Annotated in this window: 47 protein-coding genes and 4 pseudogenes (1 of these 51 running past the window's edge); 30 read left to right on the top strand and 21 right to left on the bottom strand. The window is 72.2% G+C overall.

Annotation, left to right across the window (positions count from 1 at the left end; translation table 11 throughout):
- Window positions 1–872, bottom strand: partial view of a hypothetical protein gene (locus ABZU99_RS11135; protein WP_355948426.1) — the 5' portion only. It extends 160 nt beyond the left edge of the window; only the first 872 of its 1032 coding nucleotides appear in the window; the start codon lies at window positions 870–872; its stop codon lies off the left edge, out of view.
- Window positions 873–1096: 224 nt separating this feature from the next.
- Between ABZU99_RS11135 and ABZU99_RS11130 the strand changes: the two genes are divergently transcribed.
- From ABZU99_RS11130 to ABZU99_RS11100, 7 genes are all read left to right on the top strand, one after another.
- A complete protein-coding gene (locus tag ABZU99_RS11130; protein ID WP_355948423.1) occupies window positions 1097–2182 on the top strand; it encodes a MerR family transcriptional regulator in 1086 nt (361 codons plus the stop codon).
- 191 nt (window positions 2183–2373) lie between these two features.
- Window positions 2374–4410: a beta-L-arabinofuranosidase domain-containing protein gene (locus tag ABZU99_RS11125; protein ID WP_356049231.1), complete on the top strand. Its 2037-nt coding sequence runs from the start codon at window positions 2374–2376 to the stop codon at window positions 4408–4410.
- A gap of 345 nt (window positions 4411–4755) precedes the next feature.
- Window positions 4756–5550 (top strand): ABC transporter substrate-binding protein, encoded by a 795-nt coding sequence (locus ABZU99_RS11120; RefSeq protein WP_356049233.1) that lies wholly within the window; start codon window positions 4756–4758, stop codon window positions 5548–5550.
- Between the two features lie 81 nt (window positions 5551–5631).
- Window positions 5632–6417 carry an amino acid ABC transporter permease gene (locus ABZU99_RS11115; protein ID WP_355948414.1) on the top strand — a complete coding sequence of 262 codons (786 nt, stop codon included), beginning with the start codon at window positions 5632–5634 and terminating at the stop codon, window positions 6415–6417.
- A 5-nt stretch (window positions 6418–6422) separates the two neighbouring features.
- Complete coding sequence (locus ABZU99_RS11110; protein ID WP_356049235.1) at window positions 6423–7250, top strand: amino acid ABC transporter ATP-binding protein; 828 nt, start codon at window positions 6423–6425, stop codon at window positions 7248–7250.
- A 129-nt stretch (window positions 7251–7379) separates the two neighbouring features.
- Window positions 7380–8348, top strand: a complete 969-nt coding sequence (locus ABZU99_RS11105; RefSeq protein WP_355948408.1) for an acetylxylan esterase — start codon at window positions 7380–7382, stop codon at window positions 8346–8348.
- A 76-nt stretch (window positions 8349–8424) separates the two neighbouring features.
- Window positions 8425–9564: a CaiB/BaiF CoA-transferase family protein gene (locus ABZU99_RS11100; RefSeq protein WP_356049237.1), complete on the top strand. Its 1140-nt coding sequence runs from the start codon at window positions 8425–8427 to the stop codon at window positions 9562–9564.
- Between the two features lie 21 nt (window positions 9565–9585).
- On the opposite strand, the gene ABZU99_RS11095 is transcribed toward ABZU99_RS11100, so the two are convergent.
- On the bottom strand, window positions 9586–11403 hold the full coding sequence (locus ABZU99_RS11095; RefSeq protein ID WP_355948403.1) for an ABC transporter ATP-binding protein: 1818 nt from the start codon (window positions 11401–11403) through the stop codon (window positions 9586–9588).
- A 128-nt stretch (window positions 11404–11531) separates the two neighbouring features.
- Between ABZU99_RS11095 and ABZU99_RS11090 the strand changes: the two genes are divergently transcribed.
- Window positions 11532–11972 carry a MarR family transcriptional regulator gene (locus tag ABZU99_RS11090; protein ID WP_355948400.1) on the top strand — a complete coding sequence of 147 codons (441 nt, stop codon included), beginning with the start codon at window positions 11532–11534 and terminating at the stop codon, window positions 11970–11972.
- Window positions 11973–12005: 33 nt separating this feature from the next.
- Here the strand turns inward: ABZU99_RS11090 and ABZU99_RS11085 are convergent, their stop codons facing one another.
- Both ABZU99_RS11085 and ABZU99_RS11080 read right to left on the bottom strand, forming a co-directional pair.
- A complete protein-coding gene (locus ABZU99_RS11085) occupies window positions 12006–13403 on the bottom strand; it encodes an alpha-amylase family protein (RefSeq protein ID WP_355948398.1) in 1398 nt (465 codons plus the stop codon).
- 199 nt (window positions 13404–13602) lie between these two features.
- The gene (locus tag ABZU99_RS11080) at window positions 13603–14337 is read right to left on the bottom strand and encodes a L,D-transpeptidase family protein (RefSeq protein WP_355948395.1); all 735 of its coding nucleotides are present in this window, start codon (window positions 14335–14337) and stop codon (window positions 13603–13605) included.
- 161 nt (window positions 14338–14498) lie between these two features.
- Between ABZU99_RS11080 and ABZU99_RS11075 the strand changes: the two genes are divergently transcribed.
- Complete coding sequence (locus tag ABZU99_RS11075; RefSeq protein WP_356049240.1) at window positions 14499–16421, top strand: ABC transporter ATP-binding protein; 1923 nt, start codon at window positions 14499–14501, stop codon at window positions 16419–16421.
- Window positions 16418–18199 (top strand): ABC transporter ATP-binding protein, encoded by a 1782-nt coding sequence (locus ABZU99_RS11070; protein ID WP_356049242.1) that lies wholly within the window; start codon window positions 16418–16420, stop codon window positions 18197–18199. The genes ABZU99_RS11075 and ABZU99_RS11070 overlap by 4 nt, the downstream gene beginning before the upstream one ends.
- Before the next feature lie 65 nt (window positions 18200–18264).
- Here ABZU99_RS11070 and ABZU99_RS11065 read toward each other — a convergent pair whose 3' ends face one another.
- Window positions 18265–19056, bottom strand: coding sequence for a metal-dependent hydrolase (locus tag ABZU99_RS11065; RefSeq protein ID WP_356049244.1), 792 nt, complete (start codon window positions 19054–19056; stop codon window positions 18265–18267).
- A gap of 76 nt (window positions 19057–19132) precedes the next feature.
- On the opposite strand from ABZU99_RS11065, the gene ABZU99_RS11060 reads away from it, so the two are divergent.
- Entirely contained in the window at window positions 19133–21706 is a 2574-nt protein-coding gene (locus ABZU99_RS11060; protein ID WP_356049246.1) for a DUF3516 domain-containing protein, read from the top strand.
- Window positions 21707–21758: 52 nt separating this feature from the next.
- Window positions 21759–22652 (top strand): acyl-CoA thioesterase II, encoded by an 894-nt coding sequence (locus ABZU99_RS11055; RefSeq protein WP_355948382.1) that lies wholly within the window; start codon window positions 21759–21761, stop codon window positions 22650–22652.
- Window positions 22653–22676: 24 nt separating this feature from the next.
- On the opposite strand, the gene ABZU99_RS11050 is transcribed toward ABZU99_RS11055, so the two are convergent.
- Both ABZU99_RS11050 and ABZU99_RS11045 read right to left on the bottom strand, forming a co-directional pair.
- The gene (locus ABZU99_RS11050) at window positions 22677–23585 is read right to left on the bottom strand and encodes a DUF6397 family protein (protein WP_356049248.1); all 909 of its coding nucleotides are present in this window, start codon (window positions 23583–23585) and stop codon (window positions 22677–22679) included.
- Window positions 23586–23684: 99 nt separating this feature from the next.
- Window positions 23685–24089: a roadblock/LC7 domain-containing protein gene (locus tag ABZU99_RS11045; RefSeq protein ID WP_356049250.1), complete on the bottom strand. Its 405-nt coding sequence runs from the start codon at window positions 24087–24089 to the stop codon at window positions 23685–23687.
- A gap of 117 nt (window positions 24090–24206) precedes the next feature.
- Between ABZU99_RS11045 and ABZU99_RS11040 the strand changes: the two genes are divergently transcribed.
- Window positions 24207–24635: a PPOX class F420-dependent oxidoreductase gene (locus ABZU99_RS11040; protein WP_355948377.1), complete on the top strand. Its 429-nt coding sequence runs from the start codon at window positions 24207–24209 to the stop codon at window positions 24633–24635.
- 59 nt (window positions 24636–24694) lie between these two features.
- Here ABZU99_RS11040 and ABZU99_RS11035 read toward each other — a convergent pair whose 3' ends face one another.
- Both ABZU99_RS11035 and ABZU99_RS11030 read right to left on the bottom strand, forming a co-directional pair.
- Window positions 24695–25885 (bottom strand): zinc-dependent alcohol dehydrogenase, encoded by a 1191-nt coding sequence (locus ABZU99_RS11035; protein WP_356049252.1) that lies wholly within the window; start codon window positions 25883–25885, stop codon window positions 24695–24697.
- Window positions 25873–26355, bottom strand: a complete 483-nt coding sequence (locus ABZU99_RS11030; protein WP_355948373.1) for a roadblock/LC7 domain-containing protein — start codon at window positions 26353–26355, stop codon at window positions 25873–25875. The genes ABZU99_RS11035 and ABZU99_RS11030 overlap by 13 nt, the downstream gene beginning before the upstream one ends.
- Window positions 26356–26613: 258 nt before the next feature.
- Here ABZU99_RS11030 and ABZU99_RS11025 point away from each other — a divergent pair, with 258 nt between their 5' ends.
- On the top strand, window positions 26614–27243 hold the full coding sequence (locus tag ABZU99_RS11025; RefSeq protein ID WP_355948370.1) for a methyltransferase domain-containing protein: 630 nt from the start codon (window positions 26614–26616) through the stop codon (window positions 27241–27243).
- Between the two features lie 134 nt (window positions 27244–27377).
- Window positions 27378–28169, top strand: a complete 792-nt coding sequence (locus tag ABZU99_RS11020; protein ID WP_356049255.1) for a hypothetical protein — start codon at window positions 27378–27380, stop codon at window positions 28167–28169.
- Between the two features lie 25 nt (window positions 28170–28194).
- Here the strand turns inward: ABZU99_RS11020 and ABZU99_RS11015 are convergent, their stop codons facing one another.
- From ABZU99_RS11015 to ABZU99_RS11005, 3 genes are all read right to left on the bottom strand, one after another.
- Window positions 28195–28593 (bottom strand): hypothetical protein, encoded by a 399-nt coding sequence (locus ABZU99_RS11015; RefSeq protein WP_355948365.1) that lies wholly within the window; start codon window positions 28591–28593, stop codon window positions 28195–28197.
- Window positions 28594–29052: 459 nt separating this feature from the next.
- The gene (locus ABZU99_RS11010) at window positions 29053–29244 is read right to left on the bottom strand and encodes a hypothetical protein (RefSeq protein ID WP_355948363.1); all 192 of its coding nucleotides are present in this window, start codon (window positions 29242–29244) and stop codon (window positions 29053–29055) included.
- A gap of 184 nt (window positions 29245–29428) precedes the next feature.
- Window positions 29429–29611: a hypothetical protein gene (locus tag ABZU99_RS11005; protein WP_355948361.1), complete on the bottom strand. Its 183-nt coding sequence runs from the start codon at window positions 29609–29611 to the stop codon at window positions 29429–29431.
- Window positions 29612–29754: 143 nt separating this feature from the next.
- Here ABZU99_RS11005 and ABZU99_RS11000 point away from each other — a divergent pair, with 143 nt between their 5' ends.
- Together ABZU99_RS11000 and ABZU99_RS10995 are read left to right on the top strand one after the other, a co-directional pair.
- Complete coding sequence (locus ABZU99_RS11000; protein WP_356049257.1) at window positions 29755–32712, top strand: DEAD/DEAH box helicase; 2958 nt, start codon at window positions 29755–29757, stop codon at window positions 32710–32712.
- Window positions 32709–34010, top strand: a complete 1302-nt coding sequence (locus ABZU99_RS10995; RefSeq protein ID WP_356049259.1) for an SWF or SNF family helicase — start codon at window positions 32709–32711, stop codon at window positions 34008–34010. The genes ABZU99_RS11000 and ABZU99_RS10995 overlap by 4 nt, the downstream gene beginning before the upstream one ends.
- Before the next feature lie 81 nt (window positions 34011–34091).
- Here ABZU99_RS10995 and xylA read toward each other — a convergent pair whose 3' ends face one another.
- Window positions 34092–35264 carry a xylose isomerase gene (gene xylA / locus ABZU99_RS10990; protein ID WP_355948353.1) on the bottom strand — a complete coding sequence of 391 codons (1173 nt, stop codon included), beginning with the start codon at window positions 35262–35264 and terminating at the stop codon, window positions 34092–34094.
- Window positions 35265–35403: 139 nt separating this feature from the next.
- Here xylA and xylB point away from each other — a divergent pair, with 139 nt between their 5' ends.
- Window positions 35404–36909, top strand: a complete 1506-nt coding sequence (xylB, locus tag ABZU99_RS10985) for a xylulokinase (protein ID WP_356049293.1) — start codon at window positions 35404–35406, stop codon at window positions 36907–36909.
- 62 nt (window positions 36910–36971) lie between these two features.
- The gene (locus ABZU99_RS10980; RefSeq protein ID WP_356049295.1) at window positions 36972–38255 is read left to right on the top strand and encodes an ROK family transcriptional regulator; all 1284 of its coding nucleotides are present in this window, start codon (window positions 36972–36974) and stop codon (window positions 38253–38255) included.
- On the opposite strand, the gene ABZU99_RS10975 is transcribed toward ABZU99_RS10980, so the two are convergent.
- Window positions 38236–38724, bottom strand: a complete 489-nt coding sequence (locus tag ABZU99_RS10975) for a GNAT family N-acetyltransferase (RefSeq protein WP_356049261.1) — start codon at window positions 38722–38724, stop codon at window positions 38236–38238. The two genes, ABZU99_RS10980 and ABZU99_RS10975, sit on opposite strands and share 20 nt — an antisense overlap.
- A gap of 142 nt (window positions 38725–38866) precedes the next feature.
- A complete protein-coding gene (locus ABZU99_RS10970) occupies window positions 38867–39730 on the bottom strand; it encodes a phosphatidylinositol-specific phospholipase C/glycerophosphodiester phosphodiesterase family protein (RefSeq protein WP_356049263.1) in 864 nt (287 codons plus the stop codon).
- A gap of 343 nt (window positions 39731–40073) precedes the next feature.
- Here ABZU99_RS10970 and ABZU99_RS10965 point away from each other — a divergent pair.
- The 3 genes and pseudogenes from ABZU99_RS10965 to ABZU99_RS10955 all read left to right on the top strand — a co-directional run.
- Window positions 40074–40276: pseudogene (locus tag ABZU99_RS10965) on the top strand (phosphodiester glycosidase family protein); the annotation flags it as partial.
- Window positions 40277–40403: 127 nt separating this feature from the next.
- Complete coding sequence (locus tag ABZU99_RS10960) at window positions 40404–41816, top strand: family 2B encapsulin nanocompartment shell protein (protein ID WP_356049265.1); 1413 nt, start codon at window positions 40404–40406, stop codon at window positions 41814–41816.
- Between the two features lie 81 nt (window positions 41817–41897).
- A complete protein-coding gene (locus ABZU99_RS10955; RefSeq protein ID WP_356049267.1) occupies window positions 41898–43286 on the top strand; it encodes a family 2B encapsulin nanocompartment shell protein in 1389 nt (462 codons plus the stop codon).
- A 24-nt stretch (window positions 43287–43310) separates the two neighbouring features.
- Here the strand turns inward: ABZU99_RS10955 and ABZU99_RS10950 are convergent, their stop codons facing one another.
- The 4 genes from ABZU99_RS10950 to ABZU99_RS10935 all read right to left on the bottom strand — a co-directional run bounded on the left by ABZU99_RS10950 (window position 43311) and on the right by ABZU99_RS10935 (window position 47078).
- Window positions 43311–43505: a hypothetical protein gene (locus ABZU99_RS10950; protein ID WP_069860708.1), complete on the bottom strand. Its 195-nt coding sequence runs from the start codon at window positions 43503–43505 to the stop codon at window positions 43311–43313.
- 233 nt (window positions 43506–43738) lie between these two features.
- Window positions 43739–44875: an acyl-CoA dehydrogenase family protein gene (locus ABZU99_RS10945; RefSeq protein WP_356049269.1), complete on the bottom strand. Its 1137-nt coding sequence runs from the start codon at window positions 44873–44875 to the stop codon at window positions 43739–43741.
- Window positions 44872–46077 (bottom strand): acyl-CoA dehydrogenase family protein, encoded by a 1206-nt coding sequence (locus ABZU99_RS10940; protein ID WP_356049271.1) that lies wholly within the window; start codon window positions 46075–46077, stop codon window positions 44872–44874. The genes ABZU99_RS10945 and ABZU99_RS10940 overlap by 4 nt, the downstream gene beginning before the upstream one ends.
- Window positions 46074–47078: an NADPH:quinone oxidoreductase family protein gene (locus ABZU99_RS10935; RefSeq protein ID WP_356049273.1), complete on the bottom strand. Its 1005-nt coding sequence runs from the start codon at window positions 47076–47078 to the stop codon at window positions 46074–46076. The genes ABZU99_RS10940 and ABZU99_RS10935 overlap by 4 nt, the downstream gene beginning before the upstream one ends.
- A gap of 259 nt (window positions 47079–47337) precedes the next feature.
- Between ABZU99_RS10935 and egtA the strand changes: the two genes are divergently transcribed.
- From egtA to ABZU99_RS10900, 7 genes and pseudogenes are all read left to right on the top strand, one after another.
- Entirely contained in the window at window positions 47338–48594 is a 1257-nt protein-coding gene (egtA, locus tag ABZU99_RS10930; RefSeq protein ID WP_355948334.1) for an ergothioneine biosynthesis glutamate--cysteine ligase EgtA, read from the top strand.
- Window positions 48591–49931, top strand: a complete 1341-nt coding sequence (gene egtB / locus ABZU99_RS10925) for an ergothioneine biosynthesis protein EgtB (protein ID WP_356049275.1) — start codon at window positions 48591–48593, stop codon at window positions 49929–49931. The genes egtA and egtB overlap by 4 nt, the downstream gene beginning before the upstream one ends.
- Before the next feature lie 31 nt (window positions 49932–49962).
- Complete coding sequence (egtC, locus tag ABZU99_RS10920; RefSeq protein WP_356049277.1) at window positions 49963–50718, top strand: ergothioneine biosynthesis protein EgtC; 756 nt, start codon at window positions 49963–49965, stop codon at window positions 50716–50718.
- Window positions 50715–51680, top strand: coding sequence for an L-histidine N(alpha)-methyltransferase (egtD, locus tag ABZU99_RS10915; protein ID WP_355948325.1), 966 nt, complete (start codon window positions 50715–50717; stop codon window positions 51678–51680). The genes egtC and egtD overlap by 4 nt, the downstream gene beginning before the upstream one ends.
- A gap of 162 nt (window positions 51681–51842) precedes the next feature.
- A complete protein-coding gene (locus ABZU99_RS10910) occupies window positions 51843–53114 on the top strand; it encodes a transglycosylase family protein (protein WP_356049279.1) in 1272 nt (423 codons plus the stop codon).
- Window positions 53059–53313, top strand: a pseudogene (locus ABZU99_RS10905) (hypothetical protein); the annotation flags it as partial. The gene ABZU99_RS10910 and the pseudogene ABZU99_RS10905, both read left to right, overlap by 56 nt.
- The gene (locus ABZU99_RS10900) at window positions 53265–53546 is read left to right on the top strand and encodes a hypothetical protein (protein ID WP_356049297.1); all 282 of its coding nucleotides are present in this window, start codon (window positions 53265–53267) and stop codon (window positions 53544–53546) included. The pseudogene ABZU99_RS10905 and the gene ABZU99_RS10900, both read left to right, overlap by 49 nt.
- Before the next feature lie 35 nt (window positions 53547–53581).
- Here the strand turns inward: ABZU99_RS10900 and ABZU99_RS10895 are convergent.
- Window positions 53582–53925: pseudogene (locus ABZU99_RS10895) on the bottom strand (short-chain dehydrogenase); the annotation flags it as partial.
- A 30-nt stretch (window positions 53926–53955) separates the two neighbouring features.
- A pseudogene (locus ABZU99_RS10890) lies at window positions 53956–54386 on the bottom strand (SDR family NAD(P)-dependent oxidoreductase); the annotation flags it as partial.
- Window positions 54387–54709: 323 nt separating this feature from the next.
- Here ABZU99_RS10890 and ABZU99_RS10885 point away from each other — a divergent pair.
- Window positions 54710–56212, top strand: coding sequence for a glutamate synthase subunit beta (locus tag ABZU99_RS10885; RefSeq protein ID WP_356049281.1), 1503 nt, complete (start codon window positions 54710–54712; stop codon window positions 56210–56212).
- Window positions 56213–56236: the final 24 nt, after the last annotated feature.

Here is a 56236-nt window from a genome sequence, read left to right as displayed (position 1 = left end):
TGGGTGGACTGGACGGCGACCCACAGGGCGTTGTCGGTGGCCTTGATGAAGACGTTGATCCGGCCGTCCTGGGCCAGGCCGCAGGTGGGGCGCCAGACGATCTGCCCGCCCAGCTGCGTGGCGGCGCCGAACGTGTCGTAGTCACTGTTCTGCCCGACGCGCCAGACGGCGGCATTGGAGCCCCGGAAGAAGATCTGCACACGCCCTGCCGCATCCAGGCACACCGACGGCCGGCTGGTCAGGTTGGAGGTGTGCAGGACGTAGGGCTCCCAGGTGGTGGAGTTCTCGCTCTGCTGCTGGATGGTGTGGAGGGTGTCGGTGGCGCCCTTGACCGCCACCACGATCCGGCCCCCGCCGTCCAGGATGGGCGACGGCGTGGCGCGGATGATACCGCCCAGCGACACGGGGCTGGTGTACGTGTTGTACTGCAGGTCCTGGTGGCGGATGTACCACAGGGCCTCGTCGGTGCCGGGGTAGAACACATAGATGCGGCCGTCGGCGCCGAGGACCGCCGCCGGGTCGTCGCCGATGCCGGTGACCAGGGTCTGAGGAGCCCCGTACCCGGAGTTGATGGCGGTCTGGGTTATGACCTCCAGGTTGTTGCTCGGGGTGCGGTAGAACACCCGGATCCGGCCGTCCTTGCCCCGGACCGGGGCGGGGATGCCGTCGACGAGCAGGCCCGTGTATTGCTGCCAGGGACCCCAACTGCCGTCGCGAGCCTCGACTCTGCTCCACAAGACGTTCGACCCGCCCCGGATGAAGACTTGCACCCGGTCGTCGGCGAACGAGACGGGCGCGGGCTCGGAGTGGATACCGCCTTCCAGATTGATCCAGGTACCCCACACAGTGCCGGGTGTGGTGGAAACAGACATGGGACCTCCCGGGTCTCTACGGATGTCCCGTCAATTCCCACTGGAAGCATGCCGAATACCTCGAAGAGGGCAGATGAAAGGATATGGCGGATAAATACATGAGAGAGCACTCAATCGGATTGATTGCGACCAGAGAACGTCCGTGATTGCCGTTGACCTTCTCCAAAGGGGAAGCTTCAGCATCGTGGTGACCGGGCGAGGTGCCCGGTGTGAGGAGGGGGAGCATGGGGCTGCTGACGATCGGGGCGTTCGCGAGGGCATCGCGGCTGTCCCCCAAGGCGCTCCGGCTCTACGACGAGCTCGGGCTGCTGCCGCCCGCCCGCGTCGATCCGTACTCCGGCTACCGCTTCTACGATCCGGCGCAGCTGGAGCGGGCCCGTCTGGTGGCCTGGCTCCGGCGGCTGGGCATGCCGCTGGCCCGGATCCGGACGGTGTGCGAGCTGGAGCCGGACGTCGCGGCGGGGGAAGTACGGGCCTACTGGGCGCAGATCGAGGCCGCCACCACGGCCAGGCGGGACCTGGCCTCCTTCCTCATCGACCATCTGTCCGGGAAGGACACCATGATGTCTGCTGACCACAGCACCCTGGGAATCCGCTATGCCGTGCTCTCCGACACGGGCTCCGTGCGGGAGAGCAACGAGGACGCCGGATACGCGGGTCCTCGACTGCTGGCCGTGGCCGACGGCTTCGGCGGCGGACGGCACGCGAGCGAGGCGGCGATCGAGGCGCTCAAGCCCCTGGAAGCCGGGATCCCGGGCGGCGCGCTGCTGAGCGCGCTGGAGGAGGCGGCCCGTCGGGTCCACGCGTCCGTGGACGCGCTCGCCGCGTCCGACCCGGCGCTGCGGGATGTCGGGACGACGCTCACGGCGATGGTGTGGTCGGGCTCCCAGCTGGGGCTGGTCCATATCGGCGACTCACGGGCCTATCTGCTGCGTGGCGGCGAGCTGTTCCAGATCACCCATGACCACACCGTTGTTCAGTCGCTGGTCGACGAGGGGCGCATCACGCCGGAGGAGGTGGCGTCGCATCCCGAACGGGGGCTGCTGCTGCGCGCCGTGGGCGGCGGATCCGCCTTCGAACCCGATCTGGGTCTGCGGGAGGCCCGCGCCAAGGACCGCTGTCTGCTGTGCTCGGACGGGTTGACCGGAGTCGTGGCGAGCGAGGAGATCCGGCGTGTGCTGGCCTCGGAGACCGACCCCGGGCGGGCGGTACGCACCCTGATCGACCTCGCCATCCGTGCGGGCGGGCCCGACAACGTCACCTGCGTGGTGGCCCATGTGGAGGAGCGGCGGACGCTGGTACCGGCCTGAGCCACCCCTCCCCTCGCTGCCGCCGCCTCTCCAACCCACCTGCGCCGGTGGGTGGTTGAACGTTGATAAAAGGTGCGTGCGATCTCTTGTCGAGCGGAAAGGGGCCTCCCTATGCTCGCCGCGAGAACCGGTTTCCCCACCTCTGACCGGCAGAAAGGCATGCCCGGTGGCGCGGCGTAAGGGGTAGGCGTATGTCCGCAGGACCGATCCGGCTCTCGCAGGAGGCGCATACGGCATTGCGCCCGGCCAGCTCGGCTCGTATCACCGGTGGATTCTGGGCAGCCAGACGCCGTGTCAACGCCGAGGTCAGCGTTCCTCAGGGGCCGGACCGGCTGGAGGAGGCGGGCAATCTGGCCCAGCTGCGGGCCGCCGCGGGAGCCCCGGCGGCAGGTTTCACGGCTGATCTCCCGTCCCAGGACACCGTTGTGCACAAGTGGCTGGAGGCGGCGTCCTGGCAGCTCGACGACGGTGGAGACGGGCCGGGCGACGAGACGTTGGCCCGGCAGGTCGAGAGGCTGGTCTCGCTGGTCTCGGCGGCGCAGACCGAGGACGGCTATCTGCAGACGTACTACCAGCTCAGGCCGGACGCCCGGCGGTGGACGGAGCTGCGCTGGGGGCACGAACTGCACTGCGCGGGCCATCTCCTCCAGGCCGCGGTCGCGCACCGCCGGGCCACCGGCGAAAAGGGGCTGCTCGATGTGGCGGAGCGGCTGGCCGATCTCATCGACGCCGTCTTCGGGCCCGGCAAGGCCGTGGACGCGGTATGCGGGCATCCGGGGATCGAGACGGCGCTGGTCGAGCTGTACCGGGAGACCGGCGAGCGGCGCTATCTCGATCTGGCCGGGTACTTCGTGGACCGGCGGGGACAGGGCAGCCTCGGCGACGGCGCGGCGGACGCCGCGGCAGCCCTCCGTCCCGGGGCGCCCTACTGGCAGGACCATGTGCGGCCGCGGGACGCGACGGCGGTCGCAGGGCACGCGGTACGCCAGCTGTACCTCCTGGCCGGGGCCGCCGACGTGGCAGCCGAGACGGGCGATACGGGGCTGCGGGAGGCACTGGTGCGGCTATGGGAGGACATGGCCGCGACGAAGACCTACCTGACGGGCGGGGTGGGGACCCGGCACGATCTGGAGGCGTTCGGCGACGCGTACGAGCTGTCGCCGGACCGGGCGTACGCCGAGACCTGCGCGGCCGTCGCCTCCATCCAGTTCGGCTGGCGGATGGCGCTGCTGACGGGGGAAGCCCGCTACAGCGATCTCATCGAGCGCACCTTGTTCAACGGCTTCGCGTCGGGTGTCGCGCTGGACGGCGACCGCTGGCTCGCTGCGAATCCGCTCCAGGTGCGTGAGCCCCACGACCACCATGACGGCCATGACCACCATAACGGCCATGACGGCCGTAAGGACAGCGGCAACGGCCGGGCGGCTCGCCGGACGCCGTGGCTCCGCCGTGCCTGCTGCCCGCCCAATGTGATGCGGCTGCTGGCCTCGCTGCCGCACTATATGGCCAGCGGCGACGCCGAAGGGCTGCAGCTGCACCAGTACGCGTCCGGCTCGTACGCGGCGGGTGGCGGGGCGGTGCGTGTGGGGACCCGCTATCCCTGGGAAGGGCGAATCGCGGTCGTCGTCGACCAGGCCCCCGCGGCGGCGGACTGGACGCTGTCGCTGCGCATCCCGCACTGGGCGGAGCGGTACGAGGCGACGGTCGGCGGCGAGCCGGTGACCGCGCGGGCGCAGGACGGCTGGCTGCGGCTGCGCCGGCGCTGGCGACCCGGTGAGACGGTGGTGCTGAGCCTTCCCCTGGACCCCCGGTTCACCCGGCCCGATCCGCGGGTGGACGCGGTGCGCGGGTGTGTGGCGATCGAGCGCGGCCCGCTGGTGTACTGCCTGGAGCAGCAGGACCAGCCGCCCGGGCTGCGGCTGGACTACATCGCGCTCGATGCGGGTGCCGCGCCGAGCCCCGAGCACCGGCCGGAGCTGCTCGGCGGGGTGACCGTACTCACCGCGCGGGCACTGCGCCGTACGGGCTTCCCCGACGGCTGGTGGCCCTACCGCGACAGCGACTCGGGCGCGCCCCGTACGGACGCCGGAGAGGGCAGCGTCGGCTCGGACGGCGCCGGTACCGCGCGCCGGGCCGAGGCCCCCGAGCCGGTTCCGGTGACCGCGATCCCGTACTACGCATGGGCGAACCGCGAGGACGGCGCGATGCGCGTCTGGTTCCCGGGGTAGCGCCCGTCGCGCCATCCGGCCGGAACCCGGCGGGCGCCCGGCGGCGAGGCCACCGGGCCCACCGCGCGCACCCGGATGCTGATCGCGCGCCGGCGGCGCGGCGCCCCTGAGCCGCAGCCCGGCCCTGGCGGGCGGACGAACCACCGCCCGGCTGGTTCTGGAGCAAGCGCCGCAGGTGGCGACGGCGGCGCTGAGGCGTGTCCGCGGCTCTCCTTACGGCGTCGCCGTTATGCGCTCGCAACGCACTCGGCGGGGTCGGCGCGGGGCAGTGGATGGCAGGATGCGGCCCGGCTCACTGATCATGTGATCCGAGAGGCCGACCGCCGACCATGCCCCGGAGGTGCCGTGTTCGCTCGCTCCGCGTTGCCCGTCATAGCCGTTGCCGCCACCGTCACCCTGCTGGCCGGGTGTACCAGTACCGCGTCGCAGGGCTCCAGCGGCTCGGACATCAGTCTGGTGAAGTCCGGGAAGCTGACGACCTGTACCCATCTCCCCTATCCGCCCTTCCAGTCCAGGCAGGGCAAGAAGATCGTCGGCTTCGACGTGGATCTCGTGGATCTCGTCGCCTCGGCCCTGGATGTGAAGCAGGAGATCGTGGACACGCCCTTCGAGGGCATCCAGTCCGGTGAGGACCTCAACGCCAACCAGTGCGATGTGGCCGCCGCCGGAATGACGATCAATGAGGTGCGTGAGAAGAACCTGGACTTCTCCGACCCCTATTTCGAGGCCACCCAGGCGCTGCTCACCAAGAAGGGCGCGTCCTACAAGGCTCTTGGCGATCTCAAGGGCAAGAAGCTCGCGGTCCAGCAGGGAACCACCGGTGAGCAGTACGCCCAGCGGCACGCCAAGGGCGCCAAGCTGGTCCAGTTCGAGGATCTCGCCCTGCTGCTGACCGCCGTCAAGACGGGCCAGGTCGACGCGGGCATCGATGACAACGGTGTGCTCTACGACTACGTCAAGGACAACCCCGACACCGAGGTGACGGCCGAGTTCAACACCGGTGAGCGGTACGGCATCGCCGTGCGCACCGGCAATGACGCCCTGCGCAAGAAGGTCAACAAGGTGCTGGGGGACGCCCGGGCGGACGGCCGCTACGACCGGATCTACCGGAAGTGGTTCGGCACCGCGCCCAAGAAGTGACGCCCGCAGACGCCATCGGGAGCCGCAGACCGCGATCGCGGAGCTGCGGACCGCCATCGGAGCTGAGGAGTCCGCACAGTTATGGCAATGACCCGTCGGCAGCGGACACGGGCAGTGCGGGCGGTGCAGTACGCGCTGCTCGTCGCCGTGCTGCTCGCCATCGTCCTGGCCGCGGACTGGGGTGAGCTGCGGCGTGCGTTCTTCGACGTCGAGGTCGCCCGGTCCCTGTTCCCCGACATCATCACCACCGCCCTGGTCAACACCGTCGTCTACACCCTGCTCGGGTTCGGGTTCGGGCTCGTCCTCGGGCTCGTGCTGGCCCTGATGCGGCTGTCGCGGGTGCCGCCGTACCGCTGGCTGTCGGTCGCCTATATCGAGTTCTTCCGCGGCGTTCCCGCGCTGCTGGTCTTCATCGCGCTGGGATTCGGGGTGCCGCTCGCCTTCCAGGTCGCGCTGGACCGCTATGTCACGGTCATGCTGGCTCTCGGCCTGGTCGGCGCCGCCTATATCGCGGAGACGATGCGCGCGGGCATCCAGGCGGTGCCCAAGGGGCAGATGGAGGCGGCGCGTTCGCTGGGCATGTCGCACAGCCGGGCAATGGTCTCGATCATCATCCCCCAGGCGTTCCGGATCGTCCTGCCGCCGCTGACCAATGAGCTGATCCTGCTCACCAAGGACTCGTCCCTGGTCTATCTGCTCGGACTCTCCCTTGACCAGTACGAACTGTCCAAGTTCGGCCGGGACGCGCTCAATCAGCACCGCAGCCTCACCCCGATCCTGGTCGCCGGGGTGTGCTATCTGGTCATCACCGTTCCGCTGGGCCATGTGGTCCGGCGGCTCGAGGCCCGTACGGCGAAAGCGAGGTGAGCAGCGTGCGGAAGACGGCAGAGGCGGGCGACCCGGACAACATCGCCATCCGGGTCGAGGGGCTGTGCAAGTCCTTCGGCGAGCTCGAGGTGCTCAAAGGCATCGATCTGACGGTCCGGCGGGGCGAGGTGGTCTGTGTCATCGGGCCGTCGGGATCCGGCAAGTCGACACTGCTGCGCTGTGTGAATCTCCTGGAAGAGCCCACGTCGGGATCGGTCACCGTGGCCGGAGCCGAGGTCACCGACCCGGAGGTGGACATCGACCGGGTGCGGCGGCGGATCGGCATGGTGTTCCAGGCGTTCAATCTCTTTCCGCACCTGACGGCGCTGGAGAACCTGACCATCGCGCAGCGACGGGTGCTGGGCCGCGACAAGGCCGAGGCGCTGCGCGTCGCCCGGGACAACCTGGGGCGGGTCGGCCTGAGCGACAAGGAATCCGCCTATCCGGCGCGGCTTTCGGGGGGCCAGCAGCAGCGGGTGGCCATCGCCCGGGCGCTGTCGATGGACCCGGAGCTGATGCTCTTCGACGAGCCGACCTCGGCCCTCGATCCGGAGCTGGTGGGGGATGTGCTCGCCGTCATGCGCGCGCTGGCCGACGAGGGCATGACCATGCTCGTGGTCACGCATGAGATGAGCTTCGCCCGGGAGGTCGCCGATCGGGTCGTCTTCATGGACGACGGGGTGATCGTGGAGGAGGGCGGCCCGGAGCAGGTCGTCGCCGATCCGCGCCACCCCCGTACCCGGGCGTTCCTCACCCGCGTGCTGGACCCGGCCGCGGCTCGGGTCGGCGAGGTGCCGGACGCCGGCCCGCACGACGCCCGTATCGACCGCTGAAGGCGGCAACCTCATCGTCCGCTCCCGTGCCGCTTCCCCGCCCCTGCCGCATCTTGACCGGGAAGTCGAACACTGGTCGGATCCGAACGAGCCGCATCACGCATCGATCGCTACGGAGGTCCTCCCGCCGTGTTCATCGACCTGCCCCTGGACCAGCTGCGTACGTATCAGCCGCCGCTGCCCGAGCCCGACGGCTTCGATGCCTTCTGGCAGCGCACCCTCACCGAAGCCCGCACGCTGGATCTGGACGCCGTGTTCACCGGGACCGACGCGGGTCTGACCCGTCTGCACACCTATGACGTGGAGTTCTCCGGCTTCGGCGGGCACCGGATACGCGGCTGGCTGCTGGCCCCGCGCGACGCGGCGGGACCGCTGCCGTGTGTGGTGCAGTACATCAGCTACAACGGCGGGCGGGGACTGCCGCACAATTGGCTGCTGTGGCCCTCGGTCGGCTATGCGGTCTTCGTCATGGACACCCGCGGCCAGGGGTGGGCCCAGCACTCCCCCGGCGCCACCCCCGACCCGGCGGGCGGCACCGGGCCCGAGGCGCCCGGCATGATGACCAAGGGGATTCTGTCCCCGGACGACTACTACTACCGCCGGCTCTACACCGACGCGGTGCGCGCGGTCGAGGCCGCCCGTGAGCATCCGCTGGTCGACCCCGCGCGGATCGTGGTCAGCGGGGGCAGCCAGGGCGGCGGAATGGCCCTGGCGGCGGCCGGACTGGTGCCGGATCTGACGGCGGCGCTGGTGGATGTGCCGTTCATGACGCACATCCGCCGCGCGCTCGAGATCACCGACGAGGATCCCTACGGTGAAGTGGCCCGGTTCTGTGCCGGTCAGCGCCATCTGGCCGAGCAGGTGCTCACCACCCTCGACCACTTCGACGGCCTCAACTTCGCGGTCCGGGCGAACGCGCCCGCGCTCTTCTCGACTGCCCTGCGCGACGAGATCACCCCCACCTCCTGCGGTTTCGCCGCCTACCACCACTACGCGGGCGAGAAGGACCTCAAAGTGTGGTCCTTCAACGGCCATGAGGGCGGGGGCACCCATCAGCAGGCGGAGCAGATCTCCTTCCTGCACAAGCTTCTCGGCTGAGCCCGGGGACGTGAGGGCGTTCGGCGGCCGAGTGCCGCGGGGAAAGACAGGGGCTACGCGCTTGGAAGGAGTCTTCGTGTCCGCACAGCCCCTGGACGGCATCACTGTCGTCGCCCTTGAGCAGGCCGTCGCCGCCCCGTACGCCACCCGCCAGCTCGCCGATCTCGGAGCCCGTGTGCTCAAGGTGGAGCGGCCGGGGCGCGGCGACTTCGCCCGCGACTACGACCGCCAGGTGAAGGGGGCGTCGGCGTACTTCATCTGGATCAACCGGGGGAAGGAGAGCGTCGTCCTCGATATCAAGGAGGGCGCCGACCGGGCCCTGCTCGACAAGCTGCTCGCCCGCGCCGATGTCTTTGTGCACAATCTCGCGCCCGGGGCCGTGGACCGGCTCGGCCTGGGGGCGCGGACGCTGCGGGCCTGCCATCCGCGCCTGATCACCTGCGCCATCTCCGGGTACGGCGACAGCGGGCCGTACCGCGACAAGAAGGCGTACGACCTGCTCATCCAGTGCGAGGCGGGACTGCTGTCGATCACCGGCAGCCCGGAGGCCCCGGCCCGACCCGGGATCTCGGTCGCCGATATCGCGGGCGGGATGTACGCCTACACCGGCATTCTCACCGCGCTGTACGAGCGGGAGCGCACCGGTGTGGGAACGGACCTGAGCGTCAGCCTGCTCGACGCACTCGGCGAATGGATGGGCCACCCCTACTTCGCCCAGGCGTACGGCGGGTCTCCCCTGGTGCGCAGCGGCGCCCGCCATCCGTCCATCTCCCCGTACGGGGCCTACCGCTGCGGTGACGGCGCGCAGGTCTTCCTGAGCGTGCAGAGCGATCGCGAATGGGTCGCCCTGTGCGAACGGGTGCTGGTCCGCCCGGAGCTGATCCGCGATCCGCGGTTCGCCGACAATCCGCTGCGCCGCATCCATGACGAGGAGCTGACGGCCGAGCTGGAGCAGTGTTTCACGGGGCACACCGCCGAGGGGCTGGTGACTTTGCTGGACGGGGCGGGTATCGCCAATGCCCGGCTGCGCGATATCGCGGAGTTCGCCGCCCATCCGCAGCTCGACGCGCGGGGGCGCTGGGGTGAGTTCGACTCGCCCGTGGGGGAATTGCGCGGTCTGCTGCCGCCGGTCGAGGTGGCTGGGCGGCGCGCGCCCATGCGACCGGTGCCCGGGCTCGGCGAGCACACGGAGGCGGTGCGCGCCGAGTTCGCCTGATGTCCCTCCGTGCGGGGTGCGTCATACGGCCGGGGCGGGCGAAAGCTGGGCGTCGCGCCGCACCAGCGCGGCGTAGCGCCCGCCCTGTGCCAGCAGCTCCTCGTGTGTCCCCCGTTCGGCGACCTTGCCGCCGTCGAGGACGACGATCTGGTCGGCGTCGCGCACGGTGGAGAGCCGATGGGCGATGGTGATGGTGGTGCGGCCGGCCGAGAGGGCGTCGATGGCTTGCTGTACGGCCTGTTCAGTGCGGGTGTCCAGGGCGCTGGTGGCCTCGTCCAGGATGAGGACGGGCGGGTCGCGCAGAATCGTGCGGGCTATGGCGAGCCGCTGCTTCTCACCGCCGGAGAAGCGGTAGCCCCGCTCGCCCACCAGGGTGTCGTAGCCGTCCGGGAGGGAGGCGATGTGGTCGTGGATCTGGGCGGCCTCGGCTGCCGCCACGATCTCCTCGTGGGTCGCTTCGGGCTTGGCGAAGCGCAGATTGTCGGCGACGGAGGCGTGGAAGAGATAGGTCTCCTGGGAGACGACGCCGACCGTGCGGGCGAGGGTGTCGAAGTCGAGGGCCCTGACGTCGACTCCGTCGATCAGCACCCGGCCGCGGGTCACATCGTAGAGCCGCGGCACCAGATAGCTGAGGGTGGTCTTGCCGGAGCCGGTCGGCCCGACGACGGCCAGACTGCCGCCCGCCGGGACCGTGAGGTCGACACCGCGCAGGGTCCCCTGGGCCGAGGTGGCTTCCTTGGGGTCGTAGTCGAAGTCGACGCCGTCGAACCGGACGTCGCCGCGCACCTTCTCCAGCCGCACCGGCTCGGCGGGCTCGGTGATGTCGATCGGCAGGTCGAGATACTCGAAGATGCGGGCGAAGAGGGCGAGGGACGTCTGCATCTGCACACCGGTGGACAGCAGGCTCACCGTGGGCCGGAACAGGCCCTGCTGAAGCGATACGAAGGCGACGAGCGTGCCGAGGGAGATTGTCGGACCACCGGCTTGGAGCGTGACTCCGGCGGCCCAGTAGATGACGGCGGGCATGGCGGCCATCACGACGCCGATGGTGGACATCCGCCAGCGCCCGGCCATATTGGAGCGAACCTCCAGGCCGACCAGGCTCTCGGACTCCCGGGCGAACTCCCGGGTGAGCGACGCGGACCGGCCCATGGTGCGGCTCAGCAGGATTCCGCTGACCGACAGGGACTCGGTGACCATCGCGGACATGGCAGCCATCTGCTTCTGACGCTGCGAGGTGATCTTCTTGCGCTCGGCGCCCACCCGGCGGCTGATCCAGACGAACAGCGGCAGCAGGACCAGCGAGACGACGGTCAGCCGCCAGTCGAGGGCGAGCATCGCGACGACGGTGGCGACGACGCTGGTGAGGTTGGAGACCAGTGAGGTCGCGGTGGAGGTGACGGTGGCCTGCATCCCGCCGATGTCATTGGCGATCCGCGACTGCACCTCGCCGGTGCGGGTGCGGGTGAAGAAGGCGAGCGGCATGCGCTGCAGCCGGTCATAGACGGCGGTGCGCAGGTCGTGCATGACACGCTGGCCGACGGTGGTGGAGATGAGGGTCTGCAGGACGCCGAAGACGCTGTTGACGAGGGCCGCGGCGATCATGCCGAGGGCGAGCAGGGTCAGCAGTCCGGTGCGGCGCTCGGGGATGGCGGTGTCGAGGACCGCGCGGAGCAGGAACGGGGAGGCGACCGAGACCAGCGCGGAGGCGGCCACCAGCAGGCCGACCAGGGCGAGGCGGCCGCGGTAGGGGCGGAAGAGGCGGAGGATGCGCCGCAGTTGGGCAGGCCGCTCCGGTTCGTCCGCGGGTGGGGTCCATGAGGGCGGGTCGTGGTGCATGGGCTCCTTCTGATGGCAGGGGCCGCCGCTGCCGAGGGTGACGGCGCGGTCGAGTCGGCGAGGACTTTCAGAGCTTAGCTCATTGTTACCTATACTCACAATGAACTTGGTCCTGATAAGATGCGATCATGCCCACGCCCGAGACATCCGGCCTTCTCGCGGAGCAACTGCTGCGCCTGACCCGCAGACTGCACCGCTCCCAGAAGCGCTATATGGAGCCCCTGGGCATCACCCCCGCCCAGTCCCGGCTGCTGCGTACCGTCGCGCACGGCGAGCAGCCGCCGCGGATGGCGGATCTGGCGCAGCGGCTCGAGGTGGTTCCGCGCGCCGTGACGACACTGGTGGACGCGCTCGAGGCGCACGGGTCGGTCCGTCGCGTCCCGGACCCGACGAACCGTCGCGTGGTCAGGGTTGAACTCACGGACGCGGGGCGCGCGACGCTGCGCGCGCTGCGCGACGCGCGCCGGTCCGCCGCGGAGGACATCCTGGCGCCGCTCAGCGAGCAGCAGCGCGAGGTGCTCGGCGAGCTACTGGACACCCTCTCCGGCGCTCCCGGCCACCACTGCTGAACGACGGGCGCGGCGGCGGCCGGGAGTGGGGTGTCAGCGCCTGGCGCCGATGTGCAGCGCGAGCGCGCTCCTGGCCGGCAGGGTGATCCGCACCGTTCCCCCGTCCCCGACCGTCACGGTGTTGCCGTCGCAGTCGCCCGGGGACGCCTTGGCGACATCGCAGTAGGTGCCGGCGGGCAGGGACGTGGTGAGGGTCTCGCGCAGCTCGCCGTCACCGTTGTTGATGGCGACGAACCCCTTGTCGCCACGGCTGAAGGCGATGGCGCTGCCGCCGTTGTCCCACCAGCCGGTCTGCTCCGTCCCGGCGACCTGGTTGTGGAAGCCGACCATGCCGGTGATCTCCGGCTTGGCGTGGGTGCAGGTCCAGCCGCTCCCCGCGCCGCAGCCGGCCGCGCCACCGCTGGGCGGGCCCGCGTCCTTCTCGCTCCACTCATAGCCGGAGTACACATTCGGCGCGCCGTAGGACGAGGCGAGCATGAAGACGTTGGCGAGGGTGTAGGACGCGCCGTCCTTGTAGGTGAGCGTCGACCCGTTCCGTTCGGTGTCCCAGTTGTCGACGAAGGTACGGGCCTTGTCGCCGCCCAGCTTGCCGTCGGCCACCGACTTCAGTTGGGCGATGTTCCCGCCCTGGAAAGCGCGCTTGAGGTGGGTGCCGTAGCGGAACTCGTCGACGTCGCCGATGCCGGTGTACTCATCGGGCGAAACGGCCTCGCCCGCCCCGGAGATGACCTCCGACACCCACATCCCCGGATCGGCCATCTTGCCCTTGAGGGCGGCCACGTCGTCCGCGGCCATGTGCTTGGCGGCGTCGACGCGGAATCCGTCGACACCGAGCGAGCGCAGATCCGTGAGGTAGTGGGCGATGGTGGAGCGGACATAGTCACTGCCGGTGTCCAGATCGGCGAGGCCGACGAGTTCGCAGTTCTGCACGTCGCCACGGTCTCCGTAGTTGCCGATGTCCTTACGGCAGCCGTGGAAGTCCTGGTTCTGATAGGTGCCCGGGTAGTCGTACTTGGTGTACGCCGTGCCGCCGGTGCCGGTGCCCGATCCGGCCGACATGTGGTTGATCACCGCGTCGGCGATGACCTTCACGCCCGCCTGGTGACATGCGCTCACCATGTTCCGGAAGGCGGCCCGGTCGCCGAGACGTCCCGCGATCTTGTAGCTGACCGGCTGGTACGAGGTCCACCACGCGTCGCCCTGGATGTGCTCGGAGGCGGGCGAGACCTCCACATAGCCATAGCCCGCAGGTCCGAGCGACTCCTTGCACGCCTGGGCGACCGCGTCGAACTTCCACTCGAACAGCGTTGCCGTGACCGTCTTGCCGCCCGGTGGTGTGGCCTGGGACGACCAGGGGGCGACGGTGGCGATGGCGGCTGCGGTGAGCAGCCCGGCCAGCGCCCCGCCCAGCAAACGGGACCAGTGTTGCATGGAACGGCTCCTTCGGCATCCGGGCACAGCGGTGCCCGCGAAGGCAGCCACGCGCCGGGCCACCCGTGGGGGGAAACGGAACTGCCGCCTCAAGGCGCGGCGGTTCCGGGGGCAGCAGCCTGCCGGGCCGGTGCTGAACACGTCAAGATTTCCCGGGAGTGATTCACACCGTCACGGTGCCGGTCAGTTCCCGGGCGGCTCAGGCGGCCAGATGCGCCTTGTCCCCCATGACCACGACCGGGTGCCGGCGGGGATCGAGGTTTTTCAGCAGATACTCCATCCCTGATTTGGACAGGCTGACGCACGCCGAGGTGCCGCTGCCGTGATCCATGTGCAGCCAGATGCTGCCGCCCTTGCTCTGCCCCTGGGGACGCGTCTGATCAAGCGGTGAGGCGCCCTTGACCCGGTTGTAGTCGATGGCGATGACGTAGTTGAAGTCCGTCCAGTGCGACTTGGGCCAGTAGTGGGGTGCCGCGAAGGCGGCGGACCTGGTGTACGGCAGCCGGGCGCCGGGGTCGGGCAGCACGCCACCCGCGTCGCTGAGCGTGTAGACGCCGACCGGGCTGCGCTTGTCGCCCTCGTGATGACTCGTCGTCCAGCCGCGCTTGCCGTTGTGCGCGGCCCAACTGCGCGTTCGCTTCCAGTTCTTGCCGTCTTTGGTGTAGAGCACGACCGTCGCGTCCGCGGAGTTCACCCCTTTGCCGTAGACCGCGACGACCTGGCGGGAATTTCCGGGGATCCTGGACTGGAGGGCATTTCCGACCTCGGGAATGCGCGTGGGGTCCGACGGCGCCTTGCTGCGCAGCGCTTGCCCGCCCTGGGCACCACCCTTGTCACCACCGCTGTCCCCTCCGCCGCCGCAGGCTGTCAGAAGGGTGAGGACAGCGGCGGCCGCAGCCGCCCCACGGATGGGCATCGTGACGGAAATTCGCATGTCCCCCATCGTCCCACCCCGGTGCGGGGAGACAGCACGCGGGATTGGCGTGTTTGGTACCGCTCCCGGAAAAGCAGTTGAACTTTCCGTCCACGGGGCGTCAACCTTTCACGTCTCCGACCGGCCCTCCTCTCCGCCACCCGCCCGAGCCCTGGGACGTCATGCACATTCGCGATCTTCCGTACCCCGACCCCGGCCGGCCCGACGTACGGTCAGGTCCCCGGTTTCTGTTCTGGCTGGGCAGGAATCAGCTGGGCGGGCAGATGAAGGCCACTCTGTGGGGCCTGGTGCACATGGGTGCCCTGGTGTCCTTCCCCATCGCCATCGGCTTCGGGGTGCAGGCAGTGGTGGACCGCTCCGGCTCCCGGCTGGCGCTGGCCGGAGCCCTGATGGTGGGGCTCACCGTGCTCACCGCGCTCGGGGACGCCATGCTCCACCGTGCGGCGGTCACCAACTGGATCACGGCGGCGGCGCGGGTGCAGCAGCTGCTGGCCCGCAAGACGGTCGAGCTGGGGTCGGCGCTCACCCGGCGGGTCGCGGCGGGCGAGGTCGTCGCCGTCTCCACCGGCGATGTGGAGAAGATCGGCTGGTTTGTGGAGGCGCTGTCCCGCTTCACCGCGGCGGCGATCACCGCCGTCGGGGTGTGCGTCGCGCTGGTGATCTACCAGCCGGCGCTGGGAACGGTGGTCGCGGTCGGCGTGCCGGCGCTGGCCCTGGCCGTGCTGCCGCTGCTGCCGCGCGCGGCGCGCCGGGCCGAGGAGCAGCGGGAGAAGGCCGGGCGCGCGACCGAGCTGGCCTCGGACACCGTGGCCGGGCTGCGGGTGCTGCGCGGCATCGGCGGCGAGGAGCTGTTTCTCAGCCGCTATCGGCGGGCGTCACAGGAGGTACGGGTCGCGGCGGTGCGCAGCGCGCGGATGTGGTCGCTGATCGCGGCCGTACAGGTGGCGCTGCCGGGGCTGCTGCTGATCGGGGTCGTCTGGTACGGGGCGGAGCTGGCCCGGGACGGGCGGATCGCGGTGGGCGAGCTGGTCACCGTGTACAGCGCGGTCACCTTCCTGCTCTACCCCTTGAGGCACGTCGAGGAGATCGCGATGGCCTACTCCTTCTCCCGGCCCTCCGCTCGGCGCGCGGCGCATGTGCTGGCGCTGCCGCGCTCCTCGCCGGGGAGCGGGGACGTGCCCGACGTGAGGGGCGACGACGGACGCGGGGCAGGGCACCGGGACGGGGAGCGGCTCGGCGGCGATCTGTACGACCCGGCGAGCGGGATGCTCGCGCCGAGCGGGCAGCTGACCGCGGTGGTCTGCGGCGACCCGGACGCGGCGGGGCGGCTGGCGGACCGGCTCGGCGGCCAGCCCGCCGAGCCAGGGGCAGCGGCCGGGGACGGTGGCGGGACGCCGTCGGCCCTGCTGGGCGGGGTCGCTCTGGACGAGGTGCCGCTGGCCGCCGCGCGCCGCGCGGTGCTGGTGCAGGACAAGGATCCGGTGCTGTTGTCGGGGACGCTCGCCGAGCTGCTCGATGTGCCGAGGTCGGGCGAGGTCTCGGCGCGGGAGGCGCTGGAGGCGGCCCAGTGCGGCGATGTGCTGGCCGCCCTGGCCGACGCGTCGACGGAGGACGAGCCCGGCGAGGCGGACCCCCTGCGCGCCCGGATCACCGAGCGGGGCCGCTCGCTGTCGGGCGGCCAGCGGCAGCGACTGGCACTGGCCCGCTCGCTGGTGACCGACCCGGAGGTGCTGGTGCTCGACGAGCCGACATCCGCCGTCGACTCGCACACCGAGACACGGATCGCGGAGGGCGTGCGGCGGCTGCGGTCCGGGCGGACGACCGTGGTCCTCACCTCCAGCCCGCTGCTGCTGGACGGGGCCGACCGTGTGGTGTTCGTGCACGACGGCGAGGCGGCGGGGGTGGGGACGCATCGCGAGCTGCTGGGCACCGACCCGGCGTATCGCGCGGTCGTCACGCGGAAGACGGATGCCGAGACCGGCCGCCGCACGGCCGGGCACGGCACCGGAGCAGCGGACGGCACGGGCCTTGCAGATCTTGAGGACATCGAACGGATCGAAGAGCAGATCGAGGAGTCGGCATGATCGGCGTGGCGCCACCCGCCTATGACCCGGCAGCACCGGAGTCGGCGACGACGCTGCCGGTGGGCACGCCCATGACCGTCCGGGCCTATGTGCGCGAGTTGCTGCTGCGGCAGCGGAGGGCCTTCACCGTGCTGATGGTGGTGAACGCGACCGCCGTGATCGCCTCGATGGTCGGCCCGCAGTTGCTCGGCTGGCTGGTCGACGATCTCGCCCAGGGCAAGGAAGATCTCCCCATCGGGCGCACGGTCGCGCTGTTCGCCGTGGCGCTCGCGGTGCAGACCGTGTTCGTCCGGATGGTGCGATTGCGCGGCGCGGTGCTGGGCGAGCGGATACTGGCGGATCTGCGCGAGGACTTTCTCGTTCGCTCGGTGGGGCTGCCGCCGGGCGTGCTGGAACGCGCCGGGACCGGGGATCTGCTCTCCCGGATCACGACCGATATCGACCGGCTGGCGAACGCGATGCGCGAGGCCGTGCCGCAGCTCGCCATCGGGGTGGTGTGGACGGGGCTGCTGCTCGGCGCGCTGACCGTGAACGCGCCGCCGCTCGGTCTCGCGGTGCTGGTCGCGCTTCCGGTGCTGGTGACCGGCTGCCGCTGGTACTTCCGGCGCGCGCCGAGCGCCTATCGCTCGGAGGCGGCCGGGTACGCGGCGGTGTCCGCGTCCCTCACGGAGAGCGTGGACGCCGGGCGGACCATCGAGGCCCACCGGCTGGGCGACCGGCGGATCGCCCAGTCCGAGCTGCGTATCCGGCAGTGGACCGCCTGGGAGCGCTATACGCTCTGGCTGCGCTCCGTGCTCTTCCCCGTGATCAATGTGACCTACACGCTGATCACCGGCTCCGTGCTGATGATCGGCGGGATCTGTGTGATGCGGGGCTGGATGTCGATCGGCGAGCTGACGACCGGTGCGCTGCTGTCGCAGATGCTGGTCGAGCCGATCGGGCTGATTCTGCGCTGGTACGACGAGCTGCAGGTGGCGCAGGTGTCGCTGGCCCGGCTGGTGGGGGTGCGGGAGATCGAGGAGGGCCCCGCCGACGGCGGGGTGACGCCCGGCGGCCGGGAGGTGCGTGCCGAGGAGGTGCGGTTCGGCTACCGGGCGGGCAGCGATGTGCTGCACGGGGTGTCGATGAAGGTGCGACCGGGGACGCGACTGGCTCTGGTAGGGCCGTCGGGGGCGGGCAAGTCCACGCTGGGCCGGCTGCTCGCCGGGATCTACGCGCCCCGGACGGGCCGGGTGACCCTGGGCGGCGCGGAGCTGGCGCGAATGCCGGCCGAGCGGGTGCGCGAGCATGTCGCACTGGTCAACCAGGAACACCATGTCTTCGTGGGCTCGCTGCGGGACAATCTGCTGCTGGCCCACTCCTCGGCGCAAGATGCCGAGCTGTGGGCGGCGCTGGCCGCGGTGGACGCCGACGGCTGGGCGCGGGCGCTGGACGACGGTCTGGACACCGAGGTCGGGTCGGGCGGTCTTGCGCTCACCCCCGCGCAGGCGCAGCAGATCGCGCTGGCCCGGCTGGTGCTGGCCGACCCGCATACGCTGGTGCTGGACGAGGCCACCTCGCTGCTGGACCCGCGGGCGGCGCGCCATCTGGAGCGGTCGCTGGGCCGGGTGCTGGAGGGGCGGACGGTGATCGCCATCGCGCACCGGCTGCACGCCGCGCATGACGCCGATGTGATCGCCGTCGTCGAGGCGGGCCGGATCAGCGAGCTGGGCAGCCATGACGAACTCGTCGCGGCGGACGGTGCGTACGCGGCGCTGTGGCGCTCCTGGCATCAGTGACGTGCGTCCCCGCCGTCCCGGCTCCGGGCCCGAGCACCATCCGGGCCCGGAGCCGGTGGCAGGGATCAGATGAAGCCGAGGGCGCTGAGGCCGCCCACGCCGCCGAGCACCATGAAGACCGGCATCAGCACCTTCAGCTCCACCCAGCTGCCCGCTCGGAAGCGCATCACCTCCGGCGGCCCGATCGGGTACCAGCGCTTGCGGCCGATCGGGATGGGCCACAGGATCGGACAGCCGGAGACGGTGAGCGCGTCGCCGATGTCGTGCACCAGGGCGCCGAGCACGATCGGCAGACCGAGCCAGAGGTACTCCTGGCCCGGCGCGGTGAACAGCCAGTCCGAGCCGTTGCCCGGCTTGTGCAGCACATCGGCGAGGATCCACGCGCCGGCCGCCCCGAGCAACCACACCAGGACATCGCTGGAGACCCGCGCCGCGCGCCACAGCAGCCCCTCGACAGCCAGCACCATATGGACGAAGAGAATGCCGAGCACCGCCCAGCGGCCGCCTGCCACGGCGAGCGCCGAGGCGCCACCGCCGATCAGCACCGCCCAGACCCAGGTGTGGGTGAGGGTCCGGTGACCGCCGGTGCGGCGCGGGTCGCCCGGCTTCCTGGTGGCCTTGTAGACGGAGTACGAGATCTTGTCGATCACCTCGCACAGGCCCCTGGAAAAGGGCCCGAAGGCACGCGATATCGTCGCCGCCTTGTGGTCGAGGTCGGGGGCGAGCGCCGCTCCCGCGCAGATCAGCGCGCCGGCGACCAGCACCGGCCAGGGCATGGCATGACCGGCCGCCGCTACCCCCGCCCCCACCCCCAGCCAGGCCGCCGCCCCGGACAGCGAATGCGCCGGTCCCATCATGGTCGTACCCCGCCCCTGTTGTTGCCCGCGTTCGCGCGGGAGTTGGTTGCATCAGCGCGGCACAGCCTAACTGCGAATGATCTTCGTCTGTACGGCCGGTTCCCGCCCGGCGGGGGAAACCAGGCAGTATAGGCACGTGACTCTCATCGATCAGCTGCCGAGCGACGCCGACCCCGACGCCCTTTTCGAGTCGTTCTCGACCTGGGTCGAAGAGCGGGGCATCTCGCTTTATCCGGCCCAGGAGGAAGCGCTGATCGAGGTGGTGTCCGGGGCGAATGTGATCCTTTCCACCCCCACCGGCTCGGGCAAGAGCCTGGTGGCGGCGGGCGCCCACTTCGCCGCGCTGGCACGGGAGGAGGTCACCTTCTACACCGCGCCGATCAAGGCCCTGGTCTCGGAAAAGTTCTTCGAGCTGTGCAAGCTCTTCGGCACGGAGAACGTCGGGATGCTCACCGGGGACGCGTCGGTCAACTCCGACGCGCCCGTCATCTGCTGTACGGCCGAGGTACTGGCGTCCATCGCCCTGCGGGACGGCAAGGACGCCGATATCGGCCAGGTGGTGATGGATGAGTTCCACTTCTACGCGGAGCCGGACCGGGGCTGGGCGTGGCAGATCCCGCTGCTGGAGCTGCCCCAGGCGCAGTTCATCCTGATGTCGGCGACGCTCGGCGACGTGAGCCGGTTCGAGGAGGATCTGGCCCGGCGCACCGGGCGGCCCACCGCGGTCGTGCGGTCCGCGACCCGGCCGGTGCCGCTGAGCTACGAGTACCGCACGACGCCGCTCACCGAGACACTGACCGAGCTGCTGGAGACCCGGCAGGCGCCGGTCTACATCGTGCACTTCACCCAGGCGGCGGCGGTGGAGCGGGCCCAGGCGCTGATGAGCATCAATATGTGTACCCGCGCCGAGAAGGACGAGATCGCCGCGCTGATCGGCAACTTCCGGTTCACCACCAAGTTCGGCCGGAACCTGTCCCGTTACGTCCGGCACGGGATCGGGGTGCATCACGCGGGCATGTTGCCGAAGTACCGGCGGCTGGTGGAGAAGCTGGCGCAGGCCGGACTGCTCAAGGTCATCTGCGGTACGGACACGCTCGGCGTGGGCGTCAATGTGCCGATCCGGACCGTGCTGTTCACCGCGCTGACGAAGTACGACGGCCAGCGGGTGCGGACCCTGCGGGCGCGGGAGTTCCACCAGATCGCCGGCCGTGCCGGACGGGCCGGGTTCGACACCGCGGGCTTTGTGGTGGCTCAGGCGCCCGAGCATGTCATCGAGAACGAGAAGGCGCTCGCGAAGGCCGGGGACGATCCGAAGAAGCGCCGCAAGGTGGTCCGCAAAAAGGCGCCGGAGGGCTTCGTCAACTGGGGCCAGAACACCTTCGAGAAGCTCATCGCGTCCGAACCCGAGCCGCTCACCTCCCGGTTCCGGGTCACCCACGCGATGCTGCTGTCGGTCATCGCCCGGCCGGGCAACGCCTTCCAGGCGATGCGCCGGCTGCTGGAGGACAACCACGAGTCGCGCAAGAACCAGCTGCGCCATATCCGCCGGTCCATCGCGATCTTCCGTTCGCTGCTGGACGGCGGAATCGTGGAGCGGCTGAAGACCCCGGACGCGGAGGGCCGGGACGTCCGGCTGACCGTGGATCTGCAGCAGGACTTCGCGCTCAACCAGCCGCTGTCCACCTTCGCGCTCGCCGCGTTCGAGCTGCTGGACCCCGAATCCCCGTCCTACGCCCTGGACATGGTCTCGGTCGTAGAGTCGACGCTGGACGATCCGCGGCAGATCCTGGCGGCCCAGCAGAACAAGGCGCGCGGCGAGGCGGTCGCCGCGATGAAGGCGGACGGCGTCGAGTACGAGGAGCGCATGGAGCGGCTCCAGGACGTCTCCTACCCCAAGCCGCTGGAGGAGCTGCTCTTCCACGCCTACGGCCTCTACCGCAAGAGCCACCCCTGGGTCGGCGACCATCCGCTGTCGCCCAAGTCGGTGATCCGCGACATGTACGAGCGCGCGATGACCTTCACGGAGTTCACCTCGTTCTACGACCTCGCGCGCACCGAGGGCATCGTGCTGCGCTACCTGGCCAGTGCCTACAAGACGCTGGACCACACCGTGCCGGACGATCTGAAGTCCGATGACTTCGAGGACATCATCGCCTGGCTCGGCGAGATGGTGCGGCAGGTCGACTCCAGCCTCCTCGACGAGTGGGAGCAGCTCGCCAATCCGGAGGAGGAGTCGGCGGAGGAGGCGCAGGAGCGCGCCGACCAGGTCAGGCCGGTCACCGCGAACGCCCGCGCGTTCCGGGTGCTGGTGCGCAACGCGATGTTCCGCCGGGTCGAACTGGCCGCGCTCGACAAGGTCGCGGAACTGGGCGAGTTGGACGCGGACGCCGGCTGGGACGAGGACGCCTGGGCGGAGGCCATGGACGCGTACTGGGAGGAGTACGACGAGCTCGGCACCGGACCGCAGGCGCGGGGACCGAAGTTGCTGCGGATCGAGGAGGAGCCGGAGCACGGGCTGTGGCGGGTGCGGCAGACCTTCGACGATCCGAACGGCGACCATGACTGGGGCATCTCGGCCGAGGTCGATCTCGCCGCCTCCGACGAGGAGGGCCGGGCGGTGGTCCGGATCACCGACGTGGGTCAGTTGTAGCCTCCTGAAGGTGGTCCGTGTCGCGGGCCCTCGCACCGAAGGAGCGCCACCGATGACAAATCCCGCCGAGCGCCTGGTCGATCTGCTCGATCTGGAACGGATCGAGCTGGACATCTTCCGCGGCCGCAGCCCCGACGAGTCGCTGCAGCGGGTGTTCGGCGGGCAGGTGGCGGGGCAAGCACTGGTGGCCGCCGGGCGGACGACCGACGGGCAGCGCCCGGTGCACTCGTTGCACGCGTATTTTCTGCGGCCGGGGCGGCCCGGCGTGCCCATCGTGTACCAGGTGGAGCGCGTCCGGGACGGGCGCTCCTTCACCACCCGCCGGGTCGTCGCCATCCAGCAGGGTCGTACGATCTTCAATCTGACGGCCTCCTTCCATCATCCGGAATTGGGCGGCATCGAACAGCAGCTGCCGATGCCCGAGGTGCCTGGCCCCGAGAGCCTGCCGCGCCTCGCCGATGAGGTCCGCGCCCATCTGGGGGCGCTCCCCGAGGCATTCGCGAGGATGGAGCGCCGGCAGCCCTTCGACATCCGGTATGTCGAGCGGCTGCGCTGGACGGACGAGGAGCTCAAGGGTGCGGAGCCGCGCAGCGCCGTATGGATGCGCGCGGTCGGACCGCTCGGCGACGATCCGCTGGTGCACACCTGCGCGCTCACGTATGCGAGCGACATGATGCTGCTGGACGCGGTGCGCATGCCCGTCGAACCGCTGTGGGGCCCACGGGGCTTCGACATGGCCTCGCTGGATCACGCGATGTGGTTCCACCGGCCCTTCCGTACCGATGAGTGGTTTCTCTACGATCAGGAGTCGCCCGTGGCGACCGGTGGCCGGGGCCTGGCACGCGGCCGGATCTACGACCGCGAGGGCCGGCTTTTGGTCTCGGTGGTGCAAGAGGGGTTGTTCCGTCGGCTGCCACCCGCCGAGGGATCCGCTGAGAGCGGCTGAGCCCGCGGTGACGGTCGGCCTGGTTCAGCGCCTGCCGACCAGCTTGTGCCACAGGCTCCGCGGGCGGGCCGGGGGCCGGGTGCGGCCACTGTGCGGCGGCACCACCGCGGCGTCGGGCCGCGGCGCGGGCCGGGACCGGCGGGCGTCCCGCACAGCGGAGGCGAGAGCGACCCGATAGCGCACGATCTCCCGCGGGTCGTCGGCCGTCAGCACCTTGTCGACGACCTCCCGGGCCGCCGCGGCCGTAGGACGCACGGGGAGGAGCGCGGGGCGGAGCTCGCGCACATAGGCCCGCTCGTGAGGATCGTCGACGGCCGATGCCAGCTCGATGGAGCCCAGCACCGCGGCCAGTGCCCCGGCCCGCTCCCAGGGGTCCCGGGCCCGGGCGAGTAGCTGATCGACTCGCCGGGCCCGCCATTTCGCCGCCCGCGCGTCCTCCCCCGCGGCCAGCGTCGCGCTCAGCCCCGGCGGAGTGCGCCCGATCAGCGACTCCGGCTGCCGGGCGGCCAACTCGGCCAGGTCGGCCGCCAGATAGAGCCATACGACGACCCGGTACCGATTGACATAGAACCGGACCGGGGCGAAAAAGCCGCCCCGCGCAAGACGGGTGAACCGCCCCTGACTGATGCCCAGCAACTCGGCTCCCTCCGCCGTGCCGACCACGCGGAGCCTTGCGTGAAGCGCCTCCGGGAAGCCCTCGGCGGCAGTCACCCGCGCCAGCTCCTCGCGCGCCACCCGGCGGCCGGTTCCGGTGCCGGTGCCGGTTCCGGTGCCGGTGGAGACGGTGCGCACCTCGCCCAGCTGCATGGCCAGCTCCAGCTCAAGCGGTTTGAGGCCCAGCGCCCGGGTCGCCGTGCTGAACGCGACGCTCTCCCCCGGGCCGCCCGGCTTCCCCTCCCCGGCCTGCAGCTCCCGATGCGCTCGCACTGCCATGACGATGTCCTCCCCCGCGATGTATCAATCACTGACAGTGACGACGATAGCCGCGAGGCACGACGGTCCATCAGGCCTGTGGATAACTCCGGCTCGGCCTCAGCGTGGCGCGCCGCTCTCCTGCCTGGCCTCGACTCCCAGATGCTCCCCCACCCGGTTGACCAGCAGCGCCATTTCGTAGGCGACCTGCCCCACATCGGCCTCCGGGCCACTGAGCACACACAGGCAGCTGCCGTCACCCGCCGCCGTGACGAAGAGGACGCCCTCCTCGAATTCGACCATCGTCTGCCGCACCCGGCCCGTCCGGAAGTGGTGCCCGGACCCCTTGGCGAGGCTGTGCAGTCCGGAGGCGACCGCGGCCAAGTGCTCGGCGTCCTCACGCTCGAGCGAGGTGCTGGCCCCCGTCACCAGCCCGTCGGTCGACAACACCAGGGCATGCCGTATCTGCGCGATCCGCTCGGTCAGGTCGTCCAGTAACCAGTCGAGCCCCTTGCTCAGTGCCATTCGGTTCCTCCCCGATTCCCCTTCAGCTGCGTGCAAGCCTTTCTCACTGCCGCCGTCTGGGCAACCCGCCCTGCCAGTCACCCCGCTACTGGGCGCTGTTTGACGCAGGATGGAGACATGGCACAGAACATGACCAAGGATCAGTGGCAAAAATTCATCCTGGAAGGCACCCGCACCGGAAAACTGGCGACCGTCCGGGCCGACGGAAGCCCGCACATCGCGCCCGTGTGGTTTGCGCTCGATGGCGACGACCTCCTCTTCATGACAGGTAAGGACTCGGTGAAGGGGCGCAACCTGGCGCGGGACGGCCGGGTCTCCATGTGTGTGGACGACGACCGGCCCCCGTTCGCCTTCGTCACGATGCGGGGGCGCGCCGAACTCAGCGACGACCTGGGGCAGCTCCGCGAGTGGTCCACCCGGATCGCGGCCCGTTACATGGGTGAGGACCGCGCCGAGGAGTTCGGCGCCCGTAACGCCGTGCCGGGCGAGCTGCTGGTCCGGGTCCGTATCGAGAAGGTCACCGCCCTCTCCGACGTCGCCGCCTAGCTAGCCGATTTTCGTCCGGAAATCCCTCACTTCACGACGCACTGCCATCCACCCGACGCTCAGGGGCGCATGAGGACCTTGATCGCTCCGTCTTCCTTGCGCTGGAACATCTCATAGGCACGGGCGGCCTCGTCCAGCGGCATCCGGTGGGTGGCAAACGCGTCGACACCCAGCGGGTCCTCGTCGGTCAGCAGCGGCAGGATGTCGTCGGCCCACCGCCGCACATTCGCCTGGCCCATCCGCACCTGGATCTGCTTGTCGAACATGGTCAGCAGCGGCAGCGGGTCGGCCATCCCGCCGTACACCCCGCTGATCGAGACCGTTCCGCCGCGCCGCACCAGGGCGATGGCCAGCCGCAGTGCCGCCAGCCGGTCGACACCGGCCTTCGAGGTCAGCTTGGCGGCCCAGTCCCGCGGGAGCAGCTCGGTGGCCCGCTGGGCCGCGCGGCCGACCGGGCTGCCATGGGCCTCCGTCCCCACCGCGTCGATGACCGCGTCGGGTCCGCGCCCGCCGGTGGTCGCGCGGACGGCTTCGACGAGGTCCTCCCGGCTGCCGGCGTCCCGCAGGTCGAACACCTCGACCCCGTCGGCACGCGCCCGGCGCAGCCGCTCGGGGACAAGGTCCACGCCGATCACCCGGCCGGCTCCCCGGAGGGCGGCGATCCGGCAGGCCATGCCCCCGATGGGGCCGAGGCCGAGCACGGCCACCGTGCCGTCCGGTGGGACAGCCGCGTACTCGACCGCCTGCCAGGCGGTGGGCAGGACGTCCGAGAGGTACAGGAAGCGGTCGTCCGGCGGTCCCTCGGGCACCTTGAGCGGACCGTACTGGGCCTGGGGCACCCGCAGATATTCGGCCTGGGCGCCCGGCACCGCGCCGTAGAGCTCGGTGTAGCCGAACAGCTCCGCTCCCATGCCGTGCTCGACGACCTGGGTGGTCTCGCACTGCGTCGGCAGCCCCTCACGGCACATCCAGCAGTGGCCGCAGGCGATCTGGAACGGCACCACCACCCGGTCGCCGGGGCTGAGGTTCCTCACCTCCGGACCGGTCTCCTCGACTTGTCCCATCGGCTCATGTCCGAGGATGTCACCGGGGGTCATGAAGGGCGTGAGCACCTCGTAGAGATGAAGGTCGGAACCGCACAGCCCGGTGGTGGTGATCCGCACAACGGCGTCCGTCGGCTCCTTGATGATGGGGTCGGGCACCGTCTCCACGCGTACATCGCGCCGACCGTGCCAGGTCACCGCTCGCATCGCCGTGTCCCTTCGCTGTGGTCTTCCGTTCCGCCGCCGGCGGGCTCCTCCGGGTACCCCGGGGCACCGGGCCGAACCGGCAGCGGGGAGACGACCCGCTCCGCCGCCCGGTCCGTCTCGGCGGCGACGGCGGCCGGGTCGGCACCCTCCGTGGTCAGGACGGCCAGACACGCACCGCCCGCGACCGCCGCGACGAACAGCCGGCCCGCCCCCGTGTCGATCACCGTCTGCCGGGCCGGGCCGCCGCGGGTACGACGATCCGCGCTCCTGGCGAGGCCGTGGAATCCGGACGCGACGGCCGCCAGGTGCTCGGCGTCCCTTGGGGAGAGCCCTCCGGACGCGCTGATGACCGCACCGTCGGGGGAGAGCACGACGGCATGGCGCATGCCCCCGACCCGGGCCACCAGATCGTCCAGCATCCGGTCGAGGTCGTCCATGGAACGGGCGGCGGTGCGGCGGCGCGTGGTCATGGGCGGTCTCCCTCGGTCGGAATGCGCCGCGCCGGGCGACGCTCCAGGTGTGCCCCCCTTGGGCCAGGGACGCTAGACCCGGCGGGGGCGCACACCGGGGGCGCATTTCGGAATCTGCTGGAATTTGACAGTGACAGATGCCAGAGCGATCGATCGATGCACGAATATGCACCCGTGGGAGCGCTTCCAGTCCACCCTGAGCAACCTCGATGATCGGGACACGTCGTAGGCTGCGAGTTCACCGAGCGAGGAGCCTCGATGCGTCATGAGCACGCCCATGGAGCCAGTGCCGCCGAGGTGAGGGAGTTCTTCACCCCCCGGGCGGCCGGCTGGGACAGCCGCTACCCGGACGACGGCCCGGCCTATGCCGCCGCCGTCGCCGACCTCGGTCTGCGCCCCGGGGACACAGTGCTCGACGCGGGCTGTGGCACCGGCCGCGCGCTGCCCGCGTTGCGCGAGGCCGTCGGCCCCGAGGGGACCGTTGTGGGGGTGGATCTCACGCCCGCCATGCTGGAGGCCGCCGTGCGCGCCGGCCACGACGGCAGCGCGGCGCTCGCCCTCGCCGACGTCGCGCGACTGCCGCTGCGCGACAGCTGTCTCGACGCGGTGTTCGCCGCCGGGCTGATCTCCCATCTCGCGGAGCCCGGCGCCGGGCTGCGCGAGCTGGCCCGAGTGGTGCGGCCCGGCGGGCGGCTAGCGCTGTTCCACGCGGTGGGACGGGCCGCGCTGGCCGCCCGTCACGGCCGCCCGATCACCCCCGGCGATCTGCGGGCGGAGCCCCGTCTGAGGCCGCTGCTGGCCCGCTCCGGCTGGCTTCTGGAGTCGTACACCGATGAGGACACGTGCTTTCTGGCGGTCTCGGTCCGTACGGACAGTCAGGCGCGGTGAGGCCGAGCGGCGGGCCCCGGCCGGCCGCGGAGACCGGCCCCGGCACGAACCCTCGACGCCGCGCCTACCGGCTGGTTAGGGTGCGCCGACGACGGATCGGCCCATCGGATCCGGAACCGCATGAGGAGGCTGCCGTGCCCGCCACGGAGGAGTCAGGCGATGACGCGCTGTATGTACTGACCGCGGTGCTGCTGACACCCGCTCAATTCCCGAGCGTGCTTGGCGACGACTACCCCGAGGCCTGCGCAGCGCTCGGCCTGGAACCGTACGAGGTCGGCTACGGACTGGTGCTGGGCCAGGACGGCCGCGGTGCCCGCTGGACCGTGGTCACCGATGATGTGTCGCTCGTCGCCTGCGCCATCGCGACATGGGACTGCGGCATGGAGTACGACCTGTCCCTCGACGACCGGACCGTGGTCTCCTCCCTGCCCGGCTGGCCGCTCGCGGTGGCCGTGGCCGCTCCGGGCGTTCCGGCGCCGCACGACCCCGCGCCCGACCCGGAGCTCGGCGACGCCGCCCGGCCGCTCGCGCCGCCGGACAGCGAGCGGTGGGGCGCGGCGCAACGGCGGCTCGGGGCGGACGAGATCGCGCTCCAGTGGGCGATATGGCGCGAACAGGTCGACAGTGAGGTGACGTTCGTGTCCCCGGGCGAGAAGCCGCACGGGGGCGTACGGCGAGTGCTCGAGGAGGCGCGCGGGTATCTCGACACGCCCCCGCCGCTGGGCCGGATCCGCTCGGCGTTCGCCGCCGGTGACGCGCGGACGCTCCGGGCCGACGGGCCGGGCTGGAGCATGGTCGCGCGGACCGACGACATCGCGTTCGTCCTGCTGGACGACGAGCCGGGAGAGGTCCTGCCGGTAGGCCGTGGTCCGGAGCTGCCGGCGCTGCTGACGGCTCTGGACAAGATGGCCGTACGCCCCAACTGACCGCCGGGGCCAGGCAGCGCGCCGGTCACCACGGGGACGGCGGGCCGGCGAGGAGGGCGGCCTCGGCCGTGTCCGGGTCGTCGTCCCGGCGCAGCGCCTCGCGTTCCGTCCGCCAGACCTCCGCCCAGCCGCTGTTTCCGCCCACGCCCTTGACCAGCGCGAGGGCGGTCAGCCCGGCGGCGGCGCCGCCGCGCCCGCGGAGCGCGCCGACGACGGTGAGGACCGCGTCGCGCACCGCGGCCCGGTCGTGGTCGAAGGAGAGATGGCTGTCGAACCGGAGGCGGTCGGGCCACTCTTCGGCCAGCGACAGACAGCGCTCCCAGCGGGCCGGGGCGGCGTCGCCCGCGTGCAGCGCGGCACAGGCCACGCTCAGCGCCGCCCCACTGGCCTCGCACCGCAGCCCGGCGGCCACCAGCGCGTCCACCGCGGCGTCGGACGAGGCGAGCCCGCCGCCCCGTGCCCGCCCGAGCCGGTGGAAGACGGCGGAGGCGCAGTCGGCGATGCGGCGCAGGCAGCGGCGCGGCGCAGGCAGCGGCGCGGCGCAGGCAGCGGCGCGGCGCTCCTCATCGTCCGCTGGCCCGCCGTCGATGCGGGCCCGCGCGAGCAGCGTGTCGAAGACCGCCGCGCCGGCTGCGGCGCGGAGCGGCGGCCGACTCGTCGCCGTGCGCGCACCCGAGCCCTTCCGTCGCGGCGCGCCAGACCCTGGGCGGCCGTTGGGGGGCGACGGCGGCCTGGGCCGCGGTTCCGCGAGGGTAACGAAGGGGAGACGGCGGGGGGCCGCCGTCCGCGCGGGGATGTCCTGAGGGGTCCGCCGTCGTCCCGGCCGTCCTCGCCGCCTCGGTGACCGCCGCCCAGACGGCCGCTGCCGCGCGGCCGTCCATCCTCAAGGTGAGGACCGGCCGGAGCCTCGCGGATCGGCCGCCACCTGACAGAGCACCCGCGCGGTGAACGCCGCGCGTTCGGCGTCGCCCCGGCCCGCCGCGCTCTCCGCGGTCGCCTGAAGCCAGCGTTCGGCGGCAGCGAGCGTGCCGGGCGGGGAGTCGCGGGACTGGACGGTGGTGAGCGCCGCGCGCACTGCGCTCGGCGGCCGGGGGGCGGAAGGTGGTGGCCGCCCGGCCACCGGGCCATGCGGCCTCGCCCCCTCCCCCGGCTGGCCGGGCCCGGTGGACCCTGGGCGCCCGCGATCGGTACTGCACGGTCACTCCCAGGCGCGTGCCGCCCTGGGCTCCGGGCCCGGCCAGCGGTCAAAAGGGCCCCGGTCAGCGGCCGAGCTCCTTGCGGGAGACCCTGCGCAGCCTGCGGCGCTGCGAGGAATCCAGCAGCAGATAGGCCGCCGCCGGCACCCCTACGATCACCAGCAACGCCGCCCAGAACGGCAGCAGCCACAGCAGAATCACTCCTACCGCCACACCTCCGACGGCAACCTTCGCGCGCGTGGACATCTCACCCGCCTCCTTCACGGCCCATAGCCGCGTTCACTTCTCACAACGGACACCGGCGGCGCCCGGTTCCTGATCCCGGCCGCGTCCTGTACCCTCGGCGGCTCCGGTCTCCACTAGTCAAATTTGAGGAATGCGTCAGCGCTGTGACACCACCCCCCGCGGCCACACCCTCCGAGATCGCCGAACTCTGCCGCAGTACGGCCGTCTTCCTGCCCGCTGACCCGGCACGCACCGGCCGGATCGCCTTCTGGCGGCCGGACGGCCCGCCCCCGTCCGGTCCCGCCACCGGCTCCACCGAGGAGGTGACCGTCGTCGTCCCGGATGCCGGTGCCGGCGACCTCAAGGTCCACACGCGCACCGTACGGGCCCTGGTGCTGCCCCTGAGCGAGGCGCTGCCGGTGCTCACCCGGGCCAGGGCACGGGCCTCGCAGCCGGGCCCGGTGCAGGCCGCCTCCCGGGAGACCGACCCCACCACGGCCTTCTGGGGCGCCGCCGCCGTACTCGCCCTCCAAATCGCCGCCCGCGGACGGCTGTTGCCCGGCCTCACCGCCACCGACCACGATGCTTGGCGCGTCGGCCCGCTCTCCCCGGACGACCTGCGACGGGTACGCGAGCTGGCCGCCGCCATGCCGCCCGCCGCCCACGCGCTGCCGCTGCCCGGCACCGACCCCGTGCTGCTGCCCGAACCCGAGCGGCATCTGCGGTCGTTCCTCGACGCGGTGGCGGACGGGCTGCCGCGCACCCCCGCCGCGTCCCTGGCCGCCGGCGGCCCCGCCTTCGCAGCCGCCACGCCGCGGCGGCTGCCGGCGCAGCGGGCCTGGGCGGCCGATGTGGCCGCCGGACACGACGCCGGCGTACGGCTCTCGCTCCGGATCGAGCTGCTTCACCTTGGCGAGGGCGGCGATGCGCTTGGCGACGACAGTGGTGCGGCGGCCGGTCCGGACCTCCGCGCCGTCCTCCAGCTGCACAGCCTCACCGATCCGGCCGTGGTCGCGGACGCCGCCGACATCTGGTCGGGCGCCTCGCCCGTCGCGACGGCCCTGGGCCCGCGCGCCCGTATGGACGCGCTGCTGACGCTGCGGCGGGCCGCCCGCGCCTGGGCGCCGCTGGCTCCGCTGCTGTCGGCCGCCGTCCCGGAGGCGATCGACCTCGGCGACGAGGAGGTCACCGAGCTGCTCGGTCCGGCGGCCGGGGCGCTGGACGCCGCCGGGATCCAGGTGCACTGGCCCAGGGAGCTGGTGCGTGGGCTCACCGCCCGCGCCGTCGTCGGCCCGGACGGCGAGGGGGGCGAGGGCGGCGAGGGCGGTATGGAGCCCCGGATGCCCTCCTACCTCTCCGCCGACGCGCTGCTCCGCTTCAGCTGGCGGTTCGCGGTGGGCGACCAGGAGCTCACCCGTGCCGAGCTCGACCGGCTCGCCGAGGCCAGCCGCCCAGTGGTGCGACTGCGTGACCAATGGGTCGTCCTCGACCCGGAGTCGGCGCGCCGCGCCCGGGACAGGCAGGACCGCAAGCTCACTCCCGCCGATGCGCTCGGCGCCGTCCTCGCCGGCCGTACTACGGAGGCCGACGGCACCGAGGTGGACGTCGAGCCCACCGGCTGGCTGGCGGCGCTGCGCGACCGCCTCGCGGACCCCGAAGGGGTCACCCGCCCCGATCAGCGGCCCATCGCCCAGCCCGCGGCCCTGGCCGCCACCTTGCGCGACTACCAGCTGCGCGGCCTGGACTGGCTGGTGCGGATGACCTCGCTCGGCCTCGGCGGCTGTCTCGCCGACGATATGGGGCTCGGCAAGACCATCACGCTGATCGCGCTGCATCTGCACCGGCAGGGTGTCCCCGAGGCCGCCGGGCCCACCCTCGTGGTCTGTCCCACCTCCCTGCTGGGCAATTGGCGGCGCGAGATCGAGCGGTTCGCGCCGGGCACCCCGGTGCGCCGCTACCACGGCGCCGCACGCAGTCTCGACGGCCTCGCGGACGGCGAGTTCGTCCTCACCACCTACGGGACCATGCGGCTGGACGCGCGGGCGCTGGCCGGCGCCGGACCGTGGGGCATGGTGGTCGCCGACGAGGCGCAGCACGTCAAGAACCCGTTCACGGCGACCGCGAAGCAGCTGCGCACCGTCGGGGCGAAGGCGCGCGTGGCGCTGTCCGGCACGCCCATCGAGAACAACCTCTCCGAGCTGTGGGCGATCCTCGACTGGACCACGCCCGGGGTGCTGGGCACCCATGGGGCGTTCCGCACGCGCTATGCCCAGGCGGTCGAGAGCGGCAGCGATCCGGCGGCCGCCGCGCGGCTGGCGAAGCTGGTCCGCCCCTTTCTGCTGCGGCGGCGCAAGTCCGACCCGGGCATCGCCCCCGAGCTCCCGCCGAAGACCGAGACCGACCGGACCGTCGCGCTCACCAAGGAACAGGCCGGGCTCTACGAGGCGGTGGTGCGCGAAATCCTCGCCGAGATCTCCGGCACCGGCGGCCTGGTGCGGCGCGGACTCATCGTCAAGCTCCTCACCGGGCTGAAGCAGATCTGCAACCACCCGGCGCAGTATCTGAAGGAGGACCGGCCCACAATCCCGGGCCGCTCCGGCAAGCTGGAGCTGCTCGACGAGCTGCTGGAGACGATTATCGCCGAGGGGGCGAGCGTCCTCGTCTTCACGCAGTACGTCCGGATGGCGCGCATCCTGGAACAGCATCTGGCCGCGCGCGGGGTGCCGACCCGGCTGCTGCACGGCGGCACACCGGTGGCGCGGCGCGAGGAGATGGTGCGGGCGTTCCAGGACGGTGAGGTCCCGGTGTTCCTGCTGTCCTTGAAGGCCGCCGGCACCGGGCTGAATCTCACCCGGGCCGGGCATGTCGTGCACTACGACCGCTGGTGGAACCCGGCGGTCGAGGACCAGGCCACCGACCGCGCGTACCGCATCGGCCAGACCCAGCCGGTGCAGGTCCACCGCCTCATCGCGGAGGGGACCGTGGAGGACCGGATCGCGGCGATGCTCGAGCGCAAGCGGGAGCTGGCGGACGCGGTGCTCGGCTCCGGCGAGGGCGCGCTGACCGAACTGACCGACGCCGAGCTGGCGGAGCTCGTGGAGCTGAGGGGGACCGAGCGATGAGCCAGGACGGGAACACCTGTGACGAGGGCGCGCCCGAGCGCACCTTCGCCGCCCTGCCGCCCGCTCCCGGCCGCGGCTTCGCCCGGACCTGGTGGGGCCAGGCGTGGCTGAAGGCCCTGGAGGACACGGCTCTGGACGGCGAACAGCTCAAACGGGGGCGCAGGCACGCGCGAGAGGGGGCGGTCGGAGCGGTGTGCGTGCGGCCGGGGCGGATCACGGCCGTCGTACGGGACCGGGACCGCACGCCCTATCGCTCCGACGTCCTGCTCCAGGAGCTGAGCGGGGCCGAATGGGACCGGCTGCTGGAGGTGGTCGCAGGCCGCTCGGGCCATATCGCCGCGCTGCTGGACCGGGACATGCCCCCGCAGCTCGGCGAGGACGCGGCCGCCGCGGGCGTCGAACTCCTGCCGGGGATAGGCGATCTGGAGCCGGAGTGCGCCTGTGAGGCGTGGGACCACTGCCCGCACACCGCCGCGCTGTGCTATCAGGTCGCCCGGCTGCTGGACGAGGACCCGTTCGTTCTGTTGCTGATGCGTGGCCGGGGCGAGAGGGAGCTGCTGGACGAGCTCCAGGTGCGCAACGTGGCGCGGGCCGCCCGGCACGCCCCGGCCACGGAGGCCGCCGCTGCCACGGTCCCGGAGGGCGTACCGGCGCGGGAGGCGTTCGCCGTGCCGGGTCCGCCGCCGCTGCCCGCGCCCCCGCCCACCGTGGCCGCACCCGGCCGGCCCCCGGCGCTCGTCGGCGGCGTGGAGCCGGCGCCGGGGCTGGACGTCGCCGCGCTGGAGTTCCTCGCGGCCGACGCCGCCGTTCGCGCCCAGCGGCTGCTGGCCGAGGCGCTGGCACCGGGCCACGCCACGTCACCGCTCCCGGCCTCGCTCACGGTGTGGCAGGACACGGTACGGCTGACCGCCGCCGGTCCCCCGGCCGCGATCGCCGCCCGCCTCGCGGCGGACCGTGGCCGCGACCGCCCCGGCCTGGCGCGCGCCGTACGCGCCTGGGAGCACGGCGGGGCCGCCGCGCTCGCCGTGCTGGAGGAGGAGTGGACACCGGACGCGGAGTCGCTGGCGCGCGCCCGTGCCCAGCTCGCCGCCGCCTGGGAGGAGGGCGAGCAGGCACCCCGGCTGCGCGCGACGGGCAACCGCTGGACGGCGGTGGGCACCGACGCCCAGGTGCGCTACGGACCCGATGGACGCTGGTGGCCCTACCGCAAGGAACGCGGGCACTGGTGCCCGGCCGGCCCACCGTCCCAGGACCCGGCGGCGGCCCTGTCGAGTCTGGCGGCCCCGGATCCCGACTGAGGCAGGCGGCCCCTGGGAGCCCTGAGCCGGGCCCCGGCCGCCGGTCCCGTCGGGGGCGCGGGAGCGGCGGCCGGCATCCGCTCAGCCGCGCGCGGCGAGCAGATGGTCCATGGCGAGCTGATCGAGGCGCTCGAAGGCCATACCGCGCTCGGCGACGGCGTCGACGTCGAAGTCCTCGAAGGCGGTGCGGTCCGCGAGCAGCGCGGCCGGGGTCTCGCCCTCGTTCAGCGTGGGCTGGGCCAGCTGGTCGAGGCGCGAGGCGCGCAGCGCCTCCTGGACCTCCGGGTCGGCCCGGAAGGCGGCCGCCCGCTCCTTGAGGATGAGGTAGTTGCGCATGCACCCGGCGGCCGACGCCCAGACGCCCGCGATGTCCTCGGTGCGCGGCGGCTTGAAGTCGAAGTGACGCGGGCCGTCGTAGCCGGCCGTCTCCAGCAGGTCGACGAGCCAGAAGGCGGCCCTGAGGTCGCCCGCCCCGAACCGCAGGTCCTGGTCGTACTTGATCCCGGACTGGCCGTTGAGGTCGATGTGGAAGAGCTTGCCGGCCCACAGCGCCTGGGCGATGCCGTGCGGGAAGTTGAGCCCGGCCATCTGCTCGTGGCCGACCTCCGGGTTCACCCCGTACAGCTCGGGCCGCTCCAGCCGCTCGATGAAGGCGAGGGCGTGGCCGACGGTCGGCAGCAGGATGTCGCCGCGGGGCTCGTTGGGCTTGGGTTCGATGGCGAAGCGCAGATCGTAGCCCTGTTCGGTGACGTAGGCACCCAGCAGGTCGAACGCCTCCTTCATCCGGTCCAGCGCGGCCCGTACGTCCTTGGCGCCTCCGGACTCCGCGCCCTCGCGGCCGCCCCAGGCCACATAGGTCCTGGCGCCCAGCTCGACGGCGAGGTCGATGTTGCGCATCGTCTTGCGCAGGGCGTAGCGGCGCACGTCCCGGTCGTTGGCGGAGAAGGCGCCGTCCTTGAAGACCGGATGGGTGAAGAGGTTGGTGGTGGCCATCGGCACGGTCATCCCGGTGGCGTCCAGGGCCTGCCGGAAGCGCTTGATGTGCGACTCGCGCTCGGTCTCCGAGGCGCCGAAGGGGATCAGGTCGTCGTCGTGGAACGTGACGCCGTACGCGCCGAGTTCGGCGAGCCGGGTCACGGACTCGACGGGGTCGAGCGCCGGCCGGGTGGCGTCCCCGAACGGGTCCCTGCCCTGCCAGCCGACCGTCCACAGTCCGAAGGTGAACCGGTCCTCGGGGGTGGGGTGGTAGCTCATCGCGGCTCCCTCGTCTGTTGCGCGGACTATTTCGTCATGGCGCTTTACAAATTAGTATGCGCGAGCATTCCGGGGAAGCCCCGATCCGCACACCGCACACCAGGGACGCAAGGGAGACCGCGAGATGGCAGCAGCAGCCATGCCCGTACCGGAAGGGCCGCTCGTCGTCGGCGTGGACAGCTCCACGCAGTCGGCCAAGGCGCTGGTCGTGGACTCGGCGACGGGAACGGTCCTCGCCCGGGGGCAGGCCCCGCACACCGTGAGCGGCGGCAGCGACGGCACCGGCAAGGAATCCGTCCCGGAGCAGTGGTGGGAGGCCCTGGCCGAGGCGCTGCGCCAGTGCGGGACGTACGCCCGCGAGGCGGCCGCGATCTCCGTCGGCGGCCAGCAGCACGGCCTGGTCACCCTGGACGCCGCCGGCCGCTCGGTACGGCCCGCGCTGCTGTGGAACGATGTGCGCTCCGCACCGCAGCGTGACCGGCTCGTCGAGGAGCTGGGAGGCCCCAAGGCGTGGGCGGATCGGGTCGGCAGTGTGCCCGCGCCCGCGTTCACCGTCACCAAGTGGGCCTGGCTGAAGGAGAACGAGCCGGAGGCGGCCCGCGCCACCGCGGCCGTCCGGCTCCCCCACGACTACCTCACCGAACGGCTCACCGGCTACGGCTCCACCGACCGGGGCGACGTCTCGGGCACCGGCTGGTGGGCATCCGCGACCGAGGCGTACGACGAGGAGATCCTGGACCTGGCCGGGCTCTCCCCCGCTCTGCTGCCCCGGGTACTGCGCCACGGCGAGGCCGCCGGGACCGTACGGGACCTCCCCGATCTGCCGTTGCCCACCGGCGCCCTGGTGGCCACCGGCACGGGCGACAACATGGCGGCCGCCCTCGGGCTCGGGCTGCGCCCCGGGCAACCGGTGCTCAGCCTCGGCACCTCCGGCACCGTGTACGCGCTCTCCTCGCGCCGGCCCGCCGACCCCACCGGGGTCGTCGCCGGGTTCGCCGACGCCCGCGACGCGTGGCTGCCGCTCGCCTGCACCCTCAACTGCACGCTCGCCGTCGACCGGATCGCCGCGCTGCTGGGGCGTGACCGGGAGGAGGTGGAGCCGGGCGGCTCAGCCGTGCTCCTGCCGTTCCTCGATGGCGAGCGCACTCCCCACCTGCCGCACGCCTCCGGGCTGCTGCACGGTCTGCGTCATGACACCACACCCGGCCAGGTGCTCCAGGCCGCCTACGACGGCGCGGTGTTCGCCCTGCTCACCGCGCTGGACCAGGTCCTGGAGGCGGACGCGGCGCCCGACGCGCCACTGCTGCTCATCGGCGGCGGCGCCAAGGGGACTGCATGGCGGGAGACGGTCCGCCGGCTGAGCGGACGCCCCGTCCAGGTGCCCCGGGCCGAGGAGCTGGTCGCCCTCGGGGCCGCCGCCCAGGCCGCCGGGCTGCTGCTGGGCGAGGACCCGGCCGCCGTGGCGCGGCGCTGGGCGACCGCGGAAGGGCCGTCGTACGCAGCGGTGCCGCGCGACGAGGCGGCGCTGGAGCGCCTGTCCCGGGTGCTGTCCGACGCGGACGGACTGCTGGGCCGGAGCCAGCGATGCCGGGCGCGGAAGCCAGGGGCCCAGGGCTCGGCCGGGCTTGGCGGCCGGGCAGAATGAGCGGGACCGCGCGAGAGGAGACGGATCAGGTGGCAGCGCCACTGCCCAACACCCAGCAGGCGATGCGCCGGCGCAATCTGTCCCTCGTGCTGCACGCCGTGGCCGCCCACGGCCCGCTGTCCCGCGCGGCCGTCGCGACCCGGGTCGGGCTCACCCGGGCCGCCGTCTCGACACTCGTCGACGAGCTGACCCAGGACGGGCTGCTGGTCGAACTGGGCCCCTCGCGACCCGGCACGGTCGGCCGCCCCGGAACCGCGCTGCAGCTCAACGAGCGGGGTCCGGCCGGTCTGGGCGCGGAGATCGGCGTGGATCACCTCGCGGTGTGCGCGGTGGACCTCGGCGGGCGGGTACGGGCCCGCACCGAGGTCGCCTCGCCCAACCGGGACCGCGGCCCGGCCCCGGTCATCGACCAACTCGCCGCCCTGGTACGGCAGGTGGCGGCGGAGGCGGAGCTCGAGGGGGTGCGGCCGGTCGGGGTCGCGGTGGCCGTGCCCGGGCTGATCGCGCGTGAGTCCTCGCTGGTCGTCCGCGCCCCGAACCTCGGCTGGGAGGGCGTGGACATCGGCCCCGGGCTGCGCGCCGCGCTCCCCGGCCGGCCACTCACCGTGGACAACGAGGCCAACCTCGGCGCGCTCGCCGAGTTGTGGCGGGGCGGCCACGACCCGGCGCCGCGCGACTTCATCCATGTCTCGGCCGAGATCGGCATCGGCGCGGCGGTCGTCCTTGACGGGCGGCTGCTGCGCGGCACCCACGGTTTCGCGGGCGAGCTGGGCCATGTGCCGGTACACCCCGAGGGGCCCGCCTGCCCGTGCGGCGGGCGCGGCTGTCTGGAGCAGTACGCGGGCGAGGAGGCGGTGCTGCGGGCCAGCGGCCTGTCCCCCGGTCAGGCCGCGGCCCACCCGGGCCCCGGCGGCCGGATCGCCCTGCTGGCCGTACGAGCGGCGAGCGGCGACCGGCAGGCGCGGAGCGCACTGCGCAGCGCGGGGGCCGCACTCGGTATCGCCCTCGCTGGCGCGGTGAACCTCCTGGATCCGGAGAAGGTGGTGCTCGGCGGGGCGCTGACGCCGCTGGCGCCCTGGCTGCTGCCCTCACTGGAGCGGGAGTTGGCCCGCCGGGTCGCGGATTCGGCCCGCACCGGGCAGGGGGCGGTGGTCATCTCCCTGCTCGGTCCGGACGGCCCACTGCTGGGCGCGGCCCACTCCGTTGTGCAGGCGGTCCTCGACGACCCGGCGGGCCTGAGGGACCCCGCCGGGGCCGACGAGGACGCCGGGCTCGACGAGGACGCCGGGGCCGAGGAGGACGCCGGGCTCGACGAGGAGGCCGGGCTCAGAGAAGGCGATGCATGATGTGCAGCCCGACACAGCCCTTCGTCGGATGCTCGAATGCCTCCGGGACGGTGCCCACCACCTCGAAGCCGAGGGAGCGCCACAGCGCGACCGCCCGGGTGTTGCTCTCCACCACGGCGTTGAACTGCATCGCCCGGTAGCCCTCGGCGCGCGCCCACTCCAGCACGTGCTCGCCCAGGGCCCGTCCCACGCCGCGCCCGGCGTGCTCGGGCGCCACCATGAAACTGGCGCTCGCGATATGAGAGGCGGGCCCCATGTGGTTCTGGTTCATCTTGGCCGAGCCGAGCACGGTGTCGTCCGCGTCCGTGGCGACCACGGTACGGCTCGGGGGCTCGAGCATCCAGATGTCATGGGCCCGGTCCTCGTCCAGGTCCCGCGGATAGGTGTAGGTCTCGCCCGCGGCGACGATCCGGTGCAGGAAGGGCCAGATGGCGGGCCAGTCCTCGGAGGTGGCGGTTCTGACGAGCATGGGCGCCAGTATGATGCCGGGAACGGCGGCCCGCGAAGGGTTTTCACGGCCGCCGCCACGCGCCCGGGCTCGCGCGCCTCCCGGGGCAGTCCGCCCCGTGATCGTATGATCTGCCGGTGACTGCCGAGCGCCCCGCGGCCCGTCAGTGAGCGCCGCGCAGGAAGTCCTCAAGACCCGCCAGGTCATCGGTGTTGAGGTAATCGACATCGGCGGCCAAAAGCTCGCGCCACAGGGCCAGACGTTCCGGCCCGGCCACATCGGGAGTGGCCCAGAAGCGCACCTTCTGGCGGTCGGCGTGCGCGGAGCCGACGATGCGGCGCAGCTTCTCCCGCTCCGCCCGCGGCATCGGGCCCGCGCCCAGCCAGCTGAAGGTCTTGGTCCAATCGGCGCTGATGAGCGGCGTGAAGGAGGCGGGCACACCGCTGCCGAGGTCCTCCAGCCGCCCGTCGTAGAACGCGTGGCGCACCGTCTCGGCCTCCATGGGGGTCCGCGCGCCACGGTCGCCGGAGACGACCGCGGTCACCGGGCCGCGCCGCACCCGGCCGCCGACCCCGCCGTAGGCGGCGCTGAACATGGGTCCGTAGGCCCGCAGCCGCTTGGCCAGTTCGAGGTAGGTGGGCTCGCCCGGGGTCTTGATGTCGATCAGCAGTTGGAGCGACAGGTCGTAGCCGCGGAAGACCCGGCCGCTGTTCGCCTTGACGCGCCGGGCCAGCGGATCGAGGTAGAGCGACTCGAGAGTGCGGGTGGGGTCGAGCTCGGTGGCGTCGTGGGCGACCAGCAACTGGCCGCCGACCAGCCAGATGTCGGCCTCGACGCTGCCGAAGCCGTGGGAGAGCGCGTCGGTGAGCGGGTGCGGGTGCTCGTAGTCGTTGTGCGCATGGGCTCTGGCCAGCGGCGGCCTGTCCTTCCCGGTGGCCGGCGACCCGGCGAACGCGGGTGCGGCCGCGCCGCCCGCCAGAGCGGCTCCGAGGGTGACGACAAAGGCGCGGCGTGTACGGCGGACCATGGGGCCTCCCGGCTCTCGTCCCGGCGCGGTGCCGGATGTGCACGACGGACGCCAGTGAGTATCGGGGGGCCGTGGGCCCCGTGGGCAGGGGCGCGCGAAGAGTTCCACGGGTGGTCCCCGGTCATTTCCTCGCCGTTCCCACGGCGCCGGCGGTACCGGTCGAAGTACGGGACGGAGCCGCTCGGTTGGCGGCCGGCACCGGGAGGCGGGGCGTGCTGACACGGCGTGGCCACAGACTCCGTACGCGCGCGACGGCGGTGGTTCTCGCCTGGACCGCGCTGGTCGGTACGGGCGTCGCCGGGGCGGGCCCGGCGCACGGGGCGGCCCGGACGGGGGTACGGGCCACCGCTCCGGGCTGACGGTCGGCGAACTGGCCGACGTCATGCGGGCGCTCGGCGCCGAGGACGCGGTCAATCTGACGGCGGCGGCTCCTCCACGCTCACCGCGCGGGAGGCGGGCGAGAGCTTGGCAGCGGTGCGCAACCACCCGTCGGGCGGCGCCGAGCGTCCGGTGCCCAACGGGATCGGAGTATTTACCCGCCCATAGCCGTCGCCATAGCACTGCACACAGGACTCTTTTGAGTGAATGCACCACCCCAAAGTGCGCTGCTAGCTTGGGCGTTGCTTCGGCTGAATTCCTCTTCAGAACCGTACAAGGGATGGGTGCATTCACGATGACGACGTCCGTTGAGCCGGGTTCCGGTACCGATGACGCGCAGCCGCTGTCGAGTCTGGGCACGGCCGCCGCGCGGAATCTGGCGACAACGACCAAATCCGTCCCGCAGATGCAGGGCATTACCTCGCGATGGCTGCTGCGTATGCTGCCGTGGGTCCAGGTGCCGGGCGGTTCCTACCGGGTGAACCGGCGGGCCTCGCATACGCTCGGCGATGGCCGGGTGGAATTCACCACCACCGGGTCCGCGGTGCGGGTCATCCCGGTCGAGCTGCGCGAGCTGCCACTGCTGCGCGGCTTCGAGGACACCGCGGTGCTCGAGGCGCTGGCGGACCGGTTCACCCAGCGCGAGTTCGCCCCCGGCGAGGTGCTTGTGCAGGCCGGGCGCCCGGCCGATGAGCTCCTTCTCATCGCGCACGGCAAGGTCGACAAGCTGACCGAGGGTGCGTTCGACGAGCCCGCGGTGGTCGGCTCGGCGGCCGGCGGTGACCATGTCGGCGAGCGGGAGCTCGCCGCGGCCGAGGCCGGCACGTGGGGCGTCACCGTGAAGGCGGCGACCTCCTGCACGGTGCTGGTCCTGTCCCGGCAGGAGTTCGAGGAGCAGCTGGACCGGTCGCGGGAGCTGCGGGCCCATGTGGAGGCGGTGCGCTCGGCGCCCGTAGCCGAGCAGAACGAGCACGGTGAGGCGTCCATCGCGCTGGCCTCGGGGCATTCGGGCGAGCCCGCCCTGCCGGGGACGTTCGCGGAGTACGAGCTGAGCCCGCGCGAGTACGAACTGAGCGTGGCCCAGACCGTCCTGCGGGTCCACACCCGCGTCGCCGACCTCTACAACGACCCGATGAACCAGGTCGAACAGCAGCTCCGCCTCACCATCGAAGCCCTGCGCGAGCGCCAGGAACACGAGCTCATCAACAACCCCGAGATCGGCCTCCTGCACAACGCCGACCTCTCCCAGCGCATCCACACCCGCAGCGGCCCGCCCACCCCCGACGACCTCGACGCACTGCTGGCCACCGTCTGGAAGGACCCGGGGCTGATCCTGGCGCATCCGCGCGCCATCGCGGCCATCGGCCGTGAGCTCAACAGCCGTGGAATCTCCCCGCAGAGCGCCGAGGTGAACGGGCATGCGGTGCCCGCCTGGCGCGGTGTGCCCATCTTCCCGTGCAACAAGATTCCGGTGACCCGCAGCGGGGTGAGCTCCCTTCTCGTGCTGCGCACCGGGGAGGAAAACCAAGGAGTCATCGGGCTGCATCGGACCGGCATTCCCGATGAATACCAGCCGAGTCTCTCCGTGCGGTTCATGGGGATCAGCGAGCAGGCCATCATTTCGTATCTCGTCAGTGCCTACTATTCCGCGGCCGTCCTGGTCCCCGACGCGCTGGGAATTCTGGAGAACGTGGAAATCGGACTCTGACCGCCTTTCCCGTGACTCGCCATGAGGTTGCGGGCTTCGCATACGTTGCCGTACCCCTAATGAAATGAGTGACGAGCACATATGACCACTTCCGTGGAGTCCGGTGAGCAGCCGCTGAGTCTGGGCACGGCCGCCGCGCGGAATCTGGCGACCACCACCAAGTCCGTTCCGCAGATGCAGGCCATCTCGTCCCGGTGGCTGCTGCGCATCCTGCCCTGGGTGCAGGTGTCGGCCGGTACGTACCGGGTCAACCGCCGGCTGAGCTACACGGTCGGGGACGGGCGGGTGGAGTTCATCACCACCGGATCGCAGGTGCGGGTCATCCCTCCGGAGCTGGGCGAGCTGCCGCCGCTGCGCGGCTTCGCGGACACCGCCGTGCTGGAGTCGCTGGCCGATGGCTGTGTCCAGCGTGAGTACGCGCCCGGGGATGTGCTGGTGGAGGCGGGCCGCCCGGCCGATCAGGTGTATCTGATCGCCCATGGCAAGGTGCGGCAGATCGCCCCGGGCGCGTATGACGAGGGCGCGGCGCTGGCGGTGCTGGCCGACGGGGAGTACTTCGGCGACGCGGTGCTGACGGGTCCGGAGCGCACGTGGGAGTTCACCGTCCGGGCGGTCACCCGTACGACGGTGCTCACCCTCCCCCGCCGCGTCGTCCAGGAAGCCGCCGACCGGTCCGAGGCGCTGCGCGGCCATCTCCAGGAGCTCTCCGACCGGCCCGTGCCCGCACAGAACCGGCGTGGCGAGGCCGATATCGCGATCGCGTCCGGCCACTCGGGCGAGCCGGTGCTGCCAGGGACGTTCGCGGAGTACGAGCTGAGCCCGCGCGAGTACGAACTGAGCGTGGCCCAGACCGTCCTGCGGGTCCACACCCGCGTCGCCGACCTCTACAACGACCCGATGAACCAGGTCGAACAGCAGCTCCGCCTCACCATCGAAGCCCTGCGCGAGCGCCAGGAACACGAGCTCATCAACAACCCCGAGATCGGCCTCCTGCACAACGCCGACCTCACCCAGCGCATCCACACCCGCAGCGGCCCGCCCACCCCCGACGACCTCGACGAGCTGCTCTCACGGCGCCGCAAGACCCAGTATCTGCTGGCCCATCCGCGCACCATCGCCGCCTTCGGCCGGGAGTGCAGCAGCCGGGGGCTGTATCCGCAGGGCGCCGAGGTCGCCGGGGTGGCGGTGCGGGCCTGGCGCGGGGTGCCCCTGCTGCCCTGCAACAAGATCCCGATCAGCGAGTCCGGCACCAGCTCCATCCTGGCGATGCGCACCGGAGAGGAGAGCCAGGGGGTGATCGGCCTCCATCAGACCGGTCTTCCGGATGAGTACGAGCCGAGTCTCAACGTCCGGTTCATGGGCATCAGCGAGCAGGCCGTTACGTCGTATCTTGTCAGCGCCTACTACTCGGCGGCCGTTCTGGTGCCGGACGCGCTCGGTGTGCTGGAGGACGTCGAGATCGGCCGCTGAGCGGTGCCGCCACCGCGGGCGTGGTCAGGGCCGGACGCTGCTGACCACGTCCGCGGTGGCGGCGAGTCCCTCGGAGATGGTCGGGGCCACGCTGCTGCTCGCCAGATAGAAGCCGAGCGTGACACAGACCAGCGCATGCGAGATGCGGAGTCCGCCGCTGCGCAGAAAGACCACCGCCAGGATCAGGAGCAGTAGGACCACGGAGATGGAAATGGCCATGGGAGACCTCCTCGGCCACTACGGAGGATCGGGATCCGGCCGTCAGTGTGGCCCAGAATCGCCCATGAACCGCCGCGCCGTCGTGCTCCAAACGGGTGCCGATCTGCTGTTCGGAAAGACTCCTCGATGGCGTACGACGGGCCGGCGGACATCCCCGCCGGTCAGCCGGCGGACATCCCGGCCGGTCAGCCGGCGGACATCCCGGCCGGTCAGCCGGCGGACATCCCGGCCGGTCAGCCGGCGGGCGCCGCCAGGTCCATCAGACCGGCGAGCGCCTGGCGGTGACGGCCCGGGGTGCCCAGCGCGATCTCAGCGGTCTTCGCCCGCTTGAGATAGAGATGGGCCGGATGCTCCCAGGTCATGCCGATGCCACCGTGCAACTGGACGCATTCCTCCGCGGCGTGGACGGCCACCTGGGCGCAGTGGGCCTGGGCGACGGCGACCGCGACCGGTGTGTCGGGGCTGTCGGTGGCCAGCGCGTCGGCGGCGTGCCGGGCGGCGGCACGGGCCGAGACCAACTCCAGCCACAGTCCGGCCATCCGGTGTTTGAGTGCCTGGAACGAACCGATGGGGCGGCCGAACTGATGGCGATCCTTGGTGTGACGCACGGCCTCGGTCAGACACCATTCGGCCACGCCCAGCTGCTCGGAGGCGAGCAGCCCGGCGCCGATCAGCAGCGCCCGTTCGACGGCGGCGCCGGCCCGGTCGGGCCCGGCCAGCCGGCGCGCCGGAGCACCGACGAGGGTCACGGTGGCCACCGGGCGGGTGAGGTCCAGCGAGGTGAGGGGTTCGACGGTGACCCCGGGCTCCGCGGTGTTCACGGCGTACAGCCCGTATCCGTCCGGCCCTTCGGCGGGAACGAGCAGCACCTCGGCGCCCGCCGCGCCCCCGACACCCGTCATGCTGCCGTCGAGCGACCCGTCGTCGCCGGCCCGAACGGTGGCCGCCGGGGCAGCGCCGTGCGGTGCGGTGGACAGGGGCACCGCCAGCGCGCCGACCGAGCGGCCCTCGGCGAGCTCGCCGAGCAGCCGTCCCACGGCCTGATCGTCGGTGTCGCAGCCGAGCAGGGCGGTGACGGCGAGGACGGCGCTGGTGAGGTAGGGCACGGGGGCGACGGCGCGGCCGAGTTCCTCCATCACGACCGCCGCCTCGCGCGCCGTGGCACCCTGTCCGCCGAGCTTGTCGGGCACCAGCAGCCCGGCCGTTCCCATCTCGGCGCCCAGCGCCCGCCACAGCGTGGGGTCGTGGGCCCGGTCGCTCTCCGCCTGGGCGAGCACGGCGGAGGGCTGGCAGCGGTCGGTCAGCAGCGACCGCACGGCCGCGCGCAGATCGTCCTCGGCCTCGGAGTAGAGCAGGTCCGGGGTGCTCATCGGGGCAGGTCCTTCCACGCGACGTCCTTGTCGGTCCGCGGCTCGGGCGGCAGGCCCAGCACACGTTCGGCGATGATGTTGAGCAGCACTTCGGAGGTGCCGCCCTCGATGGAGTTGCCCTTGGAACGCAGATAGCGGTACGCGGCATCGCGCCCGATGAAGTCGACCAGTTCGGGGCGGCGCAGCGTCCAGTCGTCGTAGAGCAGGCCCTCGTCTCCCAGCAGTTCCACCTCCAGGGCGCTGAGCTGCTGGTTGAGGCGGGCGAAGGCGAGCTTCATGGCCGAGCCCTCGGGCCCCGGCTGGCCGAGCGCGAGCTGCTGGCGCAGCCGTTCGCCCGCCAGCCGGGCGGTCTCGGCGTCCACCCACAGCCGCAGCAGCCGCTGATGGAGATCGTGGGTGCGCAGCTCGGGCCGCTCCCGCCAGGTCCCGGCGACGACGCCGATCATGCCGCCCTCGCGGGGGATGCGCCCGCCGCCGATGGCGACGCGCTCGTTCATCAGGGTGGTCTGGGCGACGCGCCAGCCCTCGCCGATCTCACCGAGCCGCCGGCTGTCGGGGATCCGCACTCCGGTCAGGAAGACCTCGTTGAACTCGGCCTCGCCCGTGATCTGGCGCAGCGGCCGGACCTCGACGCCGGGGTCGGTCATGTCGCAGATGAAGTAGGTGATGCCGCGGTGCTTGGGCAGGTCGGGGTCGGTGCGGGCGATGAGGATGGCCCAGCGGGCGATATGGGCGCTGGATGTCCAGACCTTCTGTCCGTCGACCACCCAGTCGTCACCGTCGCGCACCGCCCGGGTGGCCAGGGCCGCGAGGTCGGATCCGGCCCCGGGCTCGCTGAACAGCTGGCACCAGACCTCCTCGCCGGTCCACAGCGGGCGCAGCAGCCGCTGCCGCTGCTCGTCGGTGCCGAAGCCGAGGATGGTGGGCGCGGCCATGCCGAGGCCGATGCCGATCCGGCGGGGGTCGTTGTCGGGCGCTCCGGCCGCTCCCAGTTCGGCGTCGACGACGGCCTGCAGTGAGCGGGGGGCGTCCAGGCCGCCGAGTCCGACCGGGTAGTGCACCCAGGCGAGTCCGGCGTCGAAGCGGGCGCGCAGGAAGTCCAGGCGGTCGGTGGTGGCGGGCGGATGGGCGTCGAGCAGCTCGCGGACGCGGCGGCGCAGCGTGTCGGCGTCCACGGCGGGCTGGTGCTTGGCGGTGCTCATCGGGCTCCTCCCGCCACCGGCTCCGGCACGACCACGACGCGGCCGGTGGTGATGCCGTCGGCCACGCGCTGGACGGCCCCGGCCGCGCCCTGGAGCGGCACGCGCTCGCTGACCAGGGGCTTGACCGTGCCCTGCGCGGCGAGCTTGGTCAGCTCGTCGTGGCAGGCGCGGATCGCGGCCGGGTCGTGAGTGTTGTAGAGGCCCCAGTGGAGGCCGAGGATGGCGTAGTTCTTGACCAGGGCGTGGTTGAGGGCGGCCTGGGGGACGACCCCGCTGGCGAAGCCGACGACCACGATGCGGCCCTCGAAGGCGACGCATTTGACGGACTTGGCGAAGGCGTCGCCGCCGACCGGGTCGTAGATGACGTCCGCGCCCCGGCCGCCGGTGGCCTCCTTCACGGCGGCCACGATGTCGTCGGTGCGCCGGTCGAGGACGAGGTCGCAGCCCAGCTCGCGGGCCACCTGGGCCTTGTCCGCCCCGCCGACGACGCCGATCACCCTCGCCCCGGCCGCCTTGCCGAGCTGGACGGCGGCGCTGCCGACCCCGCCCGCGGCGGCGTGCACGAGCAGCGTTTCGCCGGACTGGAGCCGGGCTCTGCGGTGCAGGCCGAACCAGCCGGTCTGGTAGCCGATGTGCAGCGCCGCGGCCTCGGCGTCGTCCAGCGCGTCGGGGGCGGGGAGCGCGGTCGCCGCGTTCACGGCCACCAGCTCTGCGAAGCCGCCCGAGGGAAGGGTGGGCGTGGCGATGATCCGGGCGCCCACCTCGCCCTCGGCGCCCTCACCGACGGACACGACCTCACCGCACAGCTCGACGCCCGGGGTGAAGGGCAGCGGCGGCCGCACCTGGTACTGGCCGCGGCACAGTAGGGCGTCGGGGAAGTTGACATTGACGGCGCGGACCCGCACCAGCAGCTCGCCCGGTCCCGCCACGGGATCCGGCACCTCGTCGAGCCGCATGACCTCACCCGGCTCGCCATTGTCGTGCACTCGCCATGCCTGCATCCGGTGGCCTCCACAAAGCGTTCGGGTAGGGACGCGGTAACGCGCCGGGGCGCACATACTAACCAGTCGGTACGCCGAGGGGAACCGCTCCTGTCGGGGGCGTCAGCCATCCTGCCTCGCTCGCCCGGCGCCGTGGGAACTCTTGTGCAAACCTGGAGGCACCCTTGAGCCCGGCGCCCCGGCGGTTAAGAGTGGGCGGCGACATATCGGCGCGTATCACAGCGGCCGATGGCCGGAACGGGACGGGAGAGTGACGACTGTGCCCGACAGCAAGGCGATCAGCGAGGCCGAGATGGAGGCGAGACTCCACGGCATCTGTTTCAAAACGGGTCCGCCGCGCCGCATCGGCGTCGAGCTCGAATGGCTCATGTACGACCCGCACGACCCCGCACGACCCGTCGAGGCGGCCCGGCTCGACGCCGCGGCCACCGCGCTGCGCGGACTGCCGCTGCGGTCCGCCCTCACCTTCGAACCCGGCGGCCAGGTGGAGCTCAGCTCCCTTCCGGCCGACTCCCTCACCGCGTGTGTGGAGTCCGCCGCCGCCGATCTGGTTCTCGTACGCTCCCTTCTCGCCGGACTCGGCCTCGGTATCGCCGGGCACGGTCATGACCCCTGGCGCCCGCCTCACCGGTTTCTGTCCACGCCCCGGTACGAGTGCATGGAGACCTACTTCAACCGCCGGGGGCCGGCCGGGCGGTCCATGATGTGCAGCACCGCATCCGTACAGGTGTGTGTGGACGCGGGGCACGAGGAGCCCGGACCGCTCGGTCTCGGCCGGCGCTGGCGGCTGGCCCATCTGCTGGGCGCGGTGCTGAACGCCGCGTTCGCCAACTCGCCCCTGTGCGAGGGCCGCCCGACCGGTTACCGCTCCACCCGGCAGGCCCTGTGGGCGGCGATGGAGCCCGGCCGCACCAGCGCCCCACCCGACGGCAAGGACCCCCGCGCCGCATGGGCCGGCTATGTGCTGGACGCGCCCGTGATGGCCGTACGGGAGGAGACGGCGCCCTGGACCGTGCCGGACGGGCTGACGTTCCGGGAATGGACCCGCACCGGCCTGCCCCGGCCGCCCACCCTCGACGATCTCGACTTCCACATCTCCACGCTCTTCCCGCCCGTCCGCCCGCGCGGCCATCTCGAACTGCGCATGATCGACGCGCAGAGCGGCGATGACGGGTGGATCGTGCCGCTCGCCGTCACGGTGGCGCTCTTCGACGACGCTCAGGCCGCGGAAACGGTGTACCGGGTGGTGAAACCGCTCGCCGAGACCGCCGGATCCCGGCCCGCACCGGGCAATCCGCTCTGGCTGAACGCGAGCCGCGACGGGCTGGCCGACCCCGAGCTGCGCACCGCCGCCGTCGCCTGCTTCACCACGGCGCTGGAGGCGCTGCCCCGGATCGGCGCCTCCCCCGCCGTCATCTCCGCCGTCGCCGACTTCACCGATCGCTACGTCCTGCGCGGCCGATGTCCGGCCGACGATCTGCTCGCCCCCCTGACCGGGAAGGAGGGACGGCCATGACCGCTCCCGAGCCCGATAGCGCCATCGATCCCGAGACGCTGCGCCGCCGCGCCGAGACCGCGCTGCGCACGGCGCGGGACCGCACCCACACCCTCACCACCTGCGTGGACGAGCACGACCTCACCGCCCAGCACTCCCCCCTGATGTCCCCGCTGGTCTGGGATCTCGCGCATATCGGCAATCAGGAGGAGCAGTGGCTGCTGCGCGCCGTCGGCGGACGCGAGGCGCTGCGCCCGGAGATCGACTCGGTCTACGACGCCTTCGAGCATCCCCGCGCGAAACGGCCCTCCCTGCCGCTGCTGGCGCCCGCCGAGGCCCGGGGCTACGTCCAGGAGGTGCGCGGCCGGGTGCTGGACATCCTTGAGCGGATCGAGCTGCGCGGCGCCCCGCTGGTCGACGCGGCCTTCGCCTTCGGCATGATCGCGCAGCATGAGCAGCAGCACGACGAGACGATGCTCATCACCCATCAACTGCGCCGCGGACCCGCCGCGCTCACCGCTCCGGCACCGCCGGACACCGCGGACCGGGCCGCGCTGCCCGACGAGGTGCTCGTTCCGGGCGGCCCGTTCACCATGGGCACCTCCACCGAGCCCTGGGCGCTGGACAACGAGCGCCCCGCCCACCGGCGGCTGGTCCCGCCCTTCCACATCGACACCACCCCCGTGGCCAACGGCGCGTACACGCGGTTCATCGAGGACGGCGGCTACGCGGAGCGGCGCTGGTGGACGCCGGAGGGCTGGGCCCATGTCCAGGAGCACGGGCTCACCGCCCCGCTGTTCTGGCGCCGCGAGGGCGGGCAGTGGCTGCGCCGTCGGTTCGGGGTGACCGAGCCGGTGCCGCCCGAGGAGCCCGTGGTCCATGTGAGCTGGTACGAGGCCGACGCCTACGCCCGCTGGGCCGGGCGGCGGCTGCCCACCGAGGCCGAGTGGGAGAAGGCCGCCCGGAACGATCCGGACAGCGGCCGGTCCCGGCGCTACCCCTGGGGCGATGAGGACCCGACCCCCGACCACGCCAACCTCGGCCAGCGCCATCTGCGGGCCGCGCCGGCCGGCAGCTATCCGCGGGGCGCCTCCGCGCTCGGCGTGCGGCAGCTGATCGGCGACGTATGGGAGTGGACGTCAAGCGACTTCCTGCCCTATCCGGGGTTCCGGGCCTTCCCGTACCCGGAGTACTCGCAGGTCTTCTTCGGGCCGGCGTACAAGGTGCTGCGCGGCGGCTCCTTCGCCGTGGACGCGGTGGTCTGCCGCGGCACGTTCCGTAACTGGGACCTGCCGATCCGCCGCCAGATCTTCTCGGGCTTCCGCACCGCCCGCGACGCGTCCCCGGAGGCCATATGAAGGGCGCGGCCGGCGGCGGGAGGTGGCGCTGATGTGCCGGCATCTGGCGTACCTCGGGCCCGCCGCACCCATCGGCGAGGTCGTCATCGCGCCCCCGAACGGCCTGTTCACCCAGTCCTGGGCGCCGCGGCGGCAGGCGCACGGCACCGTCAACGCCGACGGGTTCGGCGTCGGCTGGTACGCGCCCGGCGACCCGGTGCCCGCGCGCTACCGCCGCGCCGGGCCCATCTGGGGCGATCTGTCGTTCGCGGATCTCGCCCGCGTGGTGCGGACCGGTGCGCTGATGGCCGCCGTACGGGACGCGACCGAGGCGAGCGCCGACGGGGAGGCGGGGGCGTCCCCGTTCGCCTCCGGGGCCTGGCTGTTCAGCCACAACGGGGCGATCCGCGACTGGCCGCACTCGCTCGCGGACGTCGCCGCCTCACTGCCACCCGCCGATCTGCTCGGCCTGGAGGCCCGCTGTGACTCCGCGCTCGTGTGGGCGCTGGTGCTGCACCGGCTGCGGCAGGATCACGAACCGCCCGAGGCGCTGGCCGAGGCGGTCGACACCCTGGGCGCCGCGGCACCCGGCTCGCGGCTCAATCTGCTGCTCATGGACGGGGAGACCATCGCCGCCACCGCCTGGGGCGACACGCTGTGGTATCTGGCCGACCCGGGCCGCTGCGTGGTGGTCGCCTCCGAACCGTACGACGACGATCCGCGCTGGACGGAGGTCCCCGACCACACCCTGCTCACCGCCACCCGCACCGATGTACTCCTCACCGCACTCAAGGAGGCGTCCGCGTGAGCCCCTTCACCGTGACCCGCACCCTGGCCGCCGACACCACCTCGGCCGCCCTGCGCGCCGATGTGGCCGACGGGCTGACCCGCTCCCCCAAGCAGCTGCCGCCGAAGTGGTTCTACGACGCCCGGGGCAGTGAACTCTTCGAAGAGATCACCCGGCTGCCCGAGTACTACCCGACCCGCGCCGAGCGGGAGATCCTCGTCGCGCGCGCGGCGGAGATCGCCGACGCCACCGGGGCCCGCACCCTCGTCGAACTGGGCTCCGGCTCCTCGGAGAAGACCCGCCATCTGATCCGCGCCCTGCCGGCCCTGCACGCCTACGTCCCCGTCGACGTGAGCGAGAGCGCGCTGCAACTCGCCGGGCAGGCCCTGCTCGCCGAACATCCGAAGCTGACGGTGCACGCGCTGGTCGGCGACTTCATGAGCGGGCTCTCGCTGCCCGACGACACACCGGGGCCACGGCTGCTGGCGTTCCTCGGTGGGACGATCGGCAATCTGCTGCCGTCCGAGCGGGCGGACTTCCTGGCGTCGGTCGGCGGGCTGATGGCACCCGGCGACGCGCTGCTGCTCGGCACCGACCTGGTCAAGGACGAGGCCACACTCCTCGCCGCGTACGACGACGCGCAGGGGGTCACCGCGGCGTTCAACAAGAACGTGCTCGCGGTGCTCGACCGGGAGCTGGGCGCCGACTTCGACCCCGAGAACTTCGACCATGTGGCGGTGTGGAACGCCGAGCGGGAGTGGATCGAGATGCGGCTGAGGGCCCGTAAGGACCTCAGCGTGAAGATCCCGGCCATGGATCTGGTGGTCCACTTCACGGCCGGGGAGGAAGTCCGCACCGAGGTGTCCGCGAAGTTCCGGGAGGAGAAGGTGCGGGCCGAACTGGCCGCCGCGGGGCTGGAGTCGCGGCGGTGGTGGACCGACGGCGCGGGCCGCTTCGCGGTCTCGCTGGCGGTACGGACGTAAACAGTGATGTGACGCACATCACAGAGCGAGGGGAGGGCCGCAGCACAGCGCGCTGCGGCCCTCCCCCGCTGTGAACTCCCTCTTGTTCGTGGCGAAATCGGGCCCATATCTTTGGCGCGCCCGGCAGCTCGCCGCATTCGGCAGCAGGAGAAGGAGCCGTCCATGCCCTTACGGGGACGCCACCGCCGTTTCAAGCCCAACCGCATCTCCCGTGCCTCGCTGAGCGTCACGGCCGGCGGCGCGGGAATAGCCCTCCCGCTGGTCGGCGCGGCGGGCGCGAACGCGGCGTCCGGCGAGACCTGGGACAAGGTCGCCCAGTGCGAGTCCACCAACAACTGGGACATCAACACCGGGAACGGCTTCTACGGCGGGCTGCAGTTCACCCAGAGCACCTGGGAGGCATACGGGGGGACCGCCTATGCGCCCCGCGCCGATCTGGCCACCAGGGCCCAGCAGATCGCCATCGCGGAGAAGGTGCTGGCCGCACAGGGGCCCGGCGCGTGGCCGGTCTGTTCGGGCAAGGCCGGTCTGACGCGGGAGGCCGCCGCACCCCAGAGCGCGCCGAAGGCCCTCAAGGCGTCCGCCAAGAAGATCACGCCGGCCAAGGAGGCCAAGCCGGCCAAGCACGCCAAGCCTGCCAAGCAGAGCGAGCCGACGCCCACCCGTCTTCCGGGGCACGTGTCCACGAAATCCGGCCGCTATGTGGTCGTAAGCGGCGACTCGCTGTCCGGGATCGCGGACACCCATGACGTGAACGGCGGCTGGAAAGCGCTCTACGCGGCCAACCGCGCGACCATCGGCGGCGATCCCGATCTGATCCACCCCGGCCAGAAGCTCTCCATGAACGGCGGCAAGGCTGCCGCCAAGACCGCGCCCAAGGCCAAGGCCAAGCCCAAGGCGGAGCCCAAGGCCAAGGCCAAGGCCGAGCCCGAGAAGCACCACAAGGCCAAGGCGGAGCCCAAGCCGCGGCCGACGGCCGAAAAGCCGCACCGGAGCCGGCCCCGGACCGCCAAGTCCGCCGGGACGTCGGGCTTCAGCGCGCCCGTCAGCGGGGTGAGCCCGAGCACGCCCTACCGCGCGGCCGGTTCCAGCTGGTCGAGCGGCTATCACACGGGCGTCGACTTCCCCGTGGGGGTCGGCACCTCGGTCAAGGCCATCGGCGCGGGCCATGTGGTCTCGGCGGGGTGGGCCGACGCCTACGGCTACCAGGTGATCATCCGGCATCCGGACGGCAAGTACAGCCAGTACGCCCATCTCTCGCAGCTGTCCGTGCGTGCGGGGCAGAAGGTCAACGGCGGGCAGCAGATAGGCCGTTCCGGCTCCACCGGCAACGCCACCGGTCCGCATCTCCACTTCGAGATCCGCACGGGCCCCGGGTATGGCTCGGACATCAACCCCCTCGCCTATCTGCGGGCCCACGGCGTCAGCATCTGAGACGCGCGCGCTGTCGAGGCGGGCGTTGTCACAGGGAGGTGCCAGACTCCGCGCCATGCGGGCCCCGACCGCCCACGCCCCGCTCGACATCCGCCACGACGATCCACGGCTGCGCTACCGGGGCTCGGTGTCCCTGGAGCGCGGCCGCGGGTGGACCGCGCCGTGGCGGCTGCCGTACGAGGAGGCCACGCTGTATATCCCCGAGGGCGGGGTCCGCCGGCGCGCATACGGCGCGCCGTCGCGCTGCTGCGCGACCACGGTGACACCCATCTGCACCACATCCATGGCCCGGAGGTGTTCGGGCCCAGCTGTACGCGGCTGCTGCTGGAGCCCGTGGGTCTTGACCGGCTGCATCCTTCGGCGGCCGGCCACCCCGTCTTCGCCTCCCGCTTCCTCGCGGTGCCGCGCCGGGCGGGGATCAACGTGCCGTGAGGTCCCTCGGGCACCCCTGGCGGGCTCACGGGCCGTCAGCAGGCCCCGTACACCGGCTGTGGCCGCTCGGTGGCGGCGAGGAGCTTCGCTGCCGCCTCGCCCGCCTCCTCGGGGCTCCAGCGGGCGCCCTCGCCGGCGGTCGGCCCCGGGCGCCAGCCCTCCATGACCGTGATGCTCCCCGCCTCGGCCTGGAAGACCCGGCCGGTGACCCCGGCCCAGGCGGCGGAGCCGAGCCGGACGACGAGCGGCGACACATTCGCGGGGTCCATCGCGTCGAAGGCGCCGGGCTCGTCGGGCGCGGCCATGGCGGCGGCGAAGGCGGTCTCCGTCATCCGGGTGCGGGCGGCGGGGCGATGGCATTGGCCTGGACGCCGTAGCGGCGCCGTGGGGCCCACGCCGAGGTCGTTGACGACCCGCTGACGCTGCCGGTCATCACGATGGAGCTGCCGGCCTCCTGATGGCGCATCACCTCGTACGCGCCCAGGGCCACGGTCCGGGGCGCGATCAGGTTCAGCTGCACAACACGGGCGGCGCGGCCCGGCCCGGAGTCGGCGAGCAGCCCGTAGGGGCTGTCCGGCGTTGTTGACCAGCAGGTCGAGCCGTCCGTACGACCGGCACAGCCAGGCGAAGAAGCCCCCGGCCGCGTCCGGGTCCCGGACGTCGAGCGACCGGTGCCGGGCCGTGCGCCCGGCGGCTGCCACCGGCCGCTTCGGTTCGCCGCGCGCGGATCACGACCCCGGCCCCGGCGGTGAGCTGGGCCCGTGCAATGCCCGCGCCGACGCCTCGTGTGCCGCCGGTCACCACGGCGAGGCGCCCGGCGAGATCGATGGTGACGGCCACGAGACACCTCCCGCTGCGGGGCGAGCGCCGCTACCTTCACCTAACAAACGTTTGGTGAAGGTAGCGGATGTGCTCATGGGTGTCTCCACCTCCGCGCCCGAAGTGGGCGTCGCCGTCGTCACGAGCGGATCATGACCGAGGCCGACGCGGTCGTCACCCGGCTCCCGGCCCGGTAGCAGCTGCGGAAACGCCTGGTCAGCCCGTGGGTGATCGCCCTGCCCGGTCGTACAGTGGGGTGAAGGCGTGACGTTTCACCGCCACGCGGGAGACCGGCGGACCGGGCTCCCTCCCGCCAGACCATGACACGGGCAAGGGAGGCCGTCATGGCCGACCCGAAGGGCTTTCTCACCACCCCTCGCCGCCTTCCGCCCCGCCGCCCGGTGGACGAGCGGGTGCGGGACTGGAACGAGGTGTACGAACCGGGCGGTCTGCTGCCGATCATCAACGCCCAGGCGGGCCGCTGTATGGACTGCGGCGTCCCGTTCTGCCACGAGGGGTGCCCGCTGGGAAATCTCATCCCCGACTGGAACGACCTCGTCTCGCGCGACGACTGGCTGCGCGCGAGCGAGCGACTGCACGCGACCAACAACTTCCCCGAGTTCACCGGCCGGCTGTGCCCGGCGCCCTGCGAAAGCGCCTGTGTGCTGGCCATCAACCAGCCCGCGGTCACCATCAAGAACGTCGAGGTCGCCATCGCCGACCGGGCGTGGGAGAGCGGATATGTGTCCCCCAAGCCACCGGAGCGGCTGTCCGGCCGGACCGTCGCCGTCATCGGGTCGGGTCCCGCCGGGCTGGCCGCGGCCCAGCAGCTCACCCGCGCGGGACACACGGTGGCGGTGTACGAGCGGGACGACCGGGTGGGCGGGCTGCTGCGCTACGGCATACCCGAGTTCAAGATGGAGAAGCGCCATCTGGACCGGCGACTGCGGCAGATGCGAGCGGAGGGCACCAGGTTCCGCACGGGTGTGGGGGTGGGCACCGATGTGGACGCCGCCGAGCTCAGGGCACGCTACGACGCCGTGGTGATAGCGGTGGGCGCTCGGGCCTGGCGCGAACTGCCGGTGCCCGGCCGGGAGCTGGCCGGAATCCATCAGGCGATGGAGTACCTGCCGCTGGCCAACCGGGTGCAGGAGGGCGACTACGCCCGGCCGCCGATCACTGCCGAGGGCAAGCACGTCGTCATCGTGGGCGGCGGGGACACCGGTGCGGACTGCCTGGGCACCGTACTGCGCCAGGGCGCCGCCTCCGTGACCCAGCTGGACATCCATCCGCGGCCCGGGGACGAACGGTCCGAGGGCGAGCCCTGGCCCACCTACCCCAAGATCTACCAGATGTCCGCCGCCCATGAGGAGGCGCAGGAGCTGGCCACCTCGCCGGGGGCGGATGTGGACGCGCGGGTCTTCTCCGCCACCACCGTCCGCTTCGAGGGCGCAGCGCCGGACGGGGTACGGCCGCACGGCGGCGTACGCGCGCTACGGCTGATCGGGACCGGAGCCGACGGGCAGGCGGAGGCGGGGGGCGAGCGGGTGCTGCCGGCCGATCTGGTCCTGCTCGCCCTCGGCTTCCGTGGTCCGGAGCGGGACAGCGGACTGTTCGAGCAGCTCGGCCTGGAGCTGGACGCGCGCGGCAACATCGCGCGGGACGCCTCCTTCGCCACGGCCGCGGACGGGGTCTTCGTGGCGGGTGACGCGGGCCGCGGACAGTCGCTGATCGTCTGGGCGATCGCCGAGGGCCGCTCCGCCGCGGCGGCCGTCGACCGCTATCTGGCGGGCGCCACCGGGCTGCCGGCCCCGGTCGGACCGGCGGACCGGCCGATGACCGCCTGACCGCCGGGCGGTGTGACGGCCTGC

Source organism: Streptomyces sp. NPDC005266 (assembly GCF_040607655.1).
In the GTDB taxonomy this organism is placed as follows: domain Bacteria; phylum Actinomycetota; class Actinomycetes; order Streptomycetales; family Streptomycetaceae; genus Streptomyces.
Note: the sequence above shows the minus strand (reverse complement) of the source record. Positions and strands in the feature narration are given on the sequence as shown.

Coding starts and splice junctions, on each gene's coding strand:
- ABZU99_RS11040 (WP_355948377.1), top strand. CDS start 24,207: ATGGCACAGAACATGACCAAGGATCAGTGGCAAAAATTCATCCTGGAA.
- ABZU99_RS10885 (WP_356049281.1), top strand. CDS start 54,710: ATGGCCGACCCGAAGGGCTTTCTCACCACCCCTCGCCGCCTTCCGCCC.
- ABZU99_RS11065 (WP_356049244.1), bottom strand. CDS start 19,056: ATGATGGGACCGGCGCATTCGCTGTCCGGGGCGGCGGCCTGGCTGGGG.
- ABZU99_RS10995 (WP_356049259.1), top strand. CDS start 32,709: ATGAGCCAGGACGGGAACACCTGTGACGAGGGCGCGCCCGAGCGCACC.
- ABZU99_RS11050 (WP_356049248.1), bottom strand. CDS start 23,585: ATGGCAGTGCGAGCGCATCGGGAGCTGCAGGCCGGGGAGGGGAAGCCG.
- ABZU99_RS11085 (WP_355948398.1), bottom strand. CDS start 13,403: ATGCAACACTGGTCCCGTTTGCTGGGCGGGGCGCTGGCCGGGCTGCTC.
- egtC (WP_356049277.1), top strand. CDS start 49,963: ATGTGCCGGCATCTGGCGTACCTCGGGCCCGCCGCACCCATCGGCGAG.
- ABZU99_RS11080 (WP_355948395.1), bottom strand. CDS start 14,337: ATGCGAATTTCCGTCACGATGCCCATCCGTGGGGCGGCTGCGGCCGCC.
- ABZU99_RS10980 (WP_356049295.1), top strand. CDS start 36,972: ATGCGCCGGCGCAATCTGTCCCTCGTGCTGCACGCCGTGGCCGCCCAC.
- egtB (WP_356049275.1), top strand. CDS start 48,591: ATGACCGCTCCCGAGCCCGATAGCGCCATCGATCCCGAGACGCTGCGC.
- ABZU99_RS10960 (WP_356049265.1), top strand. CDS start 40,404: ATGACGACGTCCGTTGAGCCGGGTTCCGGTACCGATGACGCGCAGCCG.
- ABZU99_RS10940 (WP_356049271.1), bottom strand. CDS start 46,077: ATGAGCACCGCCAAGCACCAGCCCGCCGTGGACGCCGACACGCTGCGC.
- ABZU99_RS10935 (WP_356049273.1), bottom strand. CDS start 47,078: ATGCAGGCATGGCGAGTGCACGACAATGGCGAGCCGGGTGAGGTCATG.
- ABZU99_RS11095 (WP_355948403.1), bottom strand. CDS start 11,403: ATGCACCACGACCCGCCCTCATGGACCCCACCCGCGGACGAACCGGAG.
- ABZU99_RS11115 (WP_355948414.1), top strand. CDS start 5,632: ATGGCAATGACCCGTCGGCAGCGGACACGGGCAGTGCGGGCGGTGCAG.
- ABZU99_RS10955 (WP_356049267.1), top strand. CDS start 41,898: ATGACCACTTCCGTGGAGTCCGGTGAGCAGCCGCTGAGTCTGGGCACG.
- ABZU99_RS10950 (WP_069860708.1), bottom strand. CDS start 43,505: ATGGCCATTTCCATCTCCGTGGTCCTACTGCTCCTGATCCTGGCGGTG.
- ABZU99_RS11025 (WP_355948370.1), top strand. CDS start 26,614: ATGCGTCATGAGCACGCCCATGGAGCCAGTGCCGCCGAGGTGAGGGAG.
- ABZU99_RS11030 (WP_355948373.1), bottom strand. CDS start 26,355: ATGACCACGCGCCGCCGCACCGCCGCCCGTTCCATGGACGACCTCGAC.
- ABZU99_RS11125 (WP_356049231.1), top strand. CDS start 2,374: ATGTCCGCAGGACCGATCCGGCTCTCGCAGGAGGCGCATACGGCATTG.
- ABZU99_RS11005 (WP_355948361.1), bottom strand. CDS start 29,611: ATGTCCACGCGCGCGAAGGTTGCCGTCGGAGGTGTGGCGGTAGGAGTG.
- ABZU99_RS10975 (WP_356049261.1), bottom strand. CDS start 38,724: ATGCTCGTCAGAACCGCCACCTCCGAGGACTGGCCCGCCATCTGGCCC.
- ABZU99_RS11055 (WP_355948382.1), top strand. CDS start 21,759: ATGACAAATCCCGCCGAGCGCCTGGTCGATCTGCTCGATCTGGAACGG.
- ABZU99_RS11090 (WP_355948400.1), top strand. CDS start 11,532: ATGCCCACGCCCGAGACATCCGGCCTTCTCGCGGAGCAACTGCTGCGC.
- ABZU99_RS10910 (WP_356049279.1), top strand. CDS start 51,843: ATGCCCTTACGGGGACGCCACCGCCGTTTCAAGCCCAACCGCATCTCC.
- ABZU99_RS10945 (WP_356049269.1), bottom strand. CDS start 44,875: ATGAGCACCCCGGACCTGCTCTACTCCGAGGCCGAGGACGATCTGCGC.
- ABZU99_RS10970 (WP_356049263.1), bottom strand. CDS start 39,730: ATGGTCCGCCGTACACGCCGCGCCTTTGTCGTCACCCTCGGAGCCGCT.
- ABZU99_RS11060 (WP_356049246.1), top strand. CDS start 19,133: ATGATCTTCGTCTGTACGGCCGGTTCCCGCCCGGCGGGGGAAACCAGG.
- xylA (WP_355948353.1), bottom strand. CDS start 35,264: ATGAGCTACCACCCCACCCCCGAGGACCGGTTCACCTTCGGACTGTGG.
- ABZU99_RS11035 (WP_356049252.1), bottom strand. CDS start 25,885: ATGCGAGCGGTGACCTGGCACGGTCGGCGCGATGTACGCGTGGAGACG.
- ABZU99_RS11075 (WP_356049240.1), top strand. CDS start 14,499: ATGCACATTCGCGATCTTCCGTACCCCGACCCCGGCCGGCCCGACGTA.
- ABZU99_RS11070 (WP_356049242.1), top strand. CDS start 16,418: ATGATCGGCGTGGCGCCACCCGCCTATGACCCGGCAGCACCGGAGTCG.
- ABZU99_RS11045 (WP_356049250.1), bottom strand. CDS start 24,089: ATGGCACTGAGCAAGGGGCTCGACTGGTTACTGGACGACCTGACCGAG.
- ABZU99_RS11130 (WP_355948423.1), top strand. CDS start 1,097: ATGGGGCTGCTGACGATCGGGGCGTTCGCGAGGGCATCGCGGCTGTCC.
- xylB (WP_356049293.1), top strand. CDS start 35,404: ATGCCCGTACCGGAAGGGCCGCTCGTCGTCGGCGTGGACAGCTCCACG.